Below are 57,671 nucleotides of genomic sequence, written 5' to 3' on the forward strand. Positions count from 1 at the left end.
AGCATTCGGGAATGACAAGTGGGAGGGGGATTACCGTCATACCCGCAGACTTTACTGCCATCCCTCACCCTCTTCATTCCGGCGGTCTTTTGGCCGGAATCCACTTTTATTGTTTTTACATCAATAATTTATCAATAGATTATTAAAAGTTTTCTTAACTGATCGGCATTAGAGCCATCCACTCTTTAAATATTGGTCGCCGTTATATGGATTACTTGGACAAAGGCTGATCTAGAGGTGCATGGTTTTTATACTGCTGTTGCCGCTTCATTTTCTTGCACACTGCTTCATTCTTTTTTTGATTTTTTAACCGCTAGTAAAGCTCCTCTCAATTATTACACCGCTTCACCTGACACAATTCTTAATCGTTTCCCTGTTGAATAAAGCAGGTATATCCTTTATTTTAATTTCACTTACCAAATTACTTATTATTTTTAGGTTTTCGGCCATTAAATAAATCAGCCCCTGGTGACGTTTCATTACTTAGACAAGAAATTTAATTCTACCAGCAATTATCGTTTGCTTACTACAATGAGGACAAGACCATGATTACGTTTATCGTCAACGGTAAAACCCACGAGTTTTCCGGCGACCCTACTACCCCCGTACTTTGGTATCTGCGTGATGAGTTGCAATTAACAGGGTCTAAATTTGGCTGCGGGATGGGGCAGTGTGGTGCCTGTACAGTGCATATCAATGGTGTAGCACAACGTTCTTGTGTGTTACCCGTTTCAGCGGTATCAGGCAGTAAAATAACGACCATTGAAGGATTAAGTGAAGACGGTGAGCATCCTGTGCAACAAGCATGGATAGAGCATAAAGTCCCACAATGCGGTTACTGTCAATGTGGACAAATGATGCAAGCTGCTAGCTTACTGGCCACTAATCCAACGCCTACAGACGACGAAATTGTACAGGAAATGTCAGGTAATATCTGTCGCTGCGGTACTTATCCTCGTATTCATAAAGCAATTAAGTCAGCATCTAAAACCCTAGCCGCAGTACAGTACTATGACCCTAAAGTTAAAGGTGAACAAGCATGAGCCAATATTTTGATTTAACTCGTCGTGGTTTTTTAAAGTCGACTGCAGCAACTGGGGCTTTGATCTTTGGGACTTATCTAGCAGGCGGTGCACCTAGAGTCATTGCAGGGGTACTTGCAAAGCCCTCAGAATCCGCAAAAACAGCTAATTTATTTGTTGCGCTGCGCCCAGATGGCATAGTAGAAATTACCTGCCATCGTTCTGAAATGGGACAGCAAATTCGGACCGCTATCGCTCAAATTGTGGCTGACGAAATGGAAGCTGCTTGGGACAAAGTAGTGGTTATTCAGGGCAAAGGAGATGCTAAGTATGGTGACCAAAACACCGATGGCTCACGTAGTATTCGTTATAATATGCAACGTTTGCGTGAGATGGGCGCTAGTGTTCGCCATCTTATGCGCCAAGCTGCAGCCACTCGTTGGAATGTACCTGTCGACTCATGCTCAGCAGAGCAGCATGTGGTTACCCATAGCTCAGGTAAAACCCTTACATACGCAGAATTGGTAAATGATGCATTGAGTATCACGCCACCAGAGTTGGCCCAAATCACCCTTAAAAAGCGTAGTGAGTGGCGTTATATCAATACCGCTATGGAACATATCGATTTAAAAGATATTGTGATGGGTAAAGCCACCTTTGCTGCCGATGTATTTGAGCCTAAAGCTCTGATTGCCGTTGTTGTGCGCCCTCCTGTTGTTGGTGGAAAAGTCAAAAGTTTTGATGCGAAAGCGACCAAGGCGATTGATGGTGTAATAGATGTTATTGAAATTCCTGCACCACAAGGTGCACCTCAATTTCAACCCAAAGGTGGCATTGCTATTATAGCCAAAAATACTTGGGCTGCTATAAAAGGCCGCAGAGCATTATCAGTCACTTGGGATGATGGCAAAAATGGCGATTATAATTCAGAAGTGTTTAAAGCAAGTCTGCTAGCGACTGTTGCCTCTCCTCAATCGTCGGTGCGAGAAATAGGCGACGCCGCCAATATATTAGCCAATTCGAGTGATAAGCTGGTGGCCGATTATTATGCACCTCATTTAGCTCAGGCACCGATGGAGCCACCTTGTGCCACCGCAATCTACTACAAAGACCGTGTAGACGTGTGGGCAGCCACCCAAAACCCACAAGCTGATATGGCAACTGTGGGGGCTATGGTAGGCATGCCGAAAGAACAAATAAACGTTCATGTGACTATGTTAGGAGGCGGCTTTGGTCGCAAGTCGAAGCCCGATTTCTCAGCAGAAGCTGCTTATCTTGCTATGAAAACAGGCAAAGCTATTCGTGTTCAATGGACCCGTGAAGATGATATACAGAATAGTTTTTATCATGCTGTATCTGCGCAACACATTGAAGCCTCACTAGACAAAAATGGTGCTATTGAAGCCTATTTACATCGCACCGCGTTTACACCAATCGCCTCTACCTTTGTGGAAGGTGCTACTGCTCCATTAAGCTTAGAGTTACGTTTAGGATTTACCGATAACCCTATAAATACGCCTAACATGAAGTTAGAAAGCGGAGAAGCGCCAGCAAAAACAAGAATTGGTTGGATGCGCTCGGTATCCAATGTTTTCCACGCCTTTGCCGTGCAATCATTTATCGCCGAAGCTGCTCACAAAGCAGGGCGTGATCAAAAAGACTATTTACTGGAAACTATCGGCCCCAATCGTATTTTGGATGTAACCGAGGAAAATGCCGAATACGATAACTACGGTGCCGATAAAGCGAATTACCCGTTAGATATAGGCAAGTTACGCCATGTTATAGAAAAAGTAGCAGATATGAGTGCTTGGGGGCGAAAGCTGCCTAAAGGCAGAGGGCTGGGGATAGCCGCTCACAGAAGCTTCTTAACTTACGTGGCAACAGTGGTTGAAGTAGAGGTTTCAGACAAAGGCGACCTGAAAATTATAAAGTCATGGGTAAGCATCGATGCTGGTACTGTAGTCAATACCGATACCGTGAAAAACCAAGTTCAAGGTGGCTCTATTTATGGAATTACCGCAGCGCTTAGTGAAGGCATTACATTCGATAAGGGCAAGGTACAACAAAGTAATTTCCATGATTATCGGGTGCCTCGCATGAGTGATTCCCCACTGGAAGTAGAAGTGGAGATTATTCCAAGTGACGCACCGCCAGCAGGGGTGGGTGAGCCAGCGACGCCTGTTTATGCCCCCGCTTTGTGTAACGCAATTTTTGCAGCATGTGGCAAACGTATAAGGCAACTACCCATTGGTGATCAGTTAAAAGCGTAATGCCAACCGGATGTCATAAACGTGAAAAGTCGCTTAGTTTTGAAGTGCCCCTTGTAAATGGAAATGGCACTTTTTAACTATGCGGCTTTTTAGTTCTTCATGAACGTCCTTATTTTTCATGTTAATTCCTGTGTAGATATATCTCTCAACTTTCGAGTCTCACTCTTAATGGGGCTGGGTCTTCACGCTTCAGCTTAATCCTTATATGGTTGTTAAGTGACCCAAGTAGTATTTTTGATTTGTGCCTCGCCGAGTGACTTAGGCAAAGCAAATTTAAGTGAGTATTCACGTTGATTTGAAGGAATGGATTCCTGCTAAAAGCATGCAGGAATGACGGTGCGGGTGGGGTGTCATCTTTGGGTTGTGGGTGGGTTGTCACTCAGCCGATGAACCGAAGATTTGGAGGAATGGATTCCTGCTAAAAGCATGCAGGAATGACGGTGAGGGTGGGGTGTCATCTTTGGGTTGTTGGGGGGGGGGCATTCAGCCGATGAACCGAAGGTTTGGAGGAATGGATTCCTGCTAAAAGCATGCAGGAATGACGGTGTGGGTGGGGTGTCATTGCTGCGTTGTTGGGGGGGTGTCATCGCTGCATTGTTGGGGGTTGTCATCTCTGGATTGTGAGTGGGTTGTCATCCCAGCATGTTTTTAGCTGGGATCCATTCTGTTGCTATAAGTTGCTTCAATATTTTGTGTTACTCTTTGCTCTGCGTTTTAACATCTTATGTTTTTGTATTTTTCGCTTCTTTCAAATTAACACTGCAATATCTTCGTCTCTTACTGCTTTACTCTGTTTGTCAGCCTAGTTCATTCGCTTTCCTATAAGGCCCTTCATAATCAAATAAGCGTTCGGTAACTTGCCAGTGGTGTTTTTGTTTTTTGGCTATCACAAAATCAGGTGTAGGCAGGTAGGGTAGAAAGTTGTGTAGTTCTTCGAGTGAGTCAAACTGAATTGCTTGGGTGCCATTAGCTATTCTGCGGGCGAACATGTCGTTAAAACTTTGCCTACCTTTTTTGTAATTAAAGCGGAAGGTTTCTGATAACGTTAGGCCATCTTCGTCGTGGTAGGTGATTTTTACTGCTTTGTCAGCTTCGATAATCTCTGGGGTAATGGCGGCGCAGCGTAGTACTTTATTGTTCTTTAGGTTTAAGGCTTTTCGTAAAATATCATCGGGGTCGATGAGTTTTTCATTGCAGTGCTGACATTGCCGTGCGGCGATATCGTTTTCTTGATTACAATGGGGGCAGTGTTTAAAGCGAAAGCGGTACGTGCATTGAGCCTCGTTTTTAGTGTCTGCAGAGCCATAGGTGTCATCCGAATCTTCGGGGTCTTCGGTGACTTGAACCAAGCCTTGGCACCGGCGACCGAAGTGTTCAACAATATTCCCTTCTGAGTCTTTTCTGCCCCAAAATGCATTGGCGAAACCGCATTGCGGGCAATGGACTTGCACGGCTACTGAGTCTGGAGTGGGCTTTTTCTCGCCTATTTCGGGCTGAAAAATATCGTAACCATTATTGGTGTAATCCAATACTAGGCAGTCTTTTTTGCCCGGACTTAGGCGTAAACCCCGACCGACTATCTGTTGAAATAAGCTAATAGATTGAGTGGGTCTTAAAATAGCAATCACGTCAACATGAGGCGCATCAAAACCTGTGGTGAGTACAGACACATTCACTAGGTACTTTATCTGTTTGCCTTTAAAGGCGTTTATTAACTGGTCTCGTTGTTTGATTTTGGTAGTGCCAGTGATGAGGGCGGTTTGCTCTGTGGGTAAATAGCCGCAGATTTCTTTTGCATGGTCGATAGTCGCAGCAAAAATCATCACGCCCTGGCGGTCTTGGCTGAGCTGCAGTATTTGCTCGGTTACTGCCTTGGTCACTCGTGGGTGTTTATGGATAAGTTCGTTTAAGGCGATGTCATCGGTGTTTTGCTCACCGTCTAAGCTTTCTGTTAACAAACTAAAGTCATAATGAGCAATGGCGGCATCGTAATGAATGGGCGGGGTTAAATAACCTTTTTTAACCATATGTTGCAAGGGCAGTTCGAACACACATTTTTTAAAAAACGAGCTAGGGCAGGGGCGTGCAAACCCATGGTAATGCTGTTGATAAATCCAGCCGCTGCCTAATCGATAAGGGGTAGCGGTTAAGCCAAGCACTTTTACATGTGGATTAAGACTGCGAAAATGTGCCAAGGTTTTATTGTATTGAGCGCCGTCGTCTAGGCCCACTCGATGGCATTCATCAATTATGATTAAGCTTGCAGGAGTTTGAAACGCATCTAAATTAGCCGACAGCGACTGAATACTGGCAAAGGTAGTTTTTGCGGAACTTTCCTTTTGACTCAACCCTGCAGAGAAAACACCAGCCGCTGAGCCGGTCGCCAAGTACTTAGCATGATTTTGCTCTACCAACTCTTTGACATGGGCCAGACAAATCACCCGGCCTTTTGCCAAGCGGCTCAGCTCGGCAATCACTAAGCTTTTACCCGCACCAGTAGGCAACACAATTACCGCAGGATCATCGCCATGGCGAAAATGCTCAACAGCGGCCTTAACCGCTTGCGTTTGGTAGTCCCGTAGTTTGAAAACTTGACTCATTAATAATGCTTGGCTCAATTATAAGAAGGGGTAAGGTCCCAGTAGTTGTGGATCTTATCAAGAATAATGAGGCTAGAGTACCTTACGGATAAGGTTGAAGTTGCCAATGTTGTTCGGATAATTTTTTATTCGATAGACTGCTTAGTCAATGAGCGATATGATAATTACAAATTTAGCTAATCATTGTTTAGGAAGAGCATTATGTACGCTAATTCCACTTCGTTTAACAACAGCGCTCGTCAACAAGCTATGGGAGTTGACACTCGCAAGGCGTCTCTCGTTGACCAATATGGCAATACTCTCGCTCATCCTCAAACGGGTGGTATGATTTCTCCACAACAGCACACACTTAATTCAGGTAGCGTTATTTGGCGATTCGCAAGTAGCCAAGTGGATGCGCGGCAAGCTATTCTCGGAGGCTGGTGGCTAGAAACAGCAGAATTTGAAAAACTTTGTAGCTTTGCTCAACAAAAAAATGTCCATGTGGCCATGGCAGCACGAGTACTCTGTTGTGTTCCACCAGAATGGAGCGATATGGGAATGTTGATGCGCGCCAGAGTTGAACAACCTCTGTTAGCTTATAAGGGCTTAGGCAACAATGTATCGGTACAACATCCCGACGGCCTAGCCAATGTCAATATGCAAACTCACAACCACATTGCTGCCAGACGTTTGCATCAATTATTTGTACCAGGCTTGTATGAGATTGCAGCCAATACACCCAAGCAAACCATACCAGGCGCACTGTCGCTAGAGCGAACGTGGAAAATTACCAAAGAGCAAGCCAATGGTGGGTGGTTATATTTGTAAGAGTTATGGCCATTGCTGCACTGGTTAGTGAATTAAGCAGCCCGTCTCTAACCAACGGCAAACTGGCGTCTTTTTTATATCCGCAAGACAATTTTCAGTTTCACAAACTACAGCACCAAGGGTCCAACTCACGTCATTTTTATCTGCTTCTAAAGGTCTTATATTAAGTGTCTGTAAATATTTATTCAAATAGATAGGCGTAAAACAAGCTGTTACGGCGTGATAGCATGTTTGACTTTGGCTGAAACAGCAATTATCAATGTCAGTCTCTTTGGTATAATTAAACGCGCCAGTCAACGACCATTGCGGTATGTTTTTTTGAAAGGGGGGAAGTGTATTAGTCGTGCCTCTTGTACCTTTAGCGGAATAATTGTAGGGGTCTCGAATTGCTGTTTTGGATTCTTTCGCAGTTATCAAAATATCGTCAGCACACTTTGCTTCAGTCCAATCGTTCTGGGTAGAGCCGACTCCAAATGCACAGTTAGCTGGGATTGTGTTGGCAGATGGCAGCGACAAGCTACGAGGGGCTTCGTCCTGGCCTAACCCTAGAAAAGAATAGCTATATATCTGTAGTGGTTTTCCGCCTAAATTAATGGTATTAACAGCATCGTTAGCGGGATCACAGTCTGCACATGGAAAGGTAACCTGCGAAGACGCTCCTCCCATTTCGACGATACCAAAATTGTTAGTAAAGTGTTCACCTTTAAGACTTAACCATGCAAATAGCCCTTCTTCGAATCCTGTGATAGTTCGCGTTTCTACCATCACGTTTGCGCCAACCTTAGCAGCCAGTTTAGGTTGTAAATTTTGCCACAAAACCACGCTATCAACTGCATTCTCTTGTTCAGCAATGCGCATACCTCCAGTGGCATATACTTTTGCCGACACTAGATTACATTGTGTGCTCCAATCAAAACCGGTCCATTTTTGCTGAGTGCCATTAAATGAGCCATCAGTTTTTATTAGATCTAAGGTTGCGACGACTTGGTCGGTAATGTCTTGGATGTCAGTCGCTGTTTTCCCGTGAAGGCGACGCACTGAGTCAGCAAGAGCTGCGACCTTGGGACCAACATGTTCTATCAGTTGGGTGTTGTTTTGTTCGTATACATATAAACGAGTCCCAGAACTCCCCGCGTCGAACATGATATAACAAGCATTCTTGGGTGCGACTAGATTGGAATTAGTGCAACTATTTAAGGTCAAAATACTGAAAACTAACAGCGCTATCTTATTCATCATGTTGGTTAAAATGGTCCTTCACGTTCTTAAAAAATCCTTTCACTAAGTGTCTCGGTCGGTGCCATAGATTATATCCGGTTTGCACCAACTTAAAGGTTATTAGATCGTGATTTAAACACTATATCAACAACAACAAAACCGATAGGGTTTTCTGGTTTCGATTTGCCGAAACATTCATCTACTACGAGAGTATTTGCTGTGTAGCAAGGTATAAAGACCACTTGCGACAATAATTAGGATGCCAAACAACGTTAAGTTATCAGGTCTTTCGCCAAATATAGTCGCCCCGATAATGAGTGCGAACACTATCCGCGTATACCTAAATGGGGTAACAACAGACACATCTCCATTTCGCATCGCTATTGTAAGCCAGTAGTACGCAATAACGCCAAAAATTGTTGCTGCCAAAATGAGCACTGTTGATAGGACATCTGGCCATACAAAACCTTGATTCGTTAACTCGTTGCCAGCAGAGCCAATATTAAACAGCAACATCAATAAGCCGGTTGGAATTAGTATAAAAAAACCATAAATACCTAATTGTAAATTAGATAAAACAGGGGAAGCGGCGCGTGTTGCTAGATCTCTCCCAGCAAAGCCTAGCATTCCAATAACAGCCAATAGTGACGATATTTCAAAACTTTCAAGGCCCGGCCTTATGATCACTAATACCCCGGTAAAACCTATTGCGATTGCCCCCCATCGTTGCCAACTCACTCGCTCTCCCAAAAATAAAGCGGCTCCCATCACAACCACCAATGGTGTGGCTTGCAAAATCGCAGACGCGCTAGATAAAGGGGTATACACAATAGCTAAGGTATAAAATAACCGTCCTATCACCTCAAAAAATATTCGAATGATAACCGGCCAAGAAATGATTTTTGGATGAAAAACTGCTTGTCCACGTTTCAGAGTCATCACAATAAAAGCAAGGGTTCCTCCAATACCAAAGAACAATAGAATTTCGCCCACTGGCACTAAACCTGCGGTTGCTTTTATAAACATATCTTCTAGTGCAAACGCTGCCATCGCCAACACCATAAACAAACTACTTCGCAAATTGCTCACAAATACTTCCATTTAAGAAAATTAAAAACATCAAAATATTTAAGTTATTCAGTGCGAATAGAGTTTTCGATTCTAGAGAAGATGTTAGATTTGAAAAAACACTGAAATGGGCGTGATATTATGCCATATCCCCAACGGATGATATCTAAGTTTATGCCTGTTTGAAGCATATTGATGTTTCTCATGCAGAGTTTTTGCAGTACCGTTCACAAAGTAAAATGCAAACAAAAATGCTGAATTCGCCGCTACAGTTTTGACAAATTCAAATCATTTTCAAACAGTTCACCCGTTTCACCTGTCACTTGGAATTGATGATTTAACGAAACAAGCTGAAGGGTTGATTTCAAACTCGCGCATAGGTTTTTGAACCTCAGTGAAAATCAAAGAGTTGCGATAATCCCATTGATTTTCCATCTTAAATGTAGGCAGTTTCAGAGCATAACTAAACCCGGCTTTCCAAACGTCTGTGAGCAGACTATTTTCAAAGCCAGGCATATCATCGATACTGACATTGTGCAGACAGTCTTCATATCCAAGGTGGAACACCCGATAAATAACAGACATAGCTTTACCAGCACTGACCAAAGTAATGCCTTTTAATTGCGCGTAAAGCTGGGTCGCGTAATCACGCTCTTTCGCTAATATGGCATTGTAAATTTCATCGAGACAATGGTGAAGGGGTTGTGAAATGAATGAGTTAGACATTTGATGTCACCGTTTTTAAGCTGAAATCAATTTAACTGTAATTATATACAGTGTTGGTTTTTAATCAATCTACTTCATGCTTTTTACCTAAATCACTATTTGATAATGTTTTGTCTATAAAATTTCCGATTTAATCATTTTCAGGCAGCAGTAAATCATTCGAAAACGGATGAGGCGCTTGTTGTTTCAACACCGAATATTCGTTGTTCCGCTGAGGATAAAAGGCTATGTCATATTGGCGTTTACTGTTTTGCTCTTATTATTTTAGCAACTGAGCTCGCTGTTGCGGTGAGCACGTTAGCTTCGTTATAAACTCGACCTTCCATAAATGCCGTTTTGTAGCTTTGTTTTATTACCCAACCTTCAACACGAAGCTTTCCTGCACGGGTTGCTTCTAAATAGGAGGTTTTTATTTCGAGAGATGAAACATTAATAACTTGGTGATCGCCAATAAAAACTGCATGACTCATGGCCGCATCAAGCATGGCAGTAATAAATCCCCCTTGAACAACATCGACTGAGTGACAAAACTCTTTGCTGATATTGAACTCAAAAATACAAGTTGTGGTGTCCGTATCAATATCGGTTACATGGCCTCCTAACATCTTAAGAAATGCTGGAGCTCGGTTGTTGATTTGTTCAATTATTGTTGTTTTGTCAGTCATAAAATTATTTATTCTTATTTAGGGTTAGAGGTAGAAAAGCTAATCAAGTGATATAGACTGCCATTTTGAGGTTCATTCAAAATGACACTAATTACAATGTTTGTCACTAGGTGGTAAATGGAGTATTTATCATTTATTTCCCAATGTTAAATAACCACAGTTCGCAACATGGCGATGTACCCTGAAGGTAACGGGGTATTGGCATAAGCATTTCTGGATACCAGCCATTTATGCATTTGACGCAAGTTATAGGGCGGTACTGATGGCAATAAGTGGTGTTCAATATGGTAGTTAACATACACAGGGCAAACCAATATTCGCTCCCACCAACTAGCGAGTGTGGTGCGGGTATTTTCAAACATATCTTTGCTTAGTGGATTAGGTACAGCAGCATGCTCTCCGACATGGCGTATACGCAGAAACAAAAAGTAAGTGGTGTTGTAAGCCAGAAACCACACCCAATACAACCATGGGACATTAAGCAAGTAACAGCCCAAAAATAAAACTAAATTGACAGCTAAAGCTCTGCACAAGGCAATATTTGAGATCATGCTCTTGTTGCCTTGCAATCTGGTTTCTAATATATAAAACCAATACTTGAGCGCGGTTAGACCAATTAAATCTCGTAAGACTTTACGTACCATTGATGGCTTAGTGATCGGGTAACCTGAGTAGTTTACTAAATCGGGGTCCTTAGAAGTGCCCACATCTTTGTGATGAATACTGTGTTGACGCGAATAAGTCTGCATATCTGAGAACACCGGCGCTGCCGCTAGCCAGGTTCCCATAAACTGATTGAGTTTAGTCGATTTAAATAGGCTGTTATGTCCGCAGTCGTGCATTAAAATCGCAAAACTGAGTTGTCGGCCACCAATGATTAACACAGCTAAAATGATAGTAACAACGTTTGGCCAAATCGCTACCAATGTCATGGCTGCGATTACCCATGCCCAGCAGCTTGCTATTATCCAAGTGGCGCGTAGATTATTTTTAGTCATCAATTCGCGAATTTCTTGTCTGCTGAGAATGTCATGGGCTTTCATTTATTTTCCCTCTTTTTGATTGAGGTTAAGTATGGCTGAATCGCCTAAAAACTGAGTCCATATCTTGTGGCCTCGGGCGTCATATTCACACATTGCATGACGCAGTTCTTCGCGCTTTGGGGTGCAGAACATCTCATCGGGGAGCAATGGATCTTTAACCAATAAATTAATAGTTTCTCCACCAATAATGAAACTTTCTCGAAGCGCATCTTCCAATTGCATTTTATCAATACGCGCTTTGCTTTTTGCTAGTTTGACCAGTTGCCTTTCGTAGGTGAATTGTAGGTCTTCGGTATTCCATAGTGTACTTTCCCAAATAAACTGCTCGGGATACGGAATATCTGATGCTTTGAATAATAGCGCATCTTTCTCGAGCCCTACGGCCCGATATAGGTCTCGTAAATCATTTAAAGCGGGAAGCAAATTATTGGGGCGGATCCACACTTTGTTTTTAACTTTGCGAAATCCAAAAAACCGTAAGGTAGTTTGGCTTAGCGTACGCATTGCGCGGTCTGGATTACTGGGCAGTAAAACCATAAGCCAGTCATCTGTATGCCATTTTCCCCGTCGCAAATCTCCTAGTCGCCACTGCTCGATGAAGTCACTAAGTAAGTCGGTTTGTGAACTCATCCGGTAGCCACCATTGCCATCGGATTCCAATTTTCCCGCACTGAGAAGTCGCGTAAGTGCAACCCTGATAGTGCTAGCTTTAAAGTCGAACAACTCGCCTACGGCAATCAATTTTGCAGAAGGGCAATAATGCCCCCGGGTTTGCCGTAACACATTAAGAATCATGGATTTAGGGGTAAGTTGACGTTTTAAGCGCATTATCTAATCCAAACGTAAAAGGGGGATTTAGTATTACGTTAAAGTACAAAATGTGCAAATAAATGTAATATTGGTTGCTTTGGCAGTAAAAGTTTGACTACTGTTTTACACTACTGCTCTCGTCGACCCACTAGTTTGATAAATCGTGTAGGACACGAAGAGAATAATTCCTTTTGCAATGATAAGAGAAATTAATTTAACGACTTAATTCAAATCTGAGTTAGTTTGCAACCTTCTATGGATTTAGTTGTTAAGTGATAGCAACTAATGGCCAATTTACTTGTCGATAAGTCACGCTTTCAAGATGTCACAACAAGAGGGCTTTTAATAAAAATCATGAGAATTATTACTGAGGTTACAGATGCATAAAGCGACAAAAGCGGCGCTAATATCGGCGTTTATCTTTCCTGGTGGAGGTCACTTTTTTTTAAAAAGTAAGCTAAGAGGTGCTGTGTTTTCGGTATTTTCAGTGGCATGTTTGTGGGCTTTAATGAGTTTTTTAATGAACATTGCTAATGACATTAGCGAAAAACTAGTCAACAGAGAAATCCCTTTCGATGTAGGCCGAGTTATGACGGAAATATCCTCTCAACTTAGTGGTAGCGCGGGCGATATGCCCCATTATGCAAGTTTTCTGTTATTAGGTTGTTGGATACTCGCCATCATTGATTCGTTTATGCTTGGTAGAAAAATACCTGAGACAACAAGCCCTGCTAAACCCTCAGCAGCGTAACCTTTATTCTAACGTTGTTTGCTAAATATCTTAATGTTGAGTGCCCCGAGTTTCCTCAGGGCAATTGGACATGATTTAATTGATAATTAAATCATGTCTTTAAAACGGTTGGATAGGTTTAAATCGATTGGGTTGGCAAAGCCAGGCAAGCGAATTTCTTGGGCCGTCATCTGAATGTCGTTCTCGTCTATCAAATCCTGACCGAAATGGTAAATGGTATTAAAGTGTCCTTGATTAGCTTGCTGGTCATAGGCGTTGGCTTTTTCACGCACTTGGTCTCGACGGGTTTCGTAATCAGTCATGACTTGTTTACTGTACTTTTTAGCTAACATTCCCTCGACAATTTTTGGTGACAACACCGAAGCCGTCGCATTATTGCCACCAAAACCTTTGGAGTTTAAGAACGCCACATCAACGTTACCGGCACCTTTATCAATGTCGGTAGTTGATATATTCAAACGCTCATCAAATACATCATCGGCCACTTTATCTATGGTTTTAATTCCAGGAATTAAGCCATGTTTAAACACCCCTAAACTCACCATGAGTTGTTCACCACTAGCGGGAGCCAAGGAGTGACCTACATAAGCTTTGGGGGCGGTGACTGGCCAGTCTTTAATATCAAAAATGTTTGCAACTTCGTCAAATATTTTTGATTCGGTAATTCGGTTAGCAGGCGTACTCGAACCATGGGCCTGAATAAAAGAACGTTCACGAATTGCTTCGTCGCCCACAATTGCCTTTGCGGCCGCTACTGCTTTAGCCATAGTAATGTAATTGCCAGGGCCTGGTGCGGAGATGGATTTTTTGTAACCATCGGCATTGATAAAAACATCGCTGACTGCGCCATGAATATCAGCTCCCAATTCGACTGCTAAGGCATCATCCATTAACACCACGTATTGGGTTGATTCGGCAATGGTAAAACCACAGTTTTCTCCAAAAGGTCGACTGGCACGGCGGTGATCAACAGTGTCAGTTTTGTCCAAACGTTTTAAGTTTTCGTCACTTGCCAGCGCGCCCATAGTGGCATAACCGTCAATGATTTCTGGCAATACTGGGGCTTCGGCGTTACCCACTACCGCTACTCGGCGTGTACCATTGCTGATATCTTCTACAGCGGCTCTGAGATTATAAAGAAAGCTAGCGCAGGCACCTGCAATAGCACTAGTATGGCCAACGCTGCCTAATACATAAGCATTTACGAAATCAGCTGGCATGCTGTTTAAGCCTAATGGGCATTGTTTAGCGCTCACTCGGGCTCCTTTTAACCGAGACTGCAACATGCCTCCATTACCATTTTCGTCAAGTTGCGACATACCACTGCTGGCGTAAACGCCTATTTCGTCAGGTTTGACGGCATCAACAACGGTTTTCCATTCCATGCCTAAAGAGCGTACCGCATCTGACGCACCCATAATGGCCATTTGTAAGCCGCGGGGATGAAAACGCGCATTGTAGTGGTCTTCTGGATTAAAGCCTGAAGGTAGTTGACCAGCAACTTTTACTGAGCTTTCTCGATAACTATCAGTTTTGAACTCTACTTCACCGGTAATTTCAATTTTAACTGTGTCAGTATCGATATCACTAATCTGCCAATTTGTGGGCACAGGGTCCGGTAGTTGTTTGCGGGTCAATTCAAAACAAATTCCTTGTTTATCAGTAGAGTGCATGGTGATACTTTTTTGCCAATGTACGGCGTCAACGTCAAAGTGACTTTTTTCAATCTTGCGAATAAGGGTAGAGTTTAAAATTTGAACAGAAAAACGCGATACAACTTCTTGCGGCGTTAATGATTGTTCGTTGTCATCAATATAAATTCCATTCTCGCAACGTACTAGTTTCATCATAGCCGCCAAACCCAACATAGTTTCTTGACGTTCGTTTTCTGGCAGGCTTTCTATCACCATACGTTTGTAAGCGTGATGGAATGAACTGCGACCTGCGGCATTAAAACCACCGAATCCAACGATGACGGGTAACAAAGACATATTTAACATACCAATAAAACTAGAATGCAAAGGAGTGTAATGCCTTGGATAGTGTTCTGGCAGGGTTATATTGGCCATAAGTCTTGGTGTTTTAGCCATGGCTTTGATATCTTGACGGGATATACTCAACAAAGCGAAGTCGACTTATCCATAAAATTACTTTTTTGCTGTGTGACAATATGTTGGCTACCAGTACTACCTTGCCTTTTGAAATGTTACAAGCAGCTGAAAGTGCGGCACGTGTGCAAGGCGGTAATCATGTTGAACCAGTATTAATTCAAACTGTGGGCATCGATAAAGTACCTGTTAAAACCAGTATTGGTTTTTCGTTAACGCCAGATACTACATTAGAAGAAGTAGGGCACAGCGACATCATCTATTTGCCTGCGTTGTGGCGCAACCCCCGACCTATAGTTAAAAAACATCCACAAGTTTTAGATTGGTTGTGCAGTGCCTATGAAAATGGCGCGATGATCTCAGCTGTGGGAACAGGGTGCTGTTTTATGGCCGAAGCGGGATTGTTAAATGACAAACCCGCCACGACTCACTGGCATTATTTTGATCAATTTCAAAGAGATTATCCAAGGGTTAAATTAAAACGCCAATATTTCATTACTCAGGCCACAAACCTATATTGCTCGGCCAGTGTTAATGCTATGGCCGATTTAACGGTGCATTTTGTGAAACGACTTTACGGCGAAGCCATCGCCAGTATTGTAGAACGGAATTTTTCACATGAAATTCGCCGCTCCTACGAAAACACCAGTTATTTTGAAGGGAGTACCAAACAGCACCCCGATGAAGATATAGTGCAGGCGCAAATTTGGTTGCAAGACAATTACAATCGCCAGATTAATCTATCTGAGGTGGCCACGCGTTTTGATATGAGTGTGCGGACTTTCAACCGACGATTCAAAAACGCCACTGAACAAACACCGCTGCAATACTTACAACGAATTCGTATAGAAATCGCCAAAGACTTACTGCAAACCAGTAACCTAAATGTAAGCGAAGTAGCGGACAAAATTGGCTATCAAGATGTAGGGTATTTTACTGCCTTGTTTGTAAAATTACTGGCTACCTCACCTAGAGAATATCGAGCAACAGTGCGCGCTAAATTATTTAGTGCTGATTGAGTTTGTTCGTGCACCTGTTTCTGACGGGGAGCTCCTTCTTTTGTAAAAATTACACTCTCTGTGAAACCTTGTCTTGATTCGACTTCTTGATCTTTCACTGCTATTTCTCGAACAGTTCAATTTTGCTGGTTTAATAATCATTTTTCTTGGTTTTATGGTTGTTTTTGTTTGATAAATGTTCGATTGGGTTTTAGGCATGAGCTTTGCTCTTAGTTATTTGAATTCAACGCTGCTCACGCGGCTTCAATTTCAAATTAATTTACTAAGAGGTACCTGAATGAAGCACAAAACTAAAATTCTAACTAGCCTTACGGCCATTGCGCTTGCCGCGTCTTTCAATACTGTTGCACAAAGCAATTCAAGTGAGGATATCAACGACAGTGGATTCTATTTAGGTGGTAATTACGGTTACCTGCGGGTTGAGGGTGATGATGATTTTGACGATGATAAAGAGGCTTTTGAAGGAATTGCCGGATACCGGTTTAATCAGTATTTTGCATTAGAGGGTAGTTATATTGATTTTGGTGATTATGGCACTGATTTAGCCCGCGCCGACGTTGACGGTTATACGGCAGCCATTAAAGGTAGCCTACCAGTTAACGAAGTGTTTTCGTTATTTCTTAAAGTAGGTCAATTATGGTCTGAAACCGATTATCAGGCGCTAGACTACTCCAGAAAAGTTGATGATGAGAGTGTGTTTGTAGGAGGAGGGGTGGCATTCAATATCTCCACTAACTTAGTGTTAAATGCCACTTACAGTGTTTACGATACCAGTTTAGAATTTGATGATCTGGATGATGAAAACTTTGATACTGATTTTAAGCAAGCGAGTGTCGGTTTAGAATATCGTTTTTAATTAAAACGAATGATAAGTCATCAGCTGAAAAACTGATGACTTATCTGCCTATCAATGCTTTAAAAAATCTTGTAATAAGTTGTTTAAACAACTTGACTGTAATCCCCAGCTCTTGCCAATTCTGTAAGTTTACCCAACCATTCATGTTAGTTTTTCCTTTGTTTGAAATGTCTGTTTGCATTAGGTCTATAAACTTAGGACGTAAAAGCTATATTATTTGATTCGAATGACGGCTCAGCATGGCTGCTAACTCCGCTAACCGTTTGGCTTTCAGGCTGACTTTCAAATTGGTTCCAAACACGTTCATGAAAATAGAATACTAGGGTATTAATCGCAGGCTCAACAAGGGCTATCACCCCACCTACCAAAGCGCTTCCGGTTAATAAATAGGCTACCGTGAAAGCGACTGTAAAGTGCATACAAGCAAAAGTGATTGTTTTTTTCATAATAATTTTCTCAATAAGTTTGTTTTTAGTTGTTAATGAGAATTATTATCAATTGAGCCATTAAAAGATAATTGGTTTTTGCGAACGACCTCATCGGCTATTTCAATGAAGCAGGAACTGAACTCATCTATCAAGGGGCCAGCATAATTTAAGACTGACTTGGGATTTGAATGTCCAATAATTGAAAAATTAATCGTTTCGTGATCAATTACATTTGCCGCGATAAAGCGGCCAACTGCCTTTTATTGGTTGCCCGTTAAGCTGAATATCATTCAGAAATAGGGTTTGGTTGCTGACTTGGTAGTGTGCTCTTAGAGTCTTTAATTTCGAGCCTTTTAAAGTATTTGCTATATGTTGTGATAAACGTATGTCGATTTCCCTTGGAAACAATCTTATTGGGGTGCCTGAAAGGGCATATGCGGTAAGCCAATGCTGCTCTTTTTTTGACAGGTTGCCCTGAGCGACACGTATCCAATCACTGTAATCAATGACTCTAGATTGGTTGACCTTAGTGATGTTATTGCCGTTTAACACCGCAAATTGCATGCTAGCGCATTGATACATAAAGTCTAATGTCGCTTGTTGTTGATGAGCTTGTTGCGGCCAAGCTATTTGTATATCTATTGCGTGGTCGCTGAGCTGTTCGTAGACTTGCTGTACCTGTTGTTGGTTTGCTGAGGGAGGTTGTGTTCCTTTTTCGATAGTGGCTTCAGGGCGTTGTTCAGAAGAAGGTGATTGGGTCGAAGTTTGAATTTTAGCGCTGGTTTTGGGCACTGGTGGCAGTGTTAGTTGTTCAATCACAATATTACTAGGCGCCTGCTTGTGGTTGTTTTTGGGATCATGTTCAACTTTGTTGTCATTATATTGAAACATCACACTTGCCAACCAGATTACAAACACAACAGTCAACAAGCTCCGCAAGGTAGCACTAGTTGGCCGTTTATTATTGTGTAAAAAGTGCATTTAACTCAGTTTACCAAGGCTTGTAGCGAAGACATTTCCATTCTATCCGCAATGTCTTGAAGTCTAGCTTGACGTTGGCGTTGTAACTGATTGTTTGGCGCAGTTGCAAGGGTATTTGACATCTCTGCCTCCACAGTATCTACAACCATGTTTGGTTTAATGGTTGTCGTTGCATTTTGAGTGTCACTTTGAGGGTGTTGGTCGTAAGGATGAAGCGTCACTACGCCATCTACAACACTTTGGCTATCAACCTTTTGTTGATGCTGTGCTTGACGATTCTGCACAACACGGCTCATGACTAGTTCGTTTTCAAGCTCAGCAATGCGACCTTCTAGTTGATTGATTTGTGCTTGTTGTTTTTGGTTGAGGTTTTGTGCTAGTTCGGTGACTTTGTTTTCGATAGATTGCGCCACTTCTGTACTTACCTGTTCAACGTTTTGGGCTGTCTGTTGAATCTCTGATTCGGGTTCACTTTCGTGTAGCCAAGATTGGCCAGCTGGGGTTTGCATTATTAAATATATGGCTCCCGCTAAGGCGGCAATAAAAAATAAGGTTTTCATAGGTTATTCCTTCTCAATTTTTGTATATCGTAAACTGACCCAAGCTCGTAAAATGGCAGAGCTGGGTAGCCCTACTACAGTTGTCATAAATGCCATCGAAAATTGTTTGGTTAGCTCGCCAATAATGCCATTGACCGAACTAGGAGTGAGTGGCTGTTCAGAAAGCGTGCCGATTCCTAAGCTGATGCCTAACAAGGTAAAAGTTAACGCCAAGGTTGAAATGCCATTGGCAGCTTGTAAACCTGCATCATATAAAAAGCTGTTATTTTTACCGGCTTTGATGGAGGCGCCTGCTACCACCGCGACTGAAAACAAGCCGCTAAATATGATTACAAAACTCCAACTAAAGACATTCTGTAACCAAGTCACTAAATCTAGCACCGGCATCTGAGTGAGATAACTGGCGACTGCCAATAAAATAATCCCAGTACCAAAAAACAATCCAATGGCATTGCTGGTAACCGGTAGTGTCTTGGAAATAAACATTACCTGTGACCTGCTTTAGCTGCCAAGATCCCATTTGTGGTTAATTGCAGTTCAGACATCCAGTGAGACATAGGCGGCAGGTTTTTTTCAGCGCTTGAATGTACTAAAAAAGTTAGCTCGTATTTATTAAAAGCATTTTGTGCCAGCGGACTATTACTTGCGGTTACACGGTCGTCTCGTAATACCATACGTTCGATGTCCACCAAACGGCGATAGATAGTCTGCACTTTTTGTTGGCGTTGATTTAAATCTAACGCGCTATCGAGTTGAGTACTCAGCAACGCAGCACGCTCTCTTTCTAAATTTTCCAAACTAAACAAGCTGTTAGCAAAAATGTTTGGGCTAATTAGGATAGCCAGTGTGGCGATTGTTAATATGATTTTCATGATTGTTTCCTATTCAAAATTGGACTCATAAGAATAAATCGGCGACTTCAGCCGGTTTGGTGCGATTACGTTGGGTTAATTCGGTGTTTTCGTCTCCGTAGCTGATTTCATATTCCAGCGCCTGGGCATCAAGCGCGACGAGTTTCGCCATATAACTAAACATTAAGGCTTCTTGATCTAATAGTGACTGTTCGGTCGACGCTTCCATTAACAACTGGCGCACATACTCTTCACTGGTCACTTCTACGTCACCTAAAGTTGGGGAAGCATTGGCTTTATGTTTCGAAATGGCGTTTTTTAGGTCTTCGACTTTCGCTAGGTTTAACGCAAACTCATCGGCGTAAGGCGAACGTTTATCTAAGCCTAAGTGAATTAAACTGCTATCTACTTGGGCCAACACCTTTTGCATTCTTTGACGCGCTTGTTCTTGTTTCTGCTTGAGCTGATAAACTTCACCTCGAGAGGCATTGCCTTTTTTACTGCGTAATTTACCTAACACACTTTCGTACAAGCGTTGTTTTTTGGCTAAGGCGTTTTGACGTAAATCTTGGGTTTCTTGCATTAAGTCTAAGTATTCAGATTTCTGTTGTACTAACTCAAACCTTTGGTCAATTAATTCGTCGCCTTCACTTTGTGATATCAATTCTTGCAAGGATTTAAGTTGTGATAGTTTGCCTTGCATTTGTTGTTCAAGCTCAACTAGATGTAATGCCATAGGTGAAGCTTCAAAGTCTTGCTGAATACGCTTTTCAATAATATTGGCTGGCAGTTTTATTAACTTATCACTGGCTACAGGGTTCCAATTTCGGCCTTCGCTTGCCTGTACTAAATCAGTACAACTTAGGCTTAGGGTTAAAATAAGCGACCATAAAAATATACGAGTGTTCATATCACATGCTCCTGTTAGTGGCTTAACCAGTATTGCTGGCGTTCAATCTCGGTGCGCAAATCGGCACTAATATTTAGGGCTGCCAATTGATGACGAGTGAGTTTTTGTTGTTCGAGTAAAGCGGTTGCGGTATCAAAAAATGAACTGTAATCAGCAAAATACAAATCTTTGTCGGGGAACTTAGATTGCGTTTTCCTCAACGCCGCCTGAGCTGCGTCGATATCTCCCCCTTTAATTAGGTTGATCACTGACATGGCCATTAATCGCAGTGCTTTGTCTGCATCTGGATGGCCTTTTGAAAATTGAATACCACTGACACAACGCAGCATCGCTTTTGCAGACGCTAAATACTGTGCTGCTTGTCCAGATTGTTGTGCAAAACTGTCCATTTCCATTGCTTGTTGCTCACAGGTCTCATCCATCGGCTGGTAATAATCCGTGGGTGTATAGGAAGGTTGGTTGCTAACGGGAAAACTAGGTTCGCTGCTTGTGGTAGACGAACATCCACTAACAATGGCGGCTGCGAATACTAAAGTTAACATTCGTAAGATATGTGGGGTTGATAAAAAATGGCTCATAAATCACTCCTTTAAGGTTTGTAACTTTGGCTATAAAAAACTTTGGAGTGTTTTTTAGTTTGATAGAAAAATTTTTGTAGATATGTGCACGATCAATTGAATTCGAGCCAAGTTATCGGGGGCGCTAAAGAATAAAAAAGATTAACCTTTTCATAAGCATATCTTTATGAAATGCTTTAAAGCACGAGCATAATCAATGTTACAAATAATAGTGTTTGGATGGCTGTTTTTAAATTAGATTGTAACTTGTTGGATTTTTTCGGTGCCAAAGTGATGTAATCAGTCATCACGTCCTTTTAATTAAAATAGAGAACCACTATGAAGCCAGGAACCTTAACCTTTTTTTGCGGCAAAATGGGGGCAGGAAAGTCCACTAAAGCGAGTAAAGTTGCCCATGCAAGTCAGGCGGTGTTGATTAGCGAAGACGAATGGCTGGCGTCACTGTACCCTAATAAAATTTCGTCCCTTAGTGACTATATTGAATATTCAGGATTATTGAAGCCGCAGATCAAAAAACTTGTGCAATCGATATTGTCTGCTGGAACTAATGTGGTGATGGACTTTCCGGCGAATACGGTTTCCCAAAGAGAATGGTTTCGGAGTATTTTCTCGGAAATTCATGCTCCTCATAATCTAATTCTTATTGATGTGCCAAATGAAGTTTGTCTAGGACAGATAGCAAAAAGACGCCAAGAGCAGCCAGTCAGAGCTGCCACTGATACACCAGAAATGTTCGAGAAAGTCACCCAGTATTTTACGGCTCCTTCATCTGATGAAGGTTTCAACATAATCAAAGTGACCCAAAATGATTAACAGTCCCCCTTTTATAACAATTCCTATTTCGACTCGCTTAACCTTAAGATGCAAGAGGGCTCAACACAAAAGTTTAAGGATCTCTTGGCATTGGATCTTGCTATCTATTTTAGTTTTAACGGCTTTAAACTTAAAAGCGCAAGAGACACCTAGATTCGAAATTCCTAGAAGTCAGGTCATCAATATTAAGGTCCCTGATTTGCAAAGGGAGTATCCACTTTTTATCAAATTACCCCGTTCGTATGACAGGCATAAAGAAAAGTCGTACCCTGTGATCTACTTAATGGATGCTTGGTATAGTTTTCAAATCGTATCAGGCGCGACGCGTTTTCCAATGAATACTGGAAAAATGCAAGAAGCCATAATAGTGGGTATTTCATATTCTAAGGGCTCTAAAGGCCCGTCCAGTAGAATTCGCGATTATACTCACATTGAAGATACGACTTGGAAGTATAAAACTGGTAAAGCAAACGATTACCTGAGTTTTATTAAACAGTCTGTTTTCCCCTACATTGAAAAACATTACAGAGCCAATGATTCTCGTACTTTTATTGGTAACTCACTTGGCGGGTTGTTAGGTGCCTATGTATTGTTTACCGATCCCAAAATGTTTAATAATTATATTTTAGGTAGCCCATCGGTTTGGTTTAAAGATTATGATGTACTTAACATCAAAACTGAGCCTAACTTAAATAAACATAAGGTGTTTATTGCCGTTGGTTCTAATGAAACGCCTCAACTTGATTCTCCCAGTCACGATATGGTTGAAGGAGCTAAACGTCTTGAATCGAAACTCTCCAAGGGCTTATTTCCAAATACCAAAGTTAAATTGTTAACTATTCAAGGAGCAAATCACGAAACTGCTTTCCCTACAACGGCTATACAAGGATTAGATTGGTTGTTTAAAGTTGAATAACACAAAGCAGTGTAAGCAAGGAAAAGTAGGGAGAAGCAGAAACAATCAGTAAAAGCAGGGAAAAGCAGTTAAGTGTCTTGAAAAGTTTTCAAAAGTATTGAGGGTATATGATTGTTATGAGTACTAAAATGTCAATTTTGGTTTGTGGAGTAGAGTTTTTATCCTAGCGTTTATTGGAGTGATTTTTGAGTAAAGAAAATAGCACTGCTGCAAATCTTTGTCCTTTGTGTGGAGAGGATAATTCTTGCGGTCAGCGATTCGTCAATGCTAATAACGCCACTCCAGTTAAAGCGTGCTGGTGTATGGATATTACAATCGCCTTTCCTGCTAGTTTATTAAATACCGTCCCTGAGGCAGACAAAGGAAAAACATGTATTTGCAAAGCCTGTGTTTTGCGCTATCAAAAGTATAGCGATGATTTGGTGAGTAATGCTGTTGCCCGCGACACAAAAACTAACTCAAACTCAAACAAGTAAGGCTCTTGAATCCAACTTAACTGTCTATTTGAAATATTAAGGTTCTAGTGTTAAATCGTGTTTTGGTTAATCGACTGTAAAACTTTCTGAATAAAAGGCCATTTATTTTCTGTGTAAAGCTCTCTGTTATCTGAATAGTTAGCGGCAAGTTTGCGTTTTAACGCAGCATATTCATCGGCAACTTGTGGATTTTCACGCAAATGATCTCTAAATTGAATTCTCTCAATCCACAACTCACTGTTGTAAGGGACTAAATGCAAATGATGGGTACGAAACTCAGGAGAGGGTTTACAAAACCAGTGCATCACTTCAGTTTTGTAAGGATAATAATTGTAACCACTTTGAATTAACACATCGATTGCAGTCTTGGATTCATCAAGGGATTTCACCCCTAGCATAACGTCTATAACAGGTTTGGCTGCTAAGCCTACGACAGATGTACTGCCGACATGTTCAATTGAGCCACAAATCCATTCGCCTATCACTGACTGTAACAATTTTTTTTCTGCCTCAAACATTGCTGCCCAAGTATTGTTGTATGGAACAATATTTATCAATTCTTACTCCGTTATTAATTGTTACAGGGAGTGGCTAATTCTCGAATTTACAGGTTTTTTAGCTCCAAGTTGATACTTTGTTCATTATTTGCATCAACTACACAATTGCGGCCATTATCCTTAGCCAAATATAGGCGTTGATCAGCTTTCATAAGTAAATCATCTAGACTGGTACCGTCGCTTCCAAATGTTGAGATTCCTGCACTGACCGTCATTGCTAGAGGTTTTTCTTCATAACTAAAAACTGTTTCGCTTAGTTGTTGTCTTATTAGGTTAACACGTTGAAAACAATTTTCTTCGCTTGAACCTGCAATTAGTAAAGCAAACTCCTCTCCACCAAATCGAGCTAATAAATCCGTTTTTCGAATTTTGCCTTCAATAAAACGAGCGATATTACGCAAGGTCACATCGCCCACATGATGACCATGTTTGTCATTAATATTTTTGAAAAAGTCTAAGTCAAATAGTACTACGGACAATGGAGATTCATGACGTTTAGCGTATTCAGCGTAAGTCTTAAAGGTATCCATTAATTTCATACGATTGGCTAAACCAGTTAATTTATCGGTACCGGCTAACTCGAGTAGCCGCTCTTCATTTTTTTCTCGGTTGATTTCATGAACATGAGCAAGTGAGATCATAAGGCATGCACTCGCTATAATGTTGACCGAATCGGCAATGTTTATCGCTAAATCACCTCCAATAAAGCGAAAGTGATAAACCGTCACGCCACAGGAAATAAAAAACAACGACAGCCAAAATCCTTGACGGCGCCCCATTAAAAGGTAAGAAATCACTGGGACGGTTAGAATCCAAACGAATATAGATTCAGAAGAGTTGGGAACGTACATTGCGTAAACGAGTATGATAAAAAACGGTACTAGAAAAAGCGTTATCCACATTTGGAACCGCGCAGTGACTAGAATTATTTGCCATAAAAATAATGAGAATAGTGCATAAGTTAACTCCATTATTGCTAGCGGTATTAGCCCTCGATAAAAATTAACCGCAGAAAAAATAAATCCAGCAACAACAACAAAAAATAACAATACACGCATGACTCGTCGACGATATTGGTAGTTTTGTTTCAAGTTATTAGGCATATAATTCTCGTGATATCTATTGCAATGGCGCGCTTACAGCTCAAGGGTTATTTCTTTATCCACTTGCCGCCTACCCATAAGTAATGACCTGCAGTGGTTTTGTCATAGGCTTTTTGGGCGGCTAGTTTTTCTACTTGCTGCACAGTGATGCCATTTTTATTCGCGAGGTTTTGGTACACCACTTTGCGTTTGGCGTTGATATCAACAACTAAGGCTTGGGCGTCTTGTTGAGCCACAACTACACCTAAATAACCATTGTCTTTTTCACCTACCAGACCTTTATTTTTGGCTTCATCTAAGTCCATTGCGAAAGCGATACAGCTAAAAAACATACTAACAAAAATAAGAGATTTCACTATTGAGTTTTTCATGAGGTTGTTCCTAAATTAGTTTTAAAACAAGTTACTGTCGTCACTGAATACGTCATCAAGTTCTTTATCCACTTTGACCCGAATTTCATGATCAATTTTCACATTGATATTGATCGTAATCGGCTCTTTGGTTTCTACTTGAACTGTATGTGTACAAGCAAAAAGAAACCCCATCGCCATGAGCATCAAAACTGTTATCTTCACTTTTTATCACCTTGGGTTATTTTCTGTTCAATGTTATTGCCAACTGAGTTAACCAATCGTATCGACTCAAGTAAAGAAAATATATTTTCTTGATGAGTATAATTAAAATTAACACTTTGTTTTTTATCAGGGTTATTACCCTGAAGCGCGAAATCAAAAAACATCCATCCATCTGGGGTTAATTTCACGTTACTTTCAAGTTGAGTGAAATCAAGGTTTTCTAATAACGCCAGTTGCGGTTGCTGCTGTTTAATAGATTCAAAAGATGGATTATCCACTATAGTCAATTTTCCTCCTGATAGACTCGACGCCCAGCCTTCATCTATGCTAATCCCTTTTTTGTTAATCACCATAGGTAAATCGCCATCCATAGTTCCAGTGATTTTGATTCCCGGTTGTTGTTGCAGTGCTATCACCTCAGCTAAATCAATATTCTGGAATTTAACGTTAAACTGTTGATCTCGACCGTCTAACCATAACTGACTGGTTGAAAACCTACCATTGAAGATTTGCCCTCGTACTTGCTGTAAACGAAACACACTGTTATTTGCAATAAGTTGCGCATTGAGGTCTTCAATTGGTACCCCTGCATCAACTGAGTCGATGTGTAGACTAGATTCACTTATCTGAAGGCCCGCTGAATCAAAAGTGAGTGGTGTTTGGTAACTGATGTTACTTAGTTCATAGTCTTGATAGCTTGCCGTGATGTTTTGAACATCTACTTCTCCTTGGGCGCTAAGCTCCTCACCTTTTTCGGGTAGAGTAAAGTCAATATTTGCAGAGAGATCTCCTTGTTTAATGGTAAGTGCGTTATCTAACTGTGAAACGATACTTTGCAAACCTATAACGTCTTGTTGCACTACTTGTAAATTAATGTCGCTTTGTTGCTGTTGCAACCTAATAGAAAAACCTTGCTCTAAGTTAATTTCATGGTCACTAGATACAATTGTTTCTGGCCAACTGACTTGTCCTGAATGTGCCATAGTTATTGGTTGCAACTTGATATTCTGTGCGGTGATTCCAGTGAAATTTGAGTTCCCTGTAAAACTTAAATCTGATAATTCTTTGAGGTTGAGTGTCAGCTGATTGTGAATCTTTTGCACTTTTGTTTCAGGGTGAGATAGTTGCAACAGTTCGGTGTCGATATTTAGTTGCAAGTTATTAAGGGTTTCCCCTGAAGCAGTCAATTGGCTAGTGGTTTTTAGAAGCTTAAGGTCATCCAATTGTATACCTGAAGTATCTACCACTGCCTGAATCTTAATAGGGTTTGCTATTTGGTACTCGACGGAAAACTGACTCCCAAGACTTGCAAGATGCAACGAGTCCAACTTTAGGTCACTCACTTCCAACTTATGGGTATTGTTGCTGAATTTTAATATGGCTGATAGTGGTGTATGCAATTGCGAAGCATCAACAGAGATATCACCTTGAGTTTGTAATTCAAACATTCCGGCTTGAATAAGTTTGCTCTGTATCGATTGTGCAATCGAAACTTCGTATCCAAACCTAAGCCCCCCTGTAAATTGATAGGTTAGTTTCTGTAACTCAAGACTGCGAGTGGGGTTGTGTTTATCAATAATGAGAAACTGGGGTAGATTAATTTGGGTTGCATTTATGGTGACTTTTTGCGGCACCAAAAAAGATAAGGCTGGTAAATCATGGTCTGCAAAATAATCTTGTAACACTGGGCAGTGCATCAAACTAAAATTGTTTTTGAGTTGACTTAAATCCACTCTGAGATTAGAGCCTGATAACTCCAAATCAACTAAAACATGGCCTTCAAGTGCAACCTCTATTGGGCAGTTTTCAAGCTCAACTCTGTTGCTTAAGAGCAAACTGCTGTCGCTGTTAAGTGTTTTACCATCAAAGATTAAACGCGTCGCGATTTTAGTATTATCAGCTGCAAATTTCCCTAATAACTGCGGGTTGTTAGCGGCTATATTTTGAACTTGCGGTAACCAATTGGTAAGGTCAAATAGACTCCATTCTAGGGTAGCGGTGAGGGTGTTTTTTGACATTTTAATAGCAGCATTGATATCACCGGTGATACGAAGTTCATTGCTTGAAACTGAGTTCATACTTAAATTGAGCGGCTGACGCAACGCAGCCGAATCTATTTCAACTTTTGAGATCCTTAGTTTGGGTAAACCCTTGGGTAAAGTTATTGGATCGGTTGATGGTTTTGGTTTTGATTCGGTTGCAAACTGATTAGAAGATCCGAGATGTGTAACTTTTATTTTTTCGATGTTTAATATGTTGGGCCAGGGCTGCCAAATAGCATCACGAACTAACACATTGCCTAGAGGCGAAGACATACACACTTGTTCAATCTTGAGGTTCAGCTGCCAATCGAATGAAAAATCTAAACAGGAAACCTCTAAATTCTGTGCGCGGGTAAAGTGTTCAATAGTTTTGATGGCAATCGGTCGCCGAAAAACAATCAATGTAATTAAGGCAACAACCAACAAAATAACAGCTAGCAATTTTTTACTTGGACGTTTTTGCCAAAACAAAGTTGTCATCACTTTCCTGTTGTTGTTTGCGTAGTCTTCTCACTTGAGACTACATAATTAATAGGTAGTTTATTGCAGCTTAACAAAATTCAAATCTGTTGCGACATTGTACATCGAAGTCAGTTGACTAAACGTGAATATTTTCCGCTCATACTAATAGGTGACTCAACTTATTCGTTATGGTTAAACCTCGTTTTGAATTAAAAAATCCGCAGCTCATTCGAAAAATCCTCTATACATCATCCAAAGCTAAAATATAAAGACTGGCCAAATAGGTGATTACCCAAGGTGTTGTGATCAGTAACCAGCTAAATAGTCGCGCATCCAAAATAGATTGGTAAATTACAAATACTTGGGCAGCGATGGGAATCAATAATAAGGCACTAAAAAGTATGAATATTTTAAATTTTGACAGAGAGGTTAATACATCAGATAGAAAGGAAAGACTCAGATCTTTAAGTGTTGTCATTATACATATTAGTAGCCCCAATGAGACTGTGGTTAGTGACATATGTCCGTATAGGGTAGGCTCGTTAAACACATATCCCACTAAAGATAACCCCACTATTAACAGCGCACACAGTCCTAAACTAAGGGCTGGCTTACTGTATTTGCAATAAGAACAAATATAACTGGCAGTAAGTAGCAAAAACATTAAAGATGTATTGGATCCAATTTGGATACCTAAGCCAATCGACTTTTCATATTCAAAGGCTCCAATATATGAGTTTAATCCATCAAGAAAGAACATTTCTTGCCAATTATCGATTAAAGCAATAGAAGCCAATAAAAATGTCAGGATATTTATTTTAGGTATAGACGAGTGAGTTTCTTCACGTTTCAAATAACCAGTGATAACAACACTCGTCAGCAAAAATAACAGTGCTGTCAAAGGATGTGTCGCTTCGCCGCTGCTAATTGGCCTATAAAAGTCTGGGATTTCGACAAAAGTGCCCAAGAGAACAAAACAAGTGATACCAATTATGCTTATGCTCGCCATAAGAGTAATAAAGTTTAGATAACGACAAAATTCGGAATTATACGTAATTGAACTCATTGTCCTTCCTTTGGAGCAATTCAACTCTGCAGAGTGCAGAATGGGCGTAGAAAAATGCTAACAAATAAAATAGCAATCCATATACTACATTTTTTCAACGCAATGATTCAATGCAATTCAAATGATGGGCGAAGTTGCGGTAATTAGACCGACACAATACCCTTGGTAATCACACTCATTCACTTATGCAAAAAAACGCCCCTAACATCAAATGTTAAGGGCGTTTACGTTAGACTTGATAAGCGCTTTTAGTCGTGAGTACTACTCATATTGGCTTCAATTATTATCCGTTGCTGACATCTTCAAAGTCCGCATCAATAATATCATCGTTAGCGCTATTTTTGTCTGCATGTCCTTGCTGCTGACTGCTTTGTGACTGCGCTTGTTGCTGTGACTGTTGTGCTTGCATTATGCCGCTGTAAGCGTCCTGCAATGCTTTTTGACGCATTTCAATCGCAGCTTTGTCATCTCCATTCACCGCCATTTTCAACTGTTCGATTAAAGTTTTAAGCTGGGTTTGTTGCTCTTCAGCTAAAGACTCCATCGATGTTTGTACAGTATGAATCAAATGGTCAGCTTGGTTGCGTTGTTCAACAAGCTCACGCTTGAGTTTGTCTTCACTAGCGTGTTGTTCACCATCTTTTACCAAACGATTAATTTCGTCTTCGGTTAAACCACTTGAAGCGGTAATTTCAATGCTTTGTTCCTTACCTGTTGCTTTGTCTTTGGCCGACACTTTCAAAATACCATTTGCGTCAATGTCAAAGGTTACTTCAACTTGCACTGAACCTCGCGGCCCTTGGCTAATATCCGTTAAGTTAAATTGGCCTAAGGACTTGTTGTCTGCTGCCATTTCGCGCTGACCTTGCAACACATGCACTGTAACAGCACTTTGGTTGTCTTCTGCTGTAGAAAAGGTTTCAGCAGCGCGTGATGGAATAGTAGTGTTTTTCTCAATAAGCTTGGTCATCACACCACCCAAGGTTTCGATCCCTAGTGATAAAGGTGTAACATCCAGTAATAACACGTCATCTACTACCCCCGACAACACACCAGATTGAATCGATGCGCCCATAGCAACGGCTTCATCAGGATTGACATCTTTACGAGGTTCTTTTCCAAAAAACGCGTTAACCGCTTCTTGTACTTTTGGCATACGGGTTTGTCCGCCCACCAAAATGACCTCACTAATTTCACTTTTACTCAAACCTGCATCTTTTAGTGCTTGTTCGCATGGAGCAATAGTACTTTTTACCAAATCGTCGACTAATGATTCCAATTTCGAACGTGTCACCTTCACATTTAAATGTTTAGGGCCACTGGCATCAGCTGTTATGTAAGGTAAATTTACCTCAGTTTGTAACGCTGATGACAATTCTATTTTAGCTTTTTCAGCGGCTTCTTTAACCCGTTGTAGCGCTAATGAGTCTTGCTGGATATCGATACCTGTATCATTTTTGAATTCTTCAACTAGGTAGTTGATTAGGCGTAAATCGAAATCTTCACCACCTAAAAAGGTGTCACCGTTGGTGGCCAATACTTCAAATTGTTTTTCACCCTCTTCATTAGAAATCTCAATGATCGATACATCAAAGGTACCACCACCTAAATCGTAAACTACCACTTTTTGTTCAGCCTTATTGGCGTTACCCACGCCATAAGCTAACGCAGCTGCGGTTGGTTCGTTAATGATTCGTTTTACATTTAATCCTGCAATTTTACCTGCATCTTTGGTCGCTTGACGTTGTGAGTCATTAAAATAAGCCGGAACAGTAATAACCGCATCGGTGACTGTTTCGCCCAAATAGGCTTCTGCATCTTTTTTCAATTTACGTAAAATTTGCGCCGACACTTCTTGTGGCGATAATGCTTTACCGTTAACTTCAACCCAAGCATCACCATTTTTTGCTTTGACAATTTTATAGGGGGCTAAAGCGATGTCTTTTTGCACTTCTTTGTCGTCAAATTTGCGGCCAATCAAACGCTTAATCGCAAATAAGGTATTGTTGGAGTTGGTTATCGCTTGTCTTTTTGCTGGTTGACCTACTAGAGTCTCGTTGTTTGCGTAGGCCACAATTGAAGGCGTGGTGCGGTTACCTTCGGCATTTTCAATAATTTTAGATTTGCCGCTTTCCATTACAGCTACACATGAGTTTGTTGTTCCTAAATCAATTCCAATAATCTTAGTCATAATAATCACCTATTAGTTAATAAAAAAAGTCTGAAGCTTTATGGCAGTCTCCCAATAAGCAGTTTGACTACAAAAACAACCTTGTTGAAACCGACCAATATGTTTTGGTTTAACTTAGGATGTTTGGTTAGTGGCGCTATAATACTCAAGAGAAAAAAATGCTTCTGTCACAAATATGACAGTATTGGTTAAATAGTTTTTGTTGGTTTAATGATATAAAAATCAATAAATTAGCATGAGAAGCTTGGTATGTTGACGATATCTAGTTGTTTGGCTATTTGCCCTCAAAGCGTTAGAATAATCATCCTTACTAGGTCAGAGCTCATTCACAGTTACAATGGAGAAAAACATTTCTCATCTACCTCACAAAGCTAGCCCAGTACTGGTTAAACAAGCTAACCTTTTTGCGGATTTACCGGCGAAGTTAATTGAAGATTTTCAACAAGAATTTCAACTGAGCGAATGGCAAAAAGGAGACTATTTTAATTCTGCCTTATTAACAGAGCGCTTTTTTGTGGTCATTGAAGGGCAAGTAGAGATTAAACAAAGCAATCCTGAAACAGGTAGAGAAGCCACCTTAGATATGCTCTATGCAGGTGATTGTTTTGACTTGATTGTACTACTCGACGACCAACCCCATGACGTGATTGTGTCGCCTTTAACCAAAATACGCTTGTTATCGGTTAAACTTGAAACTATGCGTCAGTGGTTGTGGAGCTATCCAGAATTTAATCAACAGTTTATGCCTTATTTAGCGCAAAAAATGCGCGAAAAAGAGGAGTTGGCCAGTAGCTTGATATTGCATAATGTGACTACACGCTTAAGTCGTATCATTCTAAAGCACATTAATAAAATTAAGTTTTATATCAGTGGAAAAGAAGATGAACAGCAACATATAGTCACAGGTTTAACCGACGACACTTTAGCACGCATGTCTGGAACCGTCCGACAGATAGTGAACAAACAATTACAACAGTGGAAAAAAGACGGAACCTTAGATAAAAAGCGCAATCAACTGCTAATCAAAGATTTAGATGCTTTAGAAAAAGAAGCTAAATACCCACAAACTCTATCCAATACCCCCTGGGTGAATACCCCGCCTCAGGAAAAAGACTGAGTGATTAAATCACAATATCGCTTCAAATCTGGCGTCAAAAAAAGCGACAAGCATTCAATTCAAGCAGACGTGAAAAGTGCAACAGGGTAGCTAGGAAATTAATGGATGATTGATGGAATTGTGAAAAGAAAGACCAGAAGAGCGCTTCTGGTCTCGTGTTAAAAACATACCTTGCCCTTGTGCAAAAGGACAACGTAATTGTTCGCTTACTTTTTACAGAAACGACGCGAGCCTAAAGCTGCAAATGCTAGTGCAAAAACTGCCAGTGTTGAAGGTTCAGGTACATCTACCGTGCCAAACGTAAGATTGTCATAACGAACCTCATAACCTCCAGCATTGCCCGATTGAGTGTTATAACCGTTTAGAATAACTGTACCTAAATGATCTGCTACTGCGGCGGCTTGATGAACAAGATTACCATTTACAAAATACTCAAACATATTATCAATAAGCGTAATTTCAAGTGTATTGAACGCGTCTAAAGTAAATAGGCTCGATGGTGGAACAACCCATCCGAGACCTGACTCCCATTTGGCAACGCCTGTACCATCAGTATGGTTGTTTTGAAACTCCAAAATTGGATATTCGTCGGTCCTATTAGCAGTCGAATGTACAGGGGAGTTATAGCCAATTCCCCACATTCCACCGTAACGACCAGCAACATCCCATTCGGAACCGATCCACATATCGATAGACATATAGTTAGATTGTCCGATATCTAATTGCATTCCCTGAGTATCGTGAAATGCGTCTGGTTGTAAATCTCCTGCAACAGTCATTACAAGTTCATTGTTTATAATTTGGAATCCAGCGGGTGCTGCTCTATCAACGAACCAATCCCCCAACGAATCACCATTATTAAATTCTAAGGTCTCTAAAGAAGCAGACGCAACATTAACAATACTGCTTGCGACAAATATAGCACTGGCAAGCGTTAAATTTAGATATTTGGATTTCATTTTTATATTCCTTATTCCTTAAGTGTAAATTGTTCTGTAGAAAATTTGGCTACTTAGTAATTTACATTATTCATACAATGTTAACGTGATGTTTACACGATTTCGGTTTAAGCAAATTTTGGACCAAAGAATTAAATGTACGGTAGAACAGATATTTAGTATTTTCTTGGTTAACACTATTTACTAAAGTGTAAATAAAACGGACACTATTTTGATCACAGACTCTAGTCACTTCCAAATATAAACAATTCTTACCACGCCGCCGATTTTAAACATTGAGGCCAAAAAAATGTTGTATTTGTTGCGGGTGATTACCTTTCATTTGTATTGTTTACTTGGAATATGTCTAACGTTTATTTATATCAGCGTGAGCTTTTATACGTTAATTATCTTAATCAATTATCAAATCTCATCACAAATAGTTAAGGCGCCAGATGTTGACCTAAAAATGGCAACATTCGCGAACGAATTTTGCCCTTGGGTTCAAAGTGATAATCCCAGCCATTGCCTCCGTGCTCTTCAGCGCTAAGTTGAATGCCAAAGTTTTCGAGTAATACTGTGTAGCGTCTGGCGCCAATCACATGGTCCCAATTTTGGTCGTTTCTTCCCCAATCCATGCCAATGCCACGCAATTTAGTGAGGTTTTCGGCGTATTTGGGTGTTAGATCAGATAGATGAAACACCTGCTTTAGTTTACGTATGTTGGTAACATTTGCTTGAAGTTCACCAGCGACTCTTTCTACTATGAAATCCGCATAAAATGGTGGTTTATTCCCATTGGGAAGATGTGCTTGCGCCATAGAAACAAAGGGGGATGAATAGGGCTTTTGTAGTTCTGAATGATTCTTTGCGGCGTGAATTTCGTTCCAGTCGGGTTTAAATAGAAAAGGGATATCGCCTGTGTCTGTGGCAACAGGATGTAAAGCATAAACGCTGCCATAGGTGTTTGGATATAACATGGCGAGTTTTAAGGCTGCATAGCCTCCCAAAAAGTGGCCACTAATCGCTCTATGTGGCGCACCTTGTTTTACGCGGAAACGAGATTCTACCCAGCCCAATAAATCCTGATGAATAAAGTCTAACCAGCGACCTACAACTTGATTGTTACCAAAAAAATTTAACCCCTGCTTTAAATCATAGTCAGCACTAACAAATACACTAGGTGGTATATCCCCTTTTGCAATGGCTTCATCAATGGCGTTAACTACTTGTTCATCGATTTTTTGCTCGAAATTAGATATGAAATAAATTGTTGGATAATCGATCTTGTTTTCATCGTACCCATCGGGCAGGTAGACGTAGACATTTCTTTCAGGAGAGATTCCTATTAAGGTATTCTCGAGTGCAGCAGATTTCAAGATTTGCTTTTCGACAGTGCCAGCAAAGCAAGCATGTATCCCAGCAATTAACAGCGAAATAGACAATAAAACAGACAGTGTGAACGAGGATTGAAGTGACATATATTTGATCTCCATTGTTTGTGAATTTTTATGCTATTTTGCGAGGTACCGGTTTGCGACCTATCCGGTCGGCGAATACCATTACAGAGTCTTTGGGGGAGTAATTAAGTGAATTTGTTACAAGCCTGCTTGTTATTTACGGGCATCAGTTTTTGTCTAGGTTTTGTATTATTACGTCGCCGACTATTTGTACACCTGAGTTTGAGATATTTTTCGGTGTATCTGGTTTTAGCAAGCTTAAGTTTAGGTTTTGAATGGTTATTAGTGCATCCCGAAACGCCCTACAAGGCCGCTTGGTTAGCACTGTTAATGGCTAACTCATTTTTGATGGCTCCTTGTGTATGGTTGTTTGCGAAAGAAATTGATCAAAACCGTCCTGCAAAATTATGGCCACTTGCTTGGGGGCAATGTGCGGTAATTGTTGCTGGAGCAACTCTGTGTATACCGCTTTTTATAGAAGCAAACCAGAGCACCTTATTGGTCGATCCAGCTCGTGCAAACACTGAGCTATCCTTACCAATTCACAGCACTATGATAGCAGCGATATTGCTGTATTTATTACAAGTGCCCTGGTATTTATCTTGTTGTTTACAATTGTTTCGTAAGAGATTGCGTATTATTCAGTTTTTGTTTTCGAATATAGATGAACCGGCACTCAATGCGTTGCGAGCATTGATTTGGGTAATGGCAGCGAATTGGGTTTTGAATTTGAGTCGAATGCTCCAAGTGATGCTTTTCGACCCATCAATGGATTGGGAATTATTGATTACAGTCAGTGAAGTGGGAGTGTTAGTTGCAGCACTGTATGCGATTTTTCAGTGTTGTTGGAAATACTCTTATGAAGACCAAGCTATGTTGCAGTCCCTTGCTCCCGAAACAAACAATCAGTCTGAAAGCAGCAAATACGCCAAATCTCCACTGGATAAGACTACAAGGGCGCGTATCGTCGCCAAAGTTCTTGCCCAATTTGAAGAGAAACAAATACACCACGTTAGTGGCTTGAAGTTACAAAATTTGTGTGATGCAACAGCTGAAAACGTGCATTATGTTTCTCAGGTTATTAACCAAGACATGAAGCTAAGCTTCTTTGATTTGGTGAATCAACACCGAATTAACGACGCAAAAATAAAGCTAAAAGAAAATTCCAACCTATCGATATTAGAAATTGCCTTAGAAGTGGGGTTTAATTCTAAGTCGACTTTTAACAAAGCGTTTAAACAACAAACAGGGAAAACTCCGAGTGAATATCGAAACTTATAGATAACAGATAAAATTGGGCAGAATTTGCGGCATATAATAATTTGTAAGATTGTTGTAATGAAAGATGCAAAAATTCACCGATTAGGCTGAGTACGATAATTGCGGACTTAAGTTAATTTTGTATTACAATTGAGCAAAGGATCTGCAAGAGTAGAATGATATGTCGATGTTTTTTCAAGTAAAAACGCAAGGAAAGATTATATATATAGACATTGTCGGACAATGGTCTGAATGCGAAGCCTTGGATTTTGAACAGACCATGCATTCCACTATTCCTTCTCTAAATGGTGGTAAGTTTGCTCACCTCATATCCTTTGAAAAGTGGGGATTAAGCACACCAGAAGTCGAGCCTATAGTAAAGAGGACGCTTGCTTGGTGTGTGAAGCAAGGCTTGAGTATTTCCGCCGAAGTGTTCACCCCCGATGCCTTAAAAGAGTATTTACTCGATAAATCAGTAGAAGACACTAAAGGTGAGTTGATAATTCGGCGTTTTAACAATAAAAAAGTTGCCGCAACATGGTTAGCGGAGATGGGCTATCAAAAAGTCGCGCCATTGGTTCCCGTAACACCTAGCTCATCACAATAATGTCACAAGTGTTTCCGTTGGTGTAATATTCGCCAGCTTTTTTAACACCCCAATCGAAGGATGTATTTAGTTGAGCAAAAACATTTGTTCTGTTTCGATACTCACACCCTATAGTGAGAACAGTGCATAAAAATGGGCTTAACCTCCATAAATTCAGAGTGATGCTATGGGGCTCAAATATAAACTTTACTAATTTTTCGTTTAGATTGGTGCATAGATGGAAGGGAATTATGGTTATAAGACTGTTAGGGATTATTGTAGGTTTGCTTTTTATCGTTTTGGCGCCTGTTATGGCATATAACCAAGTAGAATCGCTAGCCATGTGTTTGTCGATTTTTTTAATGGGCATAGTATTTTTAGTTTATGGCGTAAAAGGCAATCAAGGCTTATTAAAAATACTTCCTAAAAATTCTAATTTGAAACTGTGGTAAAGCTTGCTTACTAGGCCACCCTTGTTAAAAAATAGGAGTCTAAAATGGATTATTTGGAAATTAACAAGGAAGCTTGGGATAAGCGAACCCAAGTTCATGTGGGATCACAGTTTTATGATGTTGAAGCCTTTAAAGCTGGGAAGTCGTCGCTTAATGCCATTGAACTTAAGTTACTGGGTAATGTTGAGGGTAAAAAATTATTACATCTTCAGTGTCATTTTGGTTTAGATACGTTGTCCTGGGCTAGACTAGGCGCAAGGGTGACGGGAGTGGATTTATCTGCTGCGGCGATAGAACAGGCAAATATACTGAAGTCGCAATTAGGATTGCCGGCCACTTTTATTGCTAACGATGTGTATCAGTTTGATAATGAAAACACAGAAAAATTCGATATTGTCTTTACTTCATATGGTGTGTTGTGCTGGCTTCCTAATCTAAACAAATGGGCAAATACTATTGCCAATTCACTTAGGGTGGGGGGAGAATTTCACCTTGTGGAATTTCATCCCTTTAACGACTTACTGAGTGGTTACCGCTATTTTCCACAAATCGAACCTGATATTGAAGACGAAGGCACGTACACGGAAAACTGCGATGGCACCAAATCAACAGTAGTAACTTGGGCACACTCATTGAGTGAGGTCATCAATGCTTTAATTTCGGTTGGCTTAATCATTGAGTTTTTTAACGAATATGCATTTAGCCCCTATGATTGCTTTGAAGGTCTTGAGCATGTTACTGGTAAGGGGTATCAAATGTTGCACAAGGGCCAGCAGGTACCATTAATTTATGCAATTAAGGCTCGAAAAATTGCTTAACAAGTTTAAAGCCGAGAGCCGGCTGTTCACGTTTAGAAGTAATGCGTTCATGGGTTACTGTTATTGCCAGCGGCAATTGATTGGAGAGGCTTTTGGCATCAGTCCCTACTAATAAGCGCGAGTTGCAACTGGCTATTCAGCTGGTTTTTGACAAAATCCTTGTAGACTATGAAAGTATTCCCGCCGATTTATCTAGAACTCTGGGGGTAGAAGGAAATGTTAAAGGAACTGAAATAAGTGTGAGTGACACACTGGCTTATTTAATCGGTTGGGGGAAGCTCGTGATTAAGTGGCAGCGACTATCTTCAGCAAACGAGCCAGTAGACTTTCCAGAAACCGGTTACAAATGGAATGAGTTAGGCAAACTAGCGCAACGTTTTCACGACGAATATCGTGATTGGAATTATGGCGATTTATTATCCGAATTTAAACAAACAGTAAATGAAGTTTTATCTCTTATAGACTCGCTGAGCGACCATCAGCTTTATGGTCTAGCTTGGTACCAAAAATACACATTGGGAAGAATGATCCAATTTAATACCTCGTCACCCATGAAAAATATGCGTGCTAAGGTCAGAAAATTTAAGAAAAACAAGGGTGTAATCTAAAGTTTGCGCTTTATGGCTGAAATACAGTGGCAGCACCTTTTGGCAAGTCTTAGGAAACCTCAGTAACCAGTTCGTTTAAGTCCAACAGAGTTTTTACCAACATATCTTTACTTTTTCATATCGCTCATTGCAGGTTTGTTACGTAAAAAGCTGGCAAAACGCGGAATGCCTTTTGCGGTTAGTCCGTAATATTTAAATGTAACAACTGAGCCTATTGGTGGTGGATTTTGTCGTTGTACATCTGAAAAGCCAGAGCCGATTTTAAATTGTATGCCTGAGTCTAGCTCTACCAACATAGAGCCCAACATACCCTGATATTTACCTTGACCTGGTAGGTGGGCAATGACTGTTGCTTCAGCGTCTTGGTGTTTTTTTAGTTTGAGTAAATTGTTACTTCTACCTTGTTCATAATAAGCTCTTTGGTGATGTAACATCAGGCCTTCGGCACCATTAGCCACTAAAAAGTCTAACTTCTCGGTGAGTTGTTGATGTGTTTCTAGTTTAAATTGTGGGATCACCTTTACATTGGGGCTGGCAATAGTATCGGCTACCTCATATAGTGCAGTTAATCGCTGGGTAAAAGTTCCGCTATGCTCAGGCAAATCGAACAACATAAATTTGATGTTTTTCCAATCATCAGTTGCTGTGTCGCGCAAAACAATCGACGCTGTTTTTTCAAAGCTATCGCGGCCCAACCATAACTCGCCATCTATAACTTGTGATGGAAAATCTTTAGTAAACCAAGCAGGACTATGAATAGTATTATTGTTGCGAGTAACCAGTTCTGAACCATTCCAGCGAGCTCGAATGCCGTCTAATTTTTCACTGATCCAATAATGTTTAACCACTATGTCGTTATGGTATGAAGTGGCTAGTTGTTGTTTGAAATGGCCCGTTTTATTTGCGCTAGTATTGGGTTGTTTTTCAGAAGCAAAAACTGAATGATTAATAATTATTACAAGAGCCAAAAAAGCCAAGTGAGAAATAGCTAAAGCCAAGCGTGAAATCATTGCGTTCATATTCGCGGTCGTCCATGTCACTGAATAACCTTGAGCCTAGTTCAAAAACTACGAGACGTTAGATATATTTACGATTATTTCAGAGATTTGAAGGAAATCTCTAACTCTGAATTTTGTTGCTTTTATGGGGCGCCAAAGTGAGTGCTGGCCAAGGTTACTAATCTGCGACTGTTTGGTATATATCGGCCTGCAAACTATCAGTGGTATGGTAAAGCAGTCCTCGTTTAGAGAGGTCAAAGTGATAGCTTCCTATCTCAAATAGTTTTCTAGCGGGTTGTTGTAAGTTATCTTTGAGCATCAAATGACGTTTTCCATCAACGAAGTCTTGCCAGGCCCATTTAGAACCGACTTTTTTTAACTTGAAATGGCGGCCAGCCATTAGGTTCAATTGATTCAGTTCTTCATTGTTTAATGGTTTTTGTTCAGTTGAAAAGAATAGCTCGCCGTTTTGATGTTGCCATAACATGTCATCTGAATCGGCAGAGTATTGGATGAATGCCCACTTTTCGTCTTCATAGCTAACCTGATGAGTGTGAATGTCATAATAATTCACGCGCCAACCTTTTTCAGTTTCAGTGCTATAGGCAAAAACGTGATCATTTTTCCAAGATACACCACGCATCTCTATTTGTGGAATCTTTAGGGGTTCTGAATGGCCAGTTTTAGTGTCAATTAAATAAATCTGATTAAGGCCCAAGCCTAACAAATAGTTGCCGTTGTATGACCATAACAAGTCGATGATATGGCGATTATCATTAAAATTGCTGAGTTTAGTTAGGTGTTTTCCTTGGGTATCGGTAAGCCAAACTTCTTCACTTCCAGTGCTTAAACCAACAAAGGCAATTTGTTGGTTTTGGTGAGAAAAAACCGCGAGTCTGTCGTCTACAGAGGTGTTAGCGACAAACACCTCTGTCTGTTTTTCAAAGTCATAAAATAGTGCGTTTTGATTCACATAACCCGCAATAAACATGTAGTCTTTGCCGTTCACGTGTCGCAGTGGAGTGCGCAGTTGTTGACTGCCAGAATAGATAACCTGTTGGTCTTTGCCAGCTTGGTCATAACTGACTATTTGATACGCTGGATGCTCACCCATTAACACCACACGTTCCCCGCTGTGATCCCATATTCCGCAACAAATGAAGGCATCTTGTTTAAATAATAATGCTAATTCATTCGTGTCTAAGTCAAGAGAGTAATAACCCTCCCACTGTTGCTTATCAGGGGAGGAAATTAACAGTTTATTTTCGGTTGGGTGAAGGTCAAATTGGTTGTTGCCAGCAACAAATTGTTGCGGTTGATTTAAGCGACGTTTGGCACCTGTGGTTAAATTCATTTCGAACAGAGTATACGGAGTGCCATCTGTTTCGGTGTAAATCACTTTATTGTCATCTTGAGTGAAGCTAATTCTCCCGTAACTTCCAGCGGGGCAATTGTGGATTAACTTTGCCTCGCCAAGGGTTAAGCCATTGATTTCACGCAAATAGTACTGGCACGAAGTGGGTGATGCCACTAGATAGACCAGTTTGCTGCCATCACTATTCCAGGCAGCAGGACCATATCCTAAGGTTTCATTATCATTATGAGTAATTTCGATGGTTTGTTCGTCGTCCAGAGACTTTATCCACAAATGAATTCTTTTTTCAGCGAATTCCATATAAGCAAGATAATTGCCATCGGGAGAAACTTGTGGCCACGCATCATTTCCCGCGGTGCGGGTTAACGCCTTAACTGCAGTAATGGGCTGATGTGTTTTATGTTGCATGAGTCCGAATGTTATCCAGATTAATGATGCCACAATAACCACGGCCAAAAATGTTGCCGCTATAGGAAACTTCGCAGTTGAAATGACAAAGTGATGCTCATCTTGAGTTGCTGGATTGCCCTGTGCGGCTGAAGACTCAGGTGAAACTGCGGGCGGATCTTCAGGTAATTCAGAAACAGTGGCTATAAACCTATAACCTTTTTTAGGAAATGTAGCGATATAAAGTGGCTTTCTAGGATCGTCATTGAGATTTTTTCGCAACTTATTAATGACTTTAGTAACAGCATTATCGGTAATGATTCGTCCTCGCCACACCTCTTCAATAAGTTGTTCGCGATTAATTATTTCATCAGTATGTCGGCAAAAATAAGCGAGCAACTCAACCACCATAGGCTCGAGTTGTAATATTTCTTGCTCGAATCTTAAAGTTTGTTGTTTTTCACAAAACACAAACCCTTCAATTTGCCAACGCATCGGATTCCAAAAATTTAGTTAAGTCACGGAAAAATAACACAATGATATAAAGCGGTCACCAAAAGTCACAACTCGTCACTGATTTATCACTACTTCATTACTTCCTCACACTATTGTTAGCCACGCAAACTAACGAATAACTGCGGACTACAAGGAAATTAAATATGACATTTTCAAAACACAGCCTTTGGGTGAGTATAGTGATCAAGTATTACATTTTGGGCATAATACTTTTTATGCCTATGATTGCCAGCGCACAGGATAACCCTGAGCAATTTCACAAATTTGCGACGCCAAAAGCGCTACTAGAACATAAAGTTCAGAGCAAACAGCAGGCGATTGATTTACTGCAATCAAATGAATTTAAGCAACAACTCAGGGCACTTGCTTTAAAAATTGATGCCACCCATCCATCAGAATTGACGGCACAAGAGGGCATATCCCTAAGTTCAATACTCGCGCAGCACAATAAAACCACAAAATTGATAGAAGAGCAGAAATATCCAATCAACTTTTATCATCATTCACTTTATACCCAGGCTCAGCAAACTAGTGTGTCTTCTAACACCACCCTAGAACAACAAATAGCGAAAATATTTACCCATTTGATGCTAAGTATTTCAGACGAGCAGCTATACAAAACCAGTTCGACTATGGGGTGGTCTTTGTCTATGGGGCAGGACTATATGTTGGACTTATTCAAAAACTATCAGCAAAACGACACCCTAAATATCTATCAAGCAATCGACTTAATTTCCAACTATCAGCTTTATAAAACCTATCAAAGCGTATTGCCAATTGTGGTGCCTATGATAGCTGCAGAAGAGAACAAACGTTATGTGGTCGACACAGATGTATTAATAAAAACTCCAGATGGCGCGAGTATCTCTGCGTTAGTGGTAAGAAAACGCGGTGATACGCAAAAAAGAGCAAGCGCCATGCAATTTACAATTTACGCTGACGAAAAGTGGGAAATTAAACAAGCCATGCACGCGGCCGCGCATGGTTATGTTGGAGTCAGTGCCAATACCCGTGGTAAAGCCAAAAGTCCTGATAAGATCATTCCTTGGGAGCGTGATGGAGAAGATGCCACTGCGGTGATTGATTGGGTTTCAAAACAGCCTTGGAGTGATGGTAATGTGGTGATGTACGGTGGCAGCTATTTGGGTTTTACTCAGTGGGCCGCAGCAAAACATATGCATCCGGCTCTAAAAACTATTGTTCCAATAGAAGCCGCCCATCCGTTTGTTGGCTTGCCCGTTGAAAATAATATTTTTATCACTCCTAACTATCAATGGGTATTCCATGTTACCAACAATAAAACGATGGACCATTCAGTTTACAACGACTGGCAACATTGGCAAAAAACCTATGACGAATTATTTGAAACTGGCCGTGCTTTTAAAGACATTGATAAGATAGAGGGCACCCCCAACCCTTGGTTTCAAAAATGGTTAAGTCATCCGAGTTACGATAGTTATTATCAGAACATGCTCCCCTATCAACAAGATTTTAAAAACATCAATATTCCAGTATTGAGTATTACTGGCTATTTTGGCGCTTCGATTTCTGCAGCATATTTTTTCAATCAGCATAACCAGTACAATCCGAATGCAGATCACGCCTTGCTGATTGGTCCTTATAATCACGGCACAGCTCAAGGTATTCCGCGGACTTACCATAGTAATTATAAATTGGATGAAGTGGCGCTACAGAAAGATACTCAGGAAATTACCTTTGAATGGTTTGATCACGTGTTATTCAACAAACCTAAACCAAAGCTGATTAAAGAAAAGGTCAACTATCAATTGATGGATAGTAATACTTGGCAACATAAACCCTCATTGACTGAACTCAATCAACAAGGAGTCACTTATTATTTAGGGGCAAAACAAGATAACAACAAACATTATGCCCTGACCACACAACCACAAAATGCTACTGATTACATTTCTCAAAGGGTTGATATGAGTGACAGACAAGCCCAGCACAATGCCCAAGAGTGGCAAGTCATTAAAAAGCAATTGGACGAACCCAACGGTTTAGTTTTTGTTACTGAAAAGTTTCAAAGATCTCAAGAATTAACAGGTGCAATTACTGGTCATTTTGCTTTAGCAATCAACAAGAAAGATTTGGACATCGGCTTTAAGTTTTACGAACTAAAGGAAAATGGCGAGACATTTGCGTTATCTCGATATATTAGCCGAGCCAGTTACGCAGGTGATATGAGTCAACGCCAGTTGCTCACTGCCAATCAAAAAACCATTATTCCCATTGTTAACAGCACCATGACTTCGAAACTTATTAAAAAAGGAAGTCGTCTGGTGATAGTTTTAAACGTCAATAAAAATACCGGAGCTCAAGTTAATATGGGCACAGGTAAAGATGTAAGTGACGAAACCATTGCTGATGCCGGCGAGCCTCTTGAAATTAAATGGTTTAGCGACAGCGAAATTCATATTCCACTGAAACCTTGGAAGATGTGATAGTTAAAGTAAAACAAACACCACACTATCTATAACGCCCAATAAATTTGGGCGTTTTCCATAAGATGTTGACTTAGATTGTGATTTTAAACCAAAACTCTTTGAGCTATAGCTCGCTAATCTACCAGTAACCTATGAGTGTAAATTGAGCTTTCTATATGCTGTGTTTGCAACCAATTAGTCAGTTTAGTTTTGGTTAGTTGTTGTGGTTTAGACAGGTTTTCGCGGTAAAGCCTTAATGATTCGATTTCTTCTTCACTAAGAGCATCAGCAAGTGTAACCAAAAAATAACTGCGGTTGGATAAGCGGTGTTTAGGAAGTGGAATTCGCCAACCTTCAGTTGAATGGGAAAGTGGCAGCACAGTGTAGGCATCTTGAGCAATGAGCAGCACCTGAACCTGAGATGGCGGTGCAACTAAATACAATTCACAGATCTGTTTTAGTGTTAAATCGGCAAAGACTTTGTTAGAAGAAGGTAGTGTTTTGCTGGTGGCGGTTTCACAGCTTTTATTCTGTCTGAGCAAGGCCTGCACGTGTATTTGGGGGGAGCTTATTGCTTGGGATGCCTGTGCGGGGTTAATGGTATCTTGGTGCTGGGTATCTTCTGGCAATATGACTGCTTTGAATCCATATATTAAAACACAAAACAAAATAATGCTCATGATTATTATAGTACGTAGGTAGTGAGTACTTACTGTTTTTATTGCGCTTGTAGTGGGTTTCGATTGTGGTGTTGTGGTGCTAGGAAGAGCGGACGCTGCATCTTCGAGATTGTTCACTATCATCGTATAGTCATTTTTGCCCAGTTGCTCTTGATTCCCTTGGGGTACTAAAAACTGTACTTTGGCCCCTAACGCCGACCATTGTTGTAACTGTGAAAACGCCAGCTTATATTTAAGTGCAACTTTGTTAACGGCTAATACTTGCTGGTTAGTTGTGTTCACTTCGCCCGTTGCACAAATGACGTTGTCGCCAGACGCTACCTCGCCATCGCCAAGCATACCTTTTGATTGCGCTAAATGTCCTAAAAACATGGCCAATTGCCAACTATTGCCTTGGTCAATACGGGCACTTATATCAACACGGTAACTACATGCACCAAACATTTGCTGGATAATGCCCACGCCTTTTTTTACAAAGTTGTGATAACTACTGCTGATATTGGCTGTGGTAGAGGTGCCATTGACCGATACCACTGAACTGATGTCTTCATCGTCAATGGCGGTGATATTTTGTATCGCCACTAAGCCTTGAGTAGTCGCCACAAAAACGTGAGTTTTCATCTAAGGCGCATCCCTGCAATGACTACAGAAACAGAGCTCAAAGATGAAGCAACTCTACAATCGGGATTATGAAAGGTATATCGCAAACTCAGTATCAAACATGTTTATAAATTTCTGATCTGATTCTTCCATTAATAGCTGCGTTTTACCATCCACAATAGGAGGGAAATGTAATGACGAAATTAAATTTTCGGAGCAGCAATTGACGCGTACCCCTTGGTTATGGTGATTTTGGGCTGAATGAGGAATTTTAAGAATCACATATACTTGCCCAGAAAATTGTTTGTCGCGCTTAAAAAGTAGCTCAAATTGTGGCGTTTTACGGCTACTGATTTGAGTATCGGAACTGGCTGCTGCTTGCAAAGGACTGACTGCAAAGGCTAGGGTTTGTAGCAATTGCATATAGTGACGTCGTAAGGTCAAAGATTGATTAACTTTATGCATAACCGTTTTTTCATCAATATTAGGGTTGCCTTGGGCGAGCTGCACAAGATCGTTAAATACCAAAGAGCTCGTTTCTTGGTTAGCCTCAGTTAAAGGCTGATGTAACTCTCGATACAAATTTTTGGCAGTAAATATTTGCTCCCTTAAGTGATAGTGATGTTCAGGCATTAGATGCTCCATAAATTTGCTTAAATCTACTACTGAATATGCATAGGTCAGAGCGATAAATTGCCTCTAATTCAGTATTTTTGTGATTTAATTTTTCTAATCTCAATAAATAACCTGCCACTATTTGCTGACATTGTTGTAGCGCGTCGCTACCGTCTTGGTAGGTTTCTAATTCAGCTCTACAGGGCAGTGTTTTAAATCCGTCCTTGTTATTAAGGTTAAATGCTTTGTTTGCCTCTGCTAACCATGTCTGAGTACTTCCATATTGAGACAACCATTGCTGGATCTCAGTAAACATATTGCCCTTGAAGTTATCTGATTCTTGGATTTTTTCTCGCATCCAAATTTTGAGAATTTGTTGCAGTTCTAGCGGTATTTGTTTCAGCATGATGCCAACAAACAACGGGCTTTTTAGAGCATAAAATATATAGCCTATGGCTTTTTGTACTTGTTTACATTGGGTTTCTGAATCATTTAGTTGTTCAACAAACCCTTGGTAGTCATGTTCGGGGCATTGGGATAGTTTATCTGCCAACACTTGAGGGGATTTTCGTTTGGCTTGCACTAATACCGACTGCCAACCAGAAAATATTTTTAACCGTAAAAACGACAAAGGTAACTGCCGTGCCAATTTACTGTGACTCAAAATTGCGCTCATAGCTTGATATTGTGCCAATGTTAAAAATTTAGGTGATTGGCACAACCAACTTAAATCTGTGTCACTTTGTGTCTGTTCAAACACTGTGTTTTGCACCCAATCTGCGGGAATTTCTCCAGGTTCGCCATTAGAATCATTAACTAAGCTCAACCCGTGCTCCGCATTAAAGGCGTTTTCTACCACTTCCATGGCGCTGATAGCATCGAGTAAGTCATCTAATACTGTGGAAAACTTGATATAGCTAGGCTGTTCTGGAGGATGTAGCCAAAAATCGAGTACGTCTTGGTCGGAAATATTTTTGGTGCTTAAACCATGCTTTTTTAACCAACTGCTTATTGCCCGAAAACGTTCTTGGGTACTGGCTTCAGGTAGATGCTGTTTTAAGTAGGCGTAAATGAGTTTTTGTAACTCAGAAGATACGTTTTTTACGGTTTGTGCGTTGGCATCCAACAAGTTTTTTTCAATATTACCCAGCTGGGCTGGATCAATGCTGGCGATCAACTCTAGCATTACCGCTAATACCGCAACTCGAGTAGGGGAAATGCTAAATTCAATGTCACCTAGTTGCAGCGTCAAATATTCCTTACCCATAGAGGCTTTACCTAAAGTTGTATGCAACGGCTCTGCAAACGCTTCCCGGAAACGTTTAGGTTGGATGTTTTCTTGCAACCAAAAAAAGCTCAGTAGGGGAGAAGATGAATATTGTGGATGGTTGACAACTGCCCAACAAAGAAAGCTCAGTTCGTAACACACTGAGCCATAGTTGCGACAGACAATATTTCTGGAAAGTAGCTCAACATCTTTATGATGATATTTGTAGCCGTTAAGGCCTGGGGTTTCTTTTAGTTGCGCAAATAGCGCCTTTAAGGTTTCACTAATTCCATAGTTAATAATACTGGTCATTTGGCCTGACTAAGGTTGCTACTGTTATAGTTATGAGGTTAATTTAACGGATTAGCAGACTCTAATCTAGATAAATAGATTCCCACTGCCTGACCTTGGCTATTTTCGCATCGCGCGACACATCAATGGGCTGAGGATTGACCGATTCAGTGTTGTTTTTGTATCTCGGCGTTTTCGTTTTACTTTGATAGTTGCGGGTTATGTTGTGCAATCGTAATGCCCGTAAGGTTTCGATTTGTGAATTTTCAGTAGGGGTGTCAATCATAGCCAGTTCCATAGCTAAATCAGAATCAAATAACTCAGCTTCAGCATAACGAGAGCGTTCATTGTTGATATAGTTAGCTTCTAGAAATAAATGTGGCTTGTCGTGATCTAGAAATGTTTGTTGGGTTCGTAATACTTTTTGCACATAATTTTTAGTGGCTGGCATCACCCTAAGCTTGCCATCTCTGCTTTTCACACCAGAGCCACCATTGTAGTGTGATAACGCAATCTCTACTCGGTTTTCATAACGGTCCAGTAACCTTTTTATAAATTTAATTCCAAGCTCTATATTGATCTCAGGCTCAAATAGTCGTTCTCTGGAGACCCCAAAAGCTTGCTCTGCGGTGCGTGGCATAATTTGCATCACTCCTTTGGCTCCAGAGTGGCTAAGTGCTTCAGGGTTAAAATTCGACTCGACCTTAGCAATGGCTAACGCTAATGATGGTGCAATGTCATGGCGTTTTGCTTGTGAAATGATTTGTTGCTGTATCTCTTCGGTATTGTAGTAATAGGTTGCCAAAACCTGTGGCGGCAAAAATATCACCAAGAAGCTTAATAACTTAAGGATTACACTGGGTTTCATGGCATTTTCTCCAACTGATTTTGCCAGCTTTGATTAAGCATAGTGATGGAAAGGTCTGGGTGATTGATTCGTTGGCGTAGCGCCATAATTTGCGCCAAAGCTAAGGTATCTTGTACCGCCAGTATCAATGGTTGAGTAGCTTTAAACCCTAAGAGCTGCCGATTATTCAAGGGATTGAGTTGCTGATCGTAAAATTTTCCATTGAAGTAAAAGGCATATTGCTGGTGTTGATTGCCAGCGGTTGTATTGGATGGTGCTTTACCGCTACTATTTGCCAGTTTCAGTTGTTCGTCGATGTCTAACGGTAGTGGGTTTTGTTTCACCGCTTCGACATTTTGTTGTTCGGGCAGACCAATAGAAAATAAAGCCAAAATTAACAAAGAAAAAAATGCCATTGAAAGACCTAGGGCAACTTCTGTCATGGCTTGGGTGCTAGTGTCGTGATTGTTATGTTGATGCATAAGTACCTCCATTAGAGGTTATGCAATACTTAGAGAGAAAAAATGCTTAGTGGTTTAACATTTGCAAATTAATACGAGCGATTTGATTACCTTGGTCTGCTGCTTGTTGGTACAGGCTTTTAGCTTTAGTTAAGTTTTTATTCACGCCTAAGCCTCTTTCGTAAAGTTTACCTAAACTATTCTGCGCATCTGCGTCACCCTGGATAGCGGCTTTGTCATACCAGAAAGCGGCTTGTTGATAATTTTTAACTATGCCTTGGCCGTATGTATATTGATAAGCCAAGTTGCGTTGTGCTTCCTTATGTCCTTGTTCAGCGGCTTTTTTATACCAAAAGGCGGCCTGTGAATAATCCTGACTGATACCCTTACCTGTTGAATACATCAACCCAAGAGTCGCTTGCGCTTTTATGTGGCCTTGCTCGCCCGCCAAAGCATACCAATTGGCCGCTTGGCGCAGATTTTTTTGTGTACCTCTGGCATTTTCATACATTTTTCCTAACAAGTATTGTGAGCTAGCGTCACCTAAATTCGACGCTTGTTCGTAGTAATGTAGTGCCTCAGGATAATTTTTATGTTGATAATAATCATCTGCTAAGGCTCTGTTTTCTTGCTGTTTAAGGAGTAACTGTTGCTGTTGCCTAAGCAGCGTTAATTGCTGTTTAGCTTGGTTTCTATATTTGCCGTTAGGTTTGACTACAAGGTACTGCTGAAAACCTTGAACAGTGTTAATAGTTAATGTTTGTTGCCAACTATTCTCATCATCTTGAAATCCTTTAATGGCTGCCTGTGCTTCCATAAAGTGTTGTCCTTGAGGCCATAGATTCAGGTATTGCTGGTAACTTTCGAGGGTGTTGACCCCTTTGGCTTGGACCCACATTTGTTGGTCCAGTCTCGCCTGTTTTTCTTCATCAGTTTCGAGCTGAGGTTCCTCTAGAGCATCGGGTTCCGCTATAGCTGAGTCAGTGTCTGGTAGTTGCGGCTCTTGCTGTGGTGGCTGATTAAACAGTCCACTGAAAAACTCATTGAGTGTATCCCATGAGTCAGAGTGCTCTTTAGGCGAGATAGTAAACTGGCGCTGCAGATTATTGTACTCAAACTGAAGTGCGAAGGTAGAATGGTTATCTAAGTTGGCCAGTTGCGTTCCAAGTTCCGATGCGCTCAATTCAGAGGTATATTGGTAAGATCGATTAATATTTAGAGCTGCTTCTTGATTGAGACCTTGGTTTTCACTGGGTATATCTCCTAATAAAACGTCAGCCACATAACCTTGAAGATTCTTTAAATAATCATCGATTTGTTGCAACTGCCCACTAGTGAAATGGTTTAGGTTTAGCTGATAGTCAAATCGTCGTGGCAAAGCCGCTAATTTTTCACTGAGTACTGCACCAAGATCCTGGGCTAATAATCCTAAGTTTTGCTGCAACCAATTGCTTAGACAATCTGCAATACAGTTTTTAGCAGGAGTCATTACCCAATTATCCACCGCAAACGCATCCTGTTGTGCGCCACTTTGTAAGTCTAATAAACGTCCAGACAAACTAAAGTACCATTTTTGTGTTATTGCCTGACGTTGTTTAAACGCATTGAGTTGATATAACAAAGCGAGATTGACTTCTTTACCTGAACGTTTTGCACCTTGTCTGATGGCTCGGTCGGTTAGGGTAGAGCAGTCTTCTAACATACAATTAGGTAAATCTAAATAATGCAAATTAAGTACATCAAAATCAGCGTTTCCAAGGGCGGTAGTTAGTTCTTGGGAAATTGTACTGTGTATATTGGCCGTTCTAGGTAGTTCGGTAGGCGTATGGTAGTTTTTGTCGGGTAACACCACAATTTTCCAACGTTCAGCGGCAAAACTTGTCTGCCCGCACAAGTACATAAGGCCAAAAACGTAACCTATCAGTGAATGTATTGTGCTTTTGTTCAAAAGGTTGGACATAGATGTTTGTTAATACTTATGTAAGCTAAGTGGTATCAATTGCTAATATCTGTGCTGGGCATTTTTAAAGTAAAAATAAAGCAAAATTCTTACCAACCTTCAGCAATGTCGCGATTAGGGTTCTCACCTCTAAAAGTAATGCGTTTTACATTAAAGTTATTACCTTCAAAATTAATAGTGGCGCGCATTGTTAATTCTTCAAGTAATTTTAGAATATTTCTACTCAGTTTTGCCGTACCAGAAGTTGAACGATACAACAATGTTGTGCGGGTATGGCGTTGTTGGGTGGGGCGATGTGATATATAGCCAGAAAAAAGCAACAAATACTCTTCAATATTCGCCATGTCTTGGAGGCTAAATCCGTCAAATTCTAAGTAGTAGTCATTTACTATTTGGGTTTTATAGGTTGTGTTTGGTTGTGATGTTTCACCGCTTATCAACCAGTTTAATTTTTCAGCTAAAACTAATCCTAATTCGTCTCCTAATACTTTTGCTTCATCGCCTATTTCTTCTAGGATGCAACTTTGTTTATTGCAGGCATAGGGAATGGACCAAGTGCGCGGACTTAGCACTTCAAAATTATCTAAGAACAGCCCCGACTTGGCGTTTAGTATTTTGGCCGCCACCCGAGCTCTGGCATTTTTAGCGTAATCAGTGGTAGTGATTGCGGCATAAGTACTCAGCACTACCACTAGATCGATAGGCGGGCGAGTTATGGAACGTGCAATATCGATGAGTTCAGCATCAGTTCGATACTCGCGGTCCTGATTAAAGGTATCTAGGGTAAGACTGGTTTCGTCATAAATATCAGCGACCTGACTGAGTTGTTGACTAATACTGGCATAGACTCGTTTATTAATTTGATTATTTCTGCGGAGCGAATTTTTGTCGGCGTCTTCTATCATTATGATTAGGTTAACACTGTCTGCCCCTTGGGCACTGGGAAGCGCTGCAAAGGTTAAACAAAACACAATAAATTTTAGTAACCCACTCATGGACAGTTCCTTGATTTATAGCTGCAAACAATGGCTGTTTTAGGTTATGCAAAACTTTGGGGCTGTTTTACAACGAAGACTGGTAGGAAGCTTATTTAAACATATTTTTAAAAGTGGGTGTTATCCCAAACATCCTCTTTATTCTTGTAGAATTAGACGTTCTAGCTGTAATGATTTTGCTGGAGCTGGTATATCCCACATTTAATACCAAGCCAAAAATTAGAAACCCGTGAAAAAATAACTAGGTCTAAAGGACTAATGCCGATCAGTTAAGAAAAACTTTTAATAATCGATTGATAAATTATTGGTGTAAAAACAATAAAAGTGGATTCCGGCCAAAAGACCGCCGGAATGACCGTAATCCCCCTCTCACTTGTCATTCCCGAATGCTTTTATCGGGAATCCAATGTTAAATAGACTGACTGGCGTTCCATCAAAAAAATCTGCTGCTCACCTTAAGTGAACAGCATTAGGTCTAAAGGACTGCTTTGTTATTGCCAAATATCAAACTATGCTCGCACACAAATTTGTTTCACTTCAATATGTTGTGTCATTTGCTAAAGTAATCAAAATTTAATAATTGAGTCGTCAACATGAGTGCCTATTTGATAATCCAAGCGACGGTTCACGATTGGGAAAAGTTCACTGTGTACACCCAAATCGTTCCACCTTTAATTAAAAAATTTGGTGGGGAATATATCGCTATGGGTGCGCCAGAACTAATTGAAGGGGAGAGCGCACCTAAGAGCCTGGTCATTTCACAATGGCCAAATACTCAAGCCGCCCATGCGTTTTGGGATTCCGCTGAATATGCCGCCGCCAAAAAACATCGCGAAGGTGCAGGCCAATTTAATATCATGCTTATTGACGGCATGACACAGACCCCTTTGGAGTAAATTATGTCAATCGCCTATACCGCAGTTGCATTGCAAACCCGTTGTTTCGCCGTTAACAAACTAAATGAAGCCGACGCCCGGCAAAAAATTTATGACAATATTCGCCGCGTCGCTGGTCAAGTTCAAGGCACTAAGGGGTTTGTAGGACCCAGTGTAAAAATGGTGGTATTGCCAGAATATTTTTTAACGAGTTTTCCTATGGGAGAGTCGTTTGCTCAATGGAAAGAGAAAGCCGCGATAGCCCAAGATGGTAAAGAATATGAAATGCTCGGTGAAATCGCCCAGAAAAATCAAATTTATTTGTCTGGCAATGTCTACGAGCTGGACCCTCATTTCAGCGACCTGTATTTTCAAACCTCTTTTATATTAGGTCCAAGTGGTGATTGCATCTTACGTTATCGACGTTTGGTGTCGATGTTTGCGCCTACGCCCCATGATGTATTAGATAAATACTTAGACATATATGGAGCCGACTCTTTGTTTCCAGTGGTCAAAACTGAGTTAGGTAATTTGGCTTGTGTGGCGTCAGAAGAAATACTCTATCCAGAAATCAGCCGTTGTTTGGTGATGAATGGCGCAGAAGTGTTATTACATAGTAGTTCTGAAGTGGGGTCTGTGGAATTAACGCCTAAAGACATCGCTAAACGGGCTCGAGCAGTTGAAAATTTAGCCTATGTAGTGTCATCTAATTCTGCAGGTATAGCTGATATCGACTTTCCGGCAGAGTCGACTGATGGTATGTCAAAGTTAGTAGATTTTAAGGGCCGGGTGATGGCTGAAGCTGGTATGGGAGAAACCATGGTGGCTAATGCCGAAATTGATATCACCGCATTACGCCGCTATCGCAATAAACCAGGTATGGGCAATATTTTATCGCGGCAACGTAATGAGTTATTCAGTGCACATTATAATCAAACTGTGTACCCAGCCAACACTATGCTCAATGAAAACAAAGAGGTCAATTTGCCAGATCGTAGTCACTTTATTGCCACGCAAATGCAAACAATTAAGAACCTACAAACAAATGGGGTGATTGAAGCGGAGCAAAGCGATGAATAATTCTCAGCAAACTATGGCAATAGTCAATCCTCGCAGCGGAGTCGAAGATTTCGATTTAACCCTTTCTAGTGCGTCACAAGTGGCGGAATTGGCGGCAAGTTTGAAACAACAGCAAGCTCACTGGTGGGATATAGGTTTATCAGGTCGAATCTCTGTTTTACAAGAACTAGCAAACAGTATCGCGCAATATAAGCCGCAATTACTTGATGCTTTGGTAAATGACACGGGTCGCTACAATGAGTCAGAATTAGAAATTGATGTCACTATTAACAGCATTCATCGCTGGTGTAAGCAAGCGCCAGACTTATTGACCAACAAGGAAGCGTGGAAAGCAGAAATTCCTTTTATTGAGTTACAGCAAGATTACTTACCTTACCCACTAGTGGGCGTGATTAGTCCGTGGAATTTTCCGTTATTGTTATCCTTAGTGGACGCAATACCCGCACTGTTAGCTGGTAGCGCAGTTTTAATTAAACCCAGTGAAGTCACATCTCGTTTTGTGGTGCCCTTTAATCAGATGCTTAAATCCATTGGGCAACTAAACAAGGTATTAGCTGTAGTCAGCGGCGCCGGTGAAACTGGCCAAGGGGTAATTAATGCTGTTGATTCATTGTGTTTTACTGGCAGTGTGGCAACAGGTCGTCAAGTAGGGCAACTTTGTGCTCAAAGATTTATTCCCGCATTTTTAGAGTTGGGAGGTAAGGATGCTGCCCTTGTTTGCCAAGACGCAGATCCACAACTTGCCGCGAAATCCCTTTGTTGGGGCAGTATGGTAAACGCTGGGCAATCCTGTATGTCGATAGAACGGGTATACGTGCACAAGGATATTGCCGCGACGTTTTTAACTAAGTTGGTGGAAAACGTCAAATCACTTAAACATAACTATCCGGATATTCAGCAGGGTCAAATTGGTCCGATTATTTCTGCCAAACAAGTGACTATTGTGGAGGCACAGCTGCAAGATGCTAAAGATAAAGGAGCCAAAATTTTATGTGGTGGTGAGGTGCTCAATTTAGGAGGTGGCCGCTATTGTATGCCTACAGTATTGACCGATGTTACAGCCGATATGAAGATTATTGACCAAGAAACCTTTGCCGCGATTTTACCAGTGACTGTGGTCGACAGCGATGAGCAAGCTATTGCGTTGGCTAATGATTCAGAATTTGGTTTATCGGCAGCAGTATTTAGCCAGAATATTGAACACGCCCAAAAAGTTGCCAGCCGATTGGAAGCGGGGGCCATTAGCATTAATGATTCGTCGTTAACTGCACTCATTCATGAAGCTGAGAAACAATCCTTTAAATATTCTGGATTAGGCGGTTCGCGTATGGGAGCAGAGTCAATTAGACGTTTTATTCGTAAAAAAGCTTATATCCGTAACACTGGTGTGCCATCACCTTGGTGGTTCTAGGGCTTCCATGTTTTGGCTAACCACTGAAAAATCTGCGTTCTAAAAAACACAAAACGAGTCTTTAGGGCTCGTTTTGTGTTTTAGGTGTGGGTTAATACCAATCCCATTAAAGAAGCTTACTCTGCGTTGCGCGAATTTGAAAGAGGCCCACTATTCCTGCATTCACGCGCCTTGATTAAGCTTCTTTAAATCTCGCTGAGAGGTCACTTCTTTAATGGAATTGGTATAATTTAAGTGTTTGGAAAATAACCAGTGAATATCAGCTAAGAGCCTATCTAAGTCATTTGCTTAAGATCTGGTATCGATGGCTTGGTATTGTCGGGTTGATATAGGTGATTGGCTATAATCGTTTTGATAAAAGCGAGGAAATATTACACGCAGCCTTGAAAACCCGAGGCTACGTGTAAATGGGTTATTAAACGTGTTTTTTCACTTGGGTGATCAGTACCACAGATAAGGCAACCAAGACGCAGAATATCAAAAAGGCATTGTTGTAACTGCCGTAGGCATCATAAATGGCACTGGTTGCCCAAATACCTAAACCACCACCAAAGGCATCTAATACCGTAATCGTACCTAGTAGTTTTCCTGAGGCCTTTAAACCAAAGTTATTGACGGCATTGATTTGCAATAGAGTGTAAAAGCCGCCCCACATAAATCCAATTAAACCAATGGGGACTAACACATTGTCTTTGTCGGCCACTAACATGCCGGCTAAGCCTATTAACATCAGTATTAGGTTGCTATACAACACACGTTTCCCTGAAATTTTATCGGCAATTAAACCAAACAAAAATTTACCAATCAGTGCAGGAATAAACAACACACTCAAGCCGGCTGCGGCAGATTGTAAGTCAAACCCTAGATCCATTAGATGTAATACTAAGTTGGCCTGAAAACCCATAATGGTATAAAAGGTGAACATGGCGATAAAAGCAATAGACCAAAATGAGCGGGTTTTTATCGCTTGTTTATAAGTCAATCCATGTTGCGATAAATCAGCGCTGGATTCTTCAGCGTTTTCGTCAAATCCATAGGGCTTCAGTTTCATATCAGTAGGGCGGTTACGAAGCAAAAACAAGGCGAGTAAAAACAACACAGAGGGGATTACTGCCCCTAATTGCATGGCTTCGCGCCAATCCATGCCGTCTGCCAACCAAGAGGCAAATAAAGGTGCTAACACTGCGCCACCTAAGGAGGTGCCTACCACAGCAATACCTATAGCTGTGCCTCGTAATTTTACAAACCAATTAGAAACTAAAATTACAGCGACATTAAGACCACAAGCGAGTAGTACAATTGCGAATGCTGCGTGGATCATATACAGGTCAGAAAGATCACTGATATTGCCATAAGCATAAAAACTTACGCCAAGTACCACTGAGCCAACGACCACTAAAAACTTCACCCCAATTTTGTCGATTAATATGCCAAACAGAGGCGCCATTAATCCCGTTAGGGCAAGGGTAATTAATCCCCGCAGTTTTAAATCTCCCCGAGACCAATCACTAAATTCTGCAAGTATTGCGCTGTCAAATGCTGTGATCCCGGTAATCACCATGCCGTTTGAAACTAACAAACACATCATGGCGATAAAAACCGTTATCCAGTGCATAGGATGCCCCATATTTTTGCCCGCTTTGGATGCTGGGCTGTCACTTGTTGCTGATACTGATTGCATGGGGTACTCCTGGTTTTATTGTTGTTTTAGGGAAATTAATTGGAAGCTTGGGTAGGCCAGTTTTTACCACCGACCCAACTTCCTGCGTAAGCGTTAAATTCAAATATATCTATCGAGGCCCAGATATTTGCTACGAAATAAGGATCACTGCGTAACAAGTTTTCGGCCTGTTTCACATCGTCTGCCTCAAGAATGTAAAGCGAGCCAATAATTTTGGCGTTGTTTTTAAGGGGCCCCGCCACACAAATATGTGTCATATGCTCTTCAACCCATGCAAGGTGCGCGGCCAAATGTTGCATACGCTCACCTTGCATATCGGGGTGTTTATCAAGGCAGTTAAATTGCACTAACATGATATTCCTGACTATTTACTTGGATACAAAACGGAGCTAAAGCTAAAACGTTTTGCCGGATAAATGCTTTCTGCAGCTAGGATTAAGTCGTCATCCTTGAGCCCAAAATAGCGAC

55 protein-coding genes (1 of these 55 only partly in view) are annotated in these 57,671 nt (G+C 40.9%); 19 read left to right on the plus strand and 36 right to left on the minus strand.

All coding sequences use genetic code 11. The annotated features are described in order from the left end of the window. Window positions 1-545: 545 nt before the first annotated feature. Together KO534_RS06960 and KO534_RS06965 are read left to right on the plus strand one after the other, a co-directional pair. Window positions 546-1,043 carry a (2Fe-2S)-binding protein gene (locus KO534_RS06960; protein ID WP_215928819.1) on the plus strand — a complete coding sequence of 166 codons (498 nt, stop codon included), beginning with the start codon at window positions 546-548 and terminating at the stop codon, window positions 1,041-1,043. Then, complete coding sequence (locus tag KO534_RS06965; protein WP_215928821.1) at window positions 1,040-3,295, plus strand: xanthine dehydrogenase family protein molybdopterin-binding subunit; 2,256 nt, start codon at window positions 1,040-1,042, stop codon at window positions 3,293-3,295. The genes KO534_RS06960 and KO534_RS06965 overlap by 4 nt, the downstream gene beginning before the upstream one ends. A gap of 797 nt (window positions 3,296-4,092) precedes the next feature. Here the strand turns inward: KO534_RS06965 and KO534_RS06970 are convergent. Then, entirely contained in the window at window positions 4,093-5,895 is a 1,803-nt protein-coding gene (locus KO534_RS06970; protein ID WP_215928824.1) for a DEAD/DEAH box helicase, read from the minus strand. A gap of 201 nt (window positions 5,896-6,096) precedes the next feature. Between KO534_RS06970 and KO534_RS06975 the strand changes: the two genes are divergently transcribed. Beyond that, window positions 6,097-6,705 (plus strand): hypothetical protein, encoded by a 609-nt coding sequence (locus KO534_RS06975; RefSeq protein ID WP_215928826.1) that lies wholly within the window; start codon window positions 6,097-6,099, stop codon window positions 6,703-6,705. A gap of 24 nt (window positions 6,706-6,729) precedes the next feature. Here the strand turns inward: KO534_RS06975 and KO534_RS06980 are convergent, their stop codons facing one another. The 6 genes from KO534_RS06980 to KO534_RS07005 all read right to left on the minus strand — a co-directional run bounded on the left by KO534_RS06980 (window position 6,730) and on the right by KO534_RS07005 (window position 12,253). Next, entirely contained in the window at window positions 6,730-7,944 is a 1,215-nt protein-coding gene (locus KO534_RS06980; RefSeq protein WP_252732002.1) for a nucleoside phosphatase, read from the minus strand. A gap of 174 nt (window positions 7,945-8,118) precedes the next feature. Next, on the minus strand, window positions 8,119-9,012 hold the full coding sequence (locus KO534_RS06985) for a DMT family transporter (protein ID WP_354667911.1): 894 nt from the start codon (window positions 9,010-9,012) through the stop codon (window positions 8,119-8,121). Between the two features lie 291 nt (window positions 9,013-9,303). Continuing rightward, window positions 9,304-9,717 (minus strand): hypothetical protein, encoded by a 414-nt coding sequence (locus tag KO534_RS06990; protein ID WP_252732003.1) that lies wholly within the window; start codon window positions 9,715-9,717, stop codon window positions 9,304-9,306. A gap of 242 nt (window positions 9,718-9,959) precedes the next feature. After that, on the minus strand, window positions 9,960-10,382 hold the full coding sequence (locus KO534_RS06995; RefSeq protein ID WP_215928828.1) for a PaaI family thioesterase: 423 nt from the start codon (window positions 10,380-10,382) through the stop codon (window positions 9,960-9,962). A gap of 146 nt (window positions 10,383-10,528) precedes the next feature. Next, entirely contained in the window at window positions 10,529-11,425 is an 897-nt protein-coding gene (locus tag KO534_RS07000) for a fatty acid desaturase family protein (RefSeq protein ID WP_215928830.1), read from the minus strand. Beyond that, the gene (locus KO534_RS07005) at window positions 11,426-12,253 is read right to left on the minus strand and encodes a transcriptional regulator (RefSeq protein ID WP_215928832.1); all 828 of its coding nucleotides are present in this window, start codon (window positions 12,251-12,253) and stop codon (window positions 11,426-11,428) included. It abuts the gene before it with no gap. A gap of 361 nt (window positions 12,254-12,614) precedes the next feature. Here KO534_RS07005 and KO534_RS07010 point away from each other — a divergent pair, with 361 nt between their 5' ends. Next, window positions 12,615-12,986 (plus strand): hypothetical protein, encoded by a 372-nt coding sequence (locus KO534_RS07010; RefSeq protein WP_215928834.1) that lies wholly within the window; start codon window positions 12,615-12,617, stop codon window positions 12,984-12,986. Between the two features lie 86 nt (window positions 12,987-13,072). Here the strand turns inward: KO534_RS07010 and KO534_RS07015 are convergent, their stop codons facing one another. Then, on the minus strand, window positions 13,073-14,977 hold the full coding sequence (locus tag KO534_RS07015) for a beta-ketoacyl synthase (RefSeq protein ID WP_215928913.1): 1,905 nt from the start codon (window positions 14,975-14,977) through the stop codon (window positions 13,073-13,075). A gap of 179 nt (window positions 14,978-15,156) precedes the next feature. Between KO534_RS07015 and KO534_RS07020 the strand changes: the two genes are divergently transcribed. Both KO534_RS07020 and KO534_RS07025 read left to right on the plus strand, forming a co-directional pair. Then, the gene (locus KO534_RS07020; protein WP_252732004.1) at window positions 15,157-16,113 is read left to right on the plus strand and encodes a GlxA family transcriptional regulator; all 957 of its coding nucleotides are present in this window, start codon (window positions 15,157-15,159) and stop codon (window positions 16,111-16,113) included. 277 nt (window positions 16,114-16,390) lie between these two features. Next, window positions 16,391-16,969, plus strand: a complete 579-nt coding sequence (locus KO534_RS07025) for a porin family protein (protein ID WP_215928836.1) — start codon at window positions 16,391-16,393, stop codon at window positions 16,967-16,969. 194 nt (window positions 16,970-17,163) lie between these two features. On the opposite strand, the gene KO534_RS07030 is transcribed toward KO534_RS07025, so the two are convergent. From KO534_RS07030 to KO534_RS07060, 7 genes are all read right to left on the minus strand, one after another. Then, window positions 17,164-17,415, minus strand: coding sequence for a DUF2061 domain-containing protein (locus tag KO534_RS07030; RefSeq protein WP_215928838.1), 252 nt, complete (start codon window positions 17,413-17,415; stop codon window positions 17,164-17,166). Between the two features lie 204 nt (window positions 17,416-17,619). Then, entirely contained in the window at window positions 17,620-18,288 is a 669-nt protein-coding gene (locus KO534_RS07035; protein WP_252732005.1) for a hypothetical protein, read from the minus strand. Between the two features lie 95 nt (window positions 18,289-18,383). After that, window positions 18,384-18,938, minus strand: a complete 555-nt coding sequence (locus KO534_RS07040) for a DUF2730 domain-containing protein (protein WP_215928842.1) — start codon at window positions 18,936-18,938, stop codon at window positions 18,384-18,386. 3 nt (window positions 18,939-18,941) lie between these two features. Beyond that, window positions 18,942-19,424 (minus strand): hypothetical protein, encoded by a 483-nt coding sequence (locus KO534_RS07045; protein WP_215928844.1) that lies wholly within the window; start codon window positions 19,422-19,424, stop codon window positions 18,942-18,944. Next, a complete protein-coding gene (locus tag KO534_RS07050) occupies window positions 19,424-19,810 on the minus strand; it encodes a hypothetical protein (RefSeq protein WP_215928846.1) in 387 nt (128 codons plus the stop codon). The genes KO534_RS07045 and KO534_RS07050 overlap by 1 nt, the downstream gene beginning before the upstream one ends. Window positions 19,811-19,835: 25 nt before the next feature. Beyond that, window positions 19,836-20,699, minus strand: a complete 864-nt coding sequence (locus KO534_RS07055) for a hypothetical protein (RefSeq protein WP_215928848.1) — start codon at window positions 20,697-20,699, stop codon at window positions 19,836-19,838. A gap of 14 nt (window positions 20,700-20,713) precedes the next feature. Next, window positions 20,714-21,277, minus strand: coding sequence for a hypothetical protein (locus KO534_RS07060; RefSeq protein ID WP_215928850.1), 564 nt, complete (start codon window positions 21,275-21,277; stop codon window positions 20,714-20,716). A gap of 318 nt (window positions 21,278-21,595) precedes the next feature. On the opposite strand from KO534_RS07060, the gene KO534_RS07065 reads away from it, so the two are divergent. The 3 genes from KO534_RS07065 to KO534_RS07075 all read left to right on the plus strand — a co-directional run bounded on the left by KO534_RS07065 (window position 21,596) and on the right by KO534_RS07075 (window position 23,482). After that, window positions 21,596-22,090 (plus strand): AAA family ATPase, encoded by a 495-nt coding sequence (locus KO534_RS07065; RefSeq protein ID WP_215928852.1) that lies wholly within the window; start codon window positions 21,596-21,598, stop codon window positions 22,088-22,090. A gap of 97 nt (window positions 22,091-22,187) precedes the next feature. Continuing rightward, a complete protein-coding gene (locus tag KO534_RS07070) occupies window positions 22,188-23,006 on the plus strand; it encodes an alpha/beta hydrolase (RefSeq protein ID WP_252732006.1) in 819 nt (272 codons plus the stop codon). A gap of 185 nt (window positions 23,007-23,191) precedes the next feature. Continuing rightward, window positions 23,192-23,482, plus strand: coding sequence for a cysteine-rich CWC family protein (locus KO534_RS07075; RefSeq protein WP_215928857.1), 291 nt, complete (start codon window positions 23,192-23,194; stop codon window positions 23,480-23,482). 50 nt (window positions 23,483-23,532) lie between these two features. Here KO534_RS07075 and KO534_RS07080 read toward each other — a convergent pair whose 3' ends face one another. The 7 genes from KO534_RS07080 to dnaK all read right to left on the minus strand — a co-directional run bounded on the left by KO534_RS07080 (window position 23,533) and on the right by dnaK (window position 31,478). Further along, on the minus strand, window positions 23,533-24,039 hold the full coding sequence (locus KO534_RS07080) for a GrpB family protein (protein WP_252732007.1): 507 nt from the start codon (window positions 24,037-24,039) through the stop codon (window positions 23,533-23,535). A 47-nt stretch (window positions 24,040-24,086) separates the two neighbouring features. Continuing rightward, window positions 24,087-25,142 (minus strand): GGDEF domain-containing protein, encoded by a 1,056-nt coding sequence (locus tag KO534_RS07085; protein ID WP_215928858.1) that lies wholly within the window; start codon window positions 25,140-25,142, stop codon window positions 24,087-24,089. 47 nt (window positions 25,143-25,189) lie between these two features. Beyond that, window positions 25,190-25,513, minus strand: coding sequence for a YdbL family protein (locus KO534_RS07090; RefSeq protein WP_215928859.1), 324 nt, complete (start codon window positions 25,511-25,513; stop codon window positions 25,190-25,192). A gap of 21 nt (window positions 25,514-25,534) precedes the next feature. Beyond that, on the minus strand, window positions 25,535-25,699 hold the full coding sequence (locus KO534_RS07095; RefSeq protein ID WP_215928918.1) for a YnbE family lipoprotein: 165 nt from the start codon (window positions 25,697-25,699) through the stop codon (window positions 25,535-25,537). 14 nt (window positions 25,700-25,713) lie between these two features. After that, window positions 25,714-28,239 (minus strand): intermembrane phospholipid transport protein YdbH family protein, encoded by a 2,526-nt coding sequence (locus tag KO534_RS07100; protein WP_215928860.1) that lies wholly within the window; start codon window positions 28,237-28,239, stop codon window positions 25,714-25,716. Between the two features lie 223 nt (window positions 28,240-28,462). After that, a complete protein-coding gene (locus KO534_RS07105) occupies window positions 28,463-29,287 on the minus strand; it encodes a hypothetical protein (RefSeq protein ID WP_215928861.1) in 825 nt (274 codons plus the stop codon). 283 nt (window positions 29,288-29,570) lie between these two features. After that, window positions 29,571-31,478 carry a molecular chaperone DnaK gene (gene dnaK / locus KO534_RS07110; RefSeq protein WP_215928862.1) on the minus strand — a complete coding sequence of 636 codons (1,908 nt, stop codon included), beginning with the start codon at window positions 31,476-31,478 and terminating at the stop codon, window positions 29,571-29,573. Window positions 31,479-31,815: 337 nt separating this feature from the next. Between dnaK and KO534_RS07115 the strand changes: the two genes are divergently transcribed. Beyond that, on the plus strand, window positions 31,816-32,595 hold the full coding sequence (locus tag KO534_RS07115; RefSeq protein ID WP_215928863.1) for a Crp/Fnr family transcriptional regulator: 780 nt from the start codon (window positions 31,816-31,818) through the stop codon (window positions 32,593-32,595). 206 nt (window positions 32,596-32,801) lie between these two features. Here the strand turns inward: KO534_RS07115 and KO534_RS07120 are convergent, their stop codons facing one another. Both KO534_RS07120 and KO534_RS07125 read right to left on the minus strand, forming a co-directional pair. Continuing rightward, window positions 32,802-33,554 (minus strand): PEP-CTERM sorting domain-containing protein, encoded by a 753-nt coding sequence (locus tag KO534_RS07120; RefSeq protein WP_215928864.1) that lies wholly within the window; start codon window positions 33,552-33,554, stop codon window positions 32,802-32,804. A 422-nt stretch (window positions 33,555-33,976) separates the two neighbouring features. Beyond that, window positions 33,977-35,014 (minus strand): alpha/beta hydrolase, encoded by a 1,038-nt coding sequence (locus KO534_RS07125; protein ID WP_215928865.1) that lies wholly within the window; start codon window positions 35,012-35,014, stop codon window positions 33,977-33,979. Between the two features lie 108 nt (window positions 35,015-35,122). Here KO534_RS07125 and KO534_RS07130 point away from each other — a divergent pair, with 108 nt between their 5' ends. The 5 genes from KO534_RS07130 to KO534_RS07150 all read left to right on the plus strand — a co-directional run bounded on the left by KO534_RS07130 (window position 35,123) and on the right by KO534_RS07150 (window position 38,717). After that, on the plus strand, window positions 35,123-36,274 hold the full coding sequence (locus tag KO534_RS07130) for a helix-turn-helix domain-containing protein (RefSeq protein WP_215928866.1): 1,152 nt from the start codon (window positions 35,123-35,125) through the stop codon (window positions 36,272-36,274). Between the two features lie 160 nt (window positions 36,275-36,434). Next, the gene (locus KO534_RS07135; protein ID WP_215928867.1) at window positions 36,435-36,860 is read left to right on the plus strand and encodes a hypothetical protein; all 426 of its coding nucleotides are present in this window, start codon (window positions 36,435-36,437) and stop codon (window positions 36,858-36,860) included. A gap of 230 nt (window positions 36,861-37,090) precedes the next feature. Then, window positions 37,091-37,291, plus strand: coding sequence for a hypothetical protein (locus tag KO534_RS07140; protein WP_215928868.1), 201 nt, complete (start codon window positions 37,091-37,093; stop codon window positions 37,289-37,291). 44 nt (window positions 37,292-37,335) lie between these two features. After that, entirely contained in the window at window positions 37,336-38,109 is a 774-nt protein-coding gene (locus tag KO534_RS07145; RefSeq protein ID WP_215928869.1) for a class I SAM-dependent methyltransferase, read from the plus strand. A 92-nt stretch (window positions 38,110-38,201) separates the two neighbouring features. Further along, window positions 38,202-38,717, plus strand: coding sequence for a ClbS/DfsB family four-helix bundle protein (locus KO534_RS07150; RefSeq protein ID WP_215928870.1), 516 nt, complete (start codon window positions 38,202-38,204; stop codon window positions 38,715-38,717). 107 nt (window positions 38,718-38,824) lie between these two features. On the opposite strand, the gene KO534_RS07155 is transcribed toward KO534_RS07150, so the two are convergent. Together KO534_RS07155 and KO534_RS07160 are read right to left on the minus strand one after the other, a co-directional pair. After that, window positions 38,825-39,757, minus strand: coding sequence for a DNA ligase (locus KO534_RS07155; RefSeq protein ID WP_354667912.1), 933 nt, complete (start codon window positions 39,755-39,757; stop codon window positions 38,825-38,827). 136 nt (window positions 39,758-39,893) lie between these two features. After that, complete coding sequence (locus KO534_RS07160; protein ID WP_215928871.1) at window positions 39,894-41,972, minus strand: winged helix-turn-helix domain-containing protein; 2,079 nt, start codon at window positions 41,970-41,972, stop codon at window positions 39,894-39,896. Between the two features lie 164 nt (window positions 41,973-42,136). Here KO534_RS07160 and KO534_RS07165 point away from each other — a divergent pair, with 164 nt between their 5' ends. Further along, complete coding sequence (locus KO534_RS07165; RefSeq protein WP_215928873.1) at window positions 42,137-44,458, plus strand: CocE/NonD family hydrolase; 2,322 nt, start codon at window positions 42,137-42,139, stop codon at window positions 44,456-44,458. Window positions 44,459-44,574: 116 nt separating this feature from the next. On the opposite strand, the gene KO534_RS07170 is transcribed toward KO534_RS07165, so the two are convergent. From KO534_RS07170 to KO534_RS07200, 7 genes are all read right to left on the minus strand, one after another. Continuing rightward, window positions 44,575-45,741 (minus strand): hypothetical protein, encoded by a 1,167-nt coding sequence (locus tag KO534_RS07170; protein WP_215928875.1) that lies wholly within the window; start codon window positions 45,739-45,741, stop codon window positions 44,575-44,577. Between the two features lie 66 nt (window positions 45,742-45,807). Beyond that, window positions 45,808-46,353 (minus strand): hypothetical protein, encoded by a 546-nt coding sequence (locus tag KO534_RS07175; protein ID WP_215928877.1) that lies wholly within the window; start codon window positions 46,351-46,353, stop codon window positions 45,808-45,810. Then, on the minus strand, window positions 46,346-47,914 hold the full coding sequence (locus KO534_RS07180; protein WP_215928879.1) for a hypothetical protein: 1,569 nt from the start codon (window positions 47,912-47,914) through the stop codon (window positions 46,346-46,348). Before KO534_RS07180 ends, KO534_RS07175 begins: the two co-directional genes overlap by 8 nt. A gap of 61 nt (window positions 47,915-47,975) precedes the next feature. Next, window positions 47,976-48,761 carry a lytic transglycosylase domain-containing protein gene (locus KO534_RS07185; RefSeq protein WP_215928881.1) on the minus strand — a complete coding sequence of 262 codons (786 nt, stop codon included), beginning with the start codon at window positions 48,759-48,761 and terminating at the stop codon, window positions 47,976-47,978. Then, window positions 48,758-49,222 carry a hypothetical protein gene (locus KO534_RS07190; RefSeq protein WP_215928883.1) on the minus strand — a complete coding sequence of 155 codons (465 nt, stop codon included), beginning with the start codon at window positions 49,220-49,222 and terminating at the stop codon, window positions 48,758-48,760. The genes KO534_RS07185 and KO534_RS07190 overlap by 4 nt, the downstream gene beginning before the upstream one ends. Window positions 49,223-49,268: 46 nt before the next feature. Continuing rightward, the gene (locus KO534_RS07195; protein ID WP_215928885.1) at window positions 49,269-51,161 is read right to left on the minus strand and encodes a tetratricopeptide repeat protein; all 1,893 of its coding nucleotides are present in this window, start codon (window positions 51,159-51,161) and stop codon (window positions 49,269-49,271) included. 89 nt (window positions 51,162-51,250) lie between these two features. After that, the gene (locus tag KO534_RS07200) at window positions 51,251-52,156 is read right to left on the minus strand and encodes a hypothetical protein (RefSeq protein ID WP_215928887.1); all 906 of its coding nucleotides are present in this window, start codon (window positions 52,154-52,156) and stop codon (window positions 51,251-51,253) included. A 593-nt stretch (window positions 52,157-52,749) separates the two neighbouring features. Between KO534_RS07200 and KO534_RS07205 the strand changes: the two genes are divergently transcribed. From KO534_RS07205 to KO534_RS07215, 3 genes are read left to right on the plus strand one after another with little or no spacing between them, the layout of a single operon-like run. Continuing rightward, a complete protein-coding gene (locus tag KO534_RS07205; RefSeq protein WP_215928889.1) occupies window positions 52,750-53,052 on the plus strand; it encodes a DUF1330 domain-containing protein in 303 nt (100 codons plus the stop codon). Between the two features lie 3 nt (window positions 53,053-53,055). Beyond that, on the plus strand, window positions 53,056-54,111 hold the full coding sequence (locus KO534_RS07210; protein ID WP_215928891.1) for a nitrilase-related carbon-nitrogen hydrolase: 1,056 nt from the start codon (window positions 53,056-53,058) through the stop codon (window positions 54,109-54,111). Next, a complete protein-coding gene (locus KO534_RS07215) occupies window positions 54,104-55,522 on the plus strand; it encodes an aldehyde dehydrogenase family protein (protein WP_215928893.1) in 1,419 nt (472 codons plus the stop codon). Before KO534_RS07210 ends, KO534_RS07215 begins: the two co-directional genes overlap by 8 nt. A 415-nt stretch (window positions 55,523-55,937) precedes the next feature. Here KO534_RS07215 and KO534_RS07220 read toward each other — a convergent pair whose 3' ends face one another. The 3 genes in view from KO534_RS07220 to KO534_RS07230 are tightly spaced (at most 35 nt apart) and all read right to left on the minus strand, a layout consistent with a single transcriptional unit that may run on beyond the window. Then, window positions 55,938-57,203: an MFS transporter gene (locus KO534_RS07220; RefSeq protein WP_215928895.1), complete on the minus strand. Its 1,266-nt coding sequence runs from the start codon at window positions 57,201-57,203 to the stop codon at window positions 55,938-55,940. Window positions 57,204-57,238: 35 nt separating this feature from the next. Further along, complete coding sequence (locus KO534_RS07225; protein ID WP_215928897.1) at window positions 57,239-57,556, minus strand: YciI family protein; 318 nt, start codon at window positions 57,554-57,556, stop codon at window positions 57,239-57,241. 11 nt (window positions 57,557-57,567) lie between these two features. After that, window positions 57,568-57,671, minus strand: partial view of a GntR family transcriptional regulator gene (locus KO534_RS07230; protein ID WP_215928899.1) — the final stretch only. It continues 652 nt past the right edge of the window; 104 of the gene's 756 nt are visible here — the last part of the coding sequence; the start codon falls outside the window, past its right edge; the stop codon is at window positions 57,568-57,570.

It is taken from the genome of Paraglaciecola arctica (assembly GCF_018861065.1).
Lineage (GTDB): Bacteria > Pseudomonadota > Gammaproteobacteria > Enterobacterales > Alteromonadaceae > Paraglaciecola > Paraglaciecola arctica_B.

Coding starts and splice junctions, on each gene's coding strand:
- KO534_RS07040 (WP_215928842.1), bottom strand. CDS start 18,938: ATGAAAACCTTATTTTTTATTGCCGCCTTAGCGGGAGCCATATATTTA.
- dnaK (WP_215928862.1), bottom strand. CDS start 31,478: ATGACTAAGATTATTGGAATTGATTTAGGAACAACAAACTCATGTGTA.
- KO534_RS07050 (WP_215928846.1), bottom strand. CDS start 19,810: ATGAAAATCATATTAACAATCGCCACACTGGCTATCCTAATTAGCCCA.
- KO534_RS06990 (WP_252732003.1), bottom strand. CDS start 9,717: ATGTCTAACTCATTCATTTCACAACCCCTTCACCATTGTCTCGATGAA.
- KO534_RS07025 (WP_215928836.1), top strand. CDS start 16,391: ATGAAGCACAAAACTAAAATTCTAACTAGCCTTACGGCCATTGCGCTT.
- KO534_RS07055 (WP_215928848.1), bottom strand. CDS start 20,699: ATGAACACTCGTATATTTTTATGGTCGCTTATTTTAACCCTAAGCCTA.
- KO534_RS07010 (WP_215928834.1), top strand. CDS start 12,615: ATGCATAAAGCGACAAAAGCGGCGCTAATATCGGCGTTTATCTTTCCT.
- KO534_RS06960 (WP_215928819.1), top strand. CDS start 546: ATGATTACGTTTATCGTCAACGGTAAAACCCACGAGTTTTCCGGCGAC.
- KO534_RS07090 (WP_215928859.1), bottom strand. CDS start 25,513: ATGAAAAACTCAATAGTGAAATCTCTTATTTTTGTTAGTATGTTTTTT.
- KO534_RS06980 (WP_252732002.1), bottom strand. CDS start 7,944: ATGATGAATAAGATAGCGCTGTTAGTTTTCAGTATTTTGACCTTAAAT.
- KO534_RS07185 (WP_215928881.1), bottom strand. CDS start 48,761: ATGAAACCCAGTGTAATCCTTAAGTTATTAAGCTTCTTGGTGATATTT.
- KO534_RS07160 (WP_215928871.1), bottom strand. CDS start 41,972: ATGCGTTGGCAAATTGAAGGGTTTGTGTTTTGTGAAAAACAACAAACT.
- KO534_RS06995 (WP_215928828.1), bottom strand. CDS start 10,382: ATGACTGACAAAACAACAATAATTGAACAAATCAACAACCGAGCTCCA.
- KO534_RS07215 (WP_215928893.1), top strand. CDS start 54,104: ATGAATAATTCTCAGCAAACTATGGCAATAGTCAATCCTCGCAGCGGA.
- KO534_RS07060 (WP_215928850.1), bottom strand. CDS start 21,277: ATGAGCCATTTTTTATCAACCCCACATATCTTACGAATGTTAACTTTA.
- KO534_RS07065 (WP_215928852.1), top strand. CDS start 21,596: ATGAAGCCAGGAACCTTAACCTTTTTTTGCGGCAAAATGGGGGCAGGA.
- KO534_RS07105 (WP_215928861.1), bottom strand. CDS start 29,287: ATGAGTTCAATTACGTATAATTCCGAATTTTGTCGTTATCTAAACTTT.
- KO534_RS07170 (WP_215928875.1), bottom strand. CDS start 45,741: ATGAAAACTCACGTTTTTGTGGCGACTACTCAAGGCTTAGTGGCGATA.
- KO534_RS07000 (WP_215928830.1), bottom strand. CDS start 11,425: ATGAAAGCCCATGACATTCTCAGCAGACAAGAAATTCGCGAATTGATG.
- KO534_RS07045 (WP_215928844.1), bottom strand. CDS start 19,424: ATGTTTATTTCCAAGACACTACCGGTTACCAGCAATGCCATTGGATTG.
- KO534_RS07135 (WP_215928867.1), top strand. CDS start 36,435: ATGTCGATGTTTTTTCAAGTAAAAACGCAAGGAAAGATTATATATATA.
- KO534_RS07015 (WP_215928913.1), bottom strand. CDS start 14,977: ATGTCTTTGTTACCCGTCATCGTTGGATTCGGTGGTTTTAATGCCGCA.
- KO534_RS07180 (WP_215928879.1), bottom strand. CDS start 47,914: ATGACCAGTATTATTAACTATGGAATTAGTGAAACCTTAAAGGCGCTA.
- KO534_RS07035 (WP_252732005.1), bottom strand. CDS start 18,288: ATGTTTCAATATAATGACAACAAAGTTGAACATGATCCCAAAAACAAC.
- KO534_RS07005 (WP_215928832.1), bottom strand. CDS start 12,253: ATGCGCTTAAAACGTCAACTTACCCCTAAATCCATGATTCTTAATGTG.
- KO534_RS07225 (WP_215928897.1), bottom strand. CDS start 57,556: ATGTTAGTGCAATTTAACTGCCTTGATAAACACCCCGATATGCAAGGT.
- KO534_RS07145 (WP_215928869.1), top strand. CDS start 37,336: ATGGATTATTTGGAAATTAACAAGGAAGCTTGGGATAAGCGAACCCAA.
- KO534_RS07100 (WP_215928860.1), bottom strand. CDS start 28,239: ATGACAACTTTGTTTTGGCAAAAACGTCCAAGTAAAAAATTGCTAGCT.
- KO534_RS07120 (WP_215928864.1), bottom strand. CDS start 33,554: ATGAAATCCAAATATCTAAATTTAACGCTTGCCAGTGCTATATTTGTC.
- KO534_RS07205 (WP_215928889.1), top strand. CDS start 52,750: ATGAGTGCCTATTTGATAATCCAAGCGACGGTTCACGATTGGGAAAAG.
- KO534_RS07140 (WP_215928868.1), top strand. CDS start 37,091: ATGGTTATAAGACTGTTAGGGATTATTGTAGGTTTGCTTTTTATCGTT.
- KO534_RS07115 (WP_215928863.1), top strand. CDS start 31,816: ATGGAGAAAAACATTTCTCATCTACCTCACAAAGCTAGCCCAGTACTG.
- KO534_RS07165 (WP_215928873.1), top strand. CDS start 42,137: ATGACATTTTCAAAACACAGCCTTTGGGTGAGTATAGTGATCAAGTAT.
- KO534_RS07190 (WP_215928883.1), bottom strand. CDS start 49,222: ATGCATCAACATAACAATCACGACACTAGCACCCAAGCCATGACAGAA.
- KO534_RS06965 (WP_215928821.1), top strand. CDS start 1,040: ATGAGCCAATATTTTGATTTAACTCGTCGTGGTTTTTTAAAGTCGACT.
- KO534_RS07095 (WP_215928918.1), bottom strand. CDS start 25,699: ATGCTCATGGCGATGGGGTTTCTTTTTGCTTGTACACATACAGTTCAA.
- KO534_RS07220 (WP_215928895.1), bottom strand. CDS start 57,203: ATGCAATCAGTATCAGCAACAAGTGACAGCCCAGCATCCAAAGCGGGC.
- KO534_RS06970 (WP_215928824.1), bottom strand. CDS start 5,895: ATGAGTCAAGTTTTCAAACTACGGGACTACCAAACGCAAGCGGTTAAG.
- KO534_RS07210 (WP_215928891.1), top strand. CDS start 53,056: ATGTCAATCGCCTATACCGCAGTTGCATTGCAAACCCGTTGTTTCGCC.
- KO534_RS07030 (WP_215928838.1), bottom strand. CDS start 17,415: ATGAAAAAAACAATCACTTTTGCTTGTATGCACTTTACAGTCGCTTTC.
- KO534_RS07195 (WP_215928885.1), bottom strand. CDS start 51,161: ATGTCCAACCTTTTGAACAAAAGCACAATACATTCACTGATAGGTTAC.
- KO534_RS07125 (WP_215928865.1), bottom strand. CDS start 35,014: ATGTCACTTCAATCCTCGTTCACACTGTCTGTTTTATTGTCTATTTCG.
- KO534_RS07175 (WP_215928877.1), bottom strand. CDS start 46,353: ATGCCTGAACATCACTATCACTTAAGGGAGCAAATATTTACTGCCAAA.
- KO534_RS07200 (WP_215928887.1), bottom strand. CDS start 52,156: ATGAGTGGGTTACTAAAATTTATTGTGTTTTGTTTAACCTTTGCAGCG.
- KO534_RS07085 (WP_215928858.1), bottom strand. CDS start 25,142: ATGCCTAATAACTTGAAACAAAACTACCAATATCGTCGACGAGTCATG.
- KO534_RS06975 (WP_215928826.1), top strand. CDS start 6,097: ATGTACGCTAATTCCACTTCGTTTAACAACAGCGCTCGTCAACAAGCT.
- KO534_RS07020 (WP_252732004.1), top strand. CDS start 15,157: ATGTTGGCTACCAGTACTACCTTGCCTTTTGAAATGTTACAAGCAGCT.